Annotated in this window: 45 protein-coding genes, 1 tRNA gene and 1 riboswitch (2 of these 47 cut by a window edge); of the genes, 14 read left to right on the forward strand and 32 right to left on the reverse strand. The window is 64.3% G+C overall.

From position 1 onward, the window contains the following. Positions 1–951 carry the 3' portion of an MFS transporter gene (locus tag J8I26_RS11605; RefSeq protein ID WP_209607263.1) on the forward strand. 291 nt of this gene lie to the left of the window's left edge, so 951 of the gene's 1242 nt are visible here — the last part of the coding sequence; its start codon lies beyond the left edge, outside the window; it ends in the stop codon at positions 949–951. A 96-nt stretch (positions 952–1047) separates the two neighbouring features. On the opposite strand, the gene J8I26_RS11610 is transcribed toward J8I26_RS11605, so the two are convergent. Both J8I26_RS11610 and J8I26_RS11615 read right to left on the reverse strand, forming a co-directional pair. Then, complete coding sequence (locus J8I26_RS11610) at positions 1048–2892, reverse strand: methyl-accepting chemotaxis protein (protein ID WP_209607264.1); 1845 nt, start codon at positions 2890–2892, stop codon at positions 1048–1050. A gap of 490 nt (positions 2893–3382) precedes the next feature. Next, complete coding sequence (locus J8I26_RS11615) at positions 3383–4630, reverse strand: voltage-gated chloride channel family protein (protein ID WP_209607265.1); 1248 nt, start codon at positions 4628–4630, stop codon at positions 3383–3385. A gap of 82 nt (positions 4631–4712) precedes the next feature. Further along, a riboswitch (Fluoride riboswitch) is annotated at positions 4713–4785 on the reverse strand. A 211-nt stretch (positions 4786–4996) separates the two neighbouring features. Between J8I26_RS11615 and J8I26_RS11620 the strand changes: the two genes are divergently transcribed. Next, a complete protein-coding gene (locus J8I26_RS11620; RefSeq protein ID WP_209607266.1) occupies positions 4997–6205 on the forward strand; it encodes an HD-GYP domain-containing protein in 1209 nt (402 codons plus the stop codon). A gap of 87 nt (positions 6206–6292) precedes the next feature. Here the strand turns inward: J8I26_RS11620 and J8I26_RS11625 are convergent, their stop codons facing one another. The 10 genes from J8I26_RS11625 to glpD form a co-directional block, all read right to left on the reverse strand. Next, positions 6293–6883 carry an OmpA family protein gene (locus J8I26_RS11625; RefSeq protein WP_348635309.1) on the reverse strand — a complete coding sequence of 197 codons (591 nt, stop codon included), beginning with the start codon at positions 6881–6883 and terminating at the stop codon, positions 6293–6295. Next, positions 6876–7298 (reverse strand): FecR domain-containing protein, encoded by a 423-nt coding sequence (locus J8I26_RS11630; RefSeq protein WP_348635310.1) that lies wholly within the window; start codon positions 7296–7298, stop codon positions 6876–6878. Before J8I26_RS11630 ends, J8I26_RS11625 begins: the two co-directional genes overlap by 8 nt. Positions 7299–7557: 259 nt before the next feature. After that, a complete protein-coding gene (gene glpK / locus J8I26_RS11635; protein WP_209607268.1) occupies positions 7558–9045 on the reverse strand; it encodes a glycerol kinase GlpK in 1488 nt (495 codons plus the stop codon). A 148-nt stretch (positions 9046–9193) separates the two neighbouring features. Then, complete coding sequence (locus J8I26_RS11640) at positions 9194–10933, reverse strand: ABC transporter substrate-binding protein (protein WP_209607269.1); 1740 nt, start codon at positions 10931–10933, stop codon at positions 9194–9196. A 113-nt stretch (positions 10934–11046) separates the two neighbouring features. After that, positions 11047–11331: a DUF2160 domain-containing protein gene (locus tag J8I26_RS11645; protein WP_209607270.1), complete on the reverse strand. Its 285-nt coding sequence runs from the start codon at positions 11329–11331 to the stop codon at positions 11047–11049. A gap of 2 nt (positions 11332–11333) precedes the next feature. After that, positions 11334–12152 carry a carbohydrate ABC transporter permease gene (locus J8I26_RS11650; RefSeq protein ID WP_209607271.1) on the reverse strand — a complete coding sequence of 273 codons (819 nt, stop codon included), beginning with the start codon at positions 12150–12152 and terminating at the stop codon, positions 11334–11336. After that, on the reverse strand, positions 12145–13035 hold the full coding sequence (locus J8I26_RS11655) for a sugar ABC transporter permease (RefSeq protein ID WP_209607272.1): 891 nt from the start codon (positions 13033–13035) through the stop codon (positions 12145–12147). Before J8I26_RS11655 ends, J8I26_RS11650 begins: the two co-directional genes overlap by 8 nt. Before the next feature lie 3 nt (positions 13036–13038). Continuing rightward, a complete protein-coding gene (locus J8I26_RS11660; RefSeq protein WP_209607273.1) occupies positions 13039–14127 on the reverse strand; it encodes an ABC transporter ATP-binding protein in 1089 nt (362 codons plus the stop codon). 1 nt (position 14128) lies between these two features. Continuing rightward, positions 14129–15217, reverse strand: coding sequence for an ABC transporter ATP-binding protein (locus J8I26_RS11665; RefSeq protein WP_209607274.1), 1089 nt, complete (start codon positions 15215–15217; stop codon positions 14129–14131). A 55-nt stretch (positions 15218–15272) separates the two neighbouring features. Beyond that, positions 15273–16826 (reverse strand): glycerol-3-phosphate dehydrogenase, encoded by a 1554-nt coding sequence (gene glpD / locus J8I26_RS11670; RefSeq protein ID WP_209607275.1) that lies wholly within the window; start codon positions 16824–16826, stop codon positions 15273–15275. Positions 16827–16986: 160 nt separating this feature from the next. On the opposite strand from glpD, the gene J8I26_RS11675 reads away from it, so the two are divergent. Both J8I26_RS11675 and adhP read left to right on the forward strand, forming a co-directional pair. After that, the gene (locus J8I26_RS11675; protein WP_280868802.1) at positions 16987–17745 is read left to right on the forward strand and encodes a DeoR/GlpR family DNA-binding transcription regulator; all 759 of its coding nucleotides are present in this window, start codon (positions 16987–16989) and stop codon (positions 17743–17745) included. A 324-nt stretch (positions 17746–18069) separates the two neighbouring features. After that, on the forward strand, positions 18070–19095 hold the full coding sequence (adhP, locus tag J8I26_RS11680) for an alcohol dehydrogenase AdhP (RefSeq protein WP_209607277.1): 1026 nt from the start codon (positions 18070–18072) through the stop codon (positions 19093–19095). 85 nt (positions 19096–19180) lie between these two features. Here the strand turns inward: adhP and J8I26_RS11685 are convergent, their stop codons facing one another. From J8I26_RS11685 to rpoD, 3 genes are all read right to left on the reverse strand, one after another. After that, a complete protein-coding gene (locus J8I26_RS11685; protein ID WP_209607278.1) occupies positions 19181–20686 on the reverse strand; it encodes a DASS family sodium-coupled anion symporter in 1506 nt (501 codons plus the stop codon). Between the two features lie 346 nt (positions 20687–21032). After that, positions 21033–21111 (reverse strand) — tRNA-Ile (locus tag J8I26_RS11690). A 55-nt stretch (positions 21112–21166) separates the two neighbouring features. After that, entirely contained in the window at positions 21167–23389 is a 2223-nt protein-coding gene (gene rpoD / locus J8I26_RS11695) for an RNA polymerase sigma factor RpoD (RefSeq protein WP_348635311.1), read from the reverse strand. A 112-nt stretch (positions 23390–23501) separates the two neighbouring features. On the opposite strand from rpoD, the gene J8I26_RS22865 reads away from it, so the two are divergent. Beyond that, a complete protein-coding gene (locus tag J8I26_RS22865; RefSeq protein ID WP_348635312.1) occupies positions 23502–23774 on the forward strand; it encodes a hypothetical protein in 273 nt (90 codons plus the stop codon). A 421-nt stretch (positions 23775–24195) separates the two neighbouring features. On the opposite strand, the gene dnaG is transcribed toward J8I26_RS22865, so the two are convergent. The 8 genes from dnaG to J8I26_RS11735 form a co-directional block, all read right to left on the reverse strand. Continuing rightward, positions 24196–25998, reverse strand: coding sequence for a DNA primase (dnaG, locus tag J8I26_RS11700; protein WP_209607280.1), 1803 nt, complete (start codon positions 25996–25998; stop codon positions 24196–24198). Between the two features lie 40 nt (positions 25999–26038). Further along, the gene (locus tag J8I26_RS11705) at positions 26039–26485 is read right to left on the reverse strand and encodes a GatB/YqeY domain-containing protein (protein ID WP_209607281.1); all 447 of its coding nucleotides are present in this window, start codon (positions 26483–26485) and stop codon (positions 26039–26041) included. A gap of 352 nt (positions 26486–26837) precedes the next feature. Further along, entirely contained in the window at positions 26838–27050 is a 213-nt protein-coding gene (gene rpsU, locus J8I26_RS11710; protein ID WP_006462949.1) for a 30S ribosomal protein S21, read from the reverse strand. A 200-nt stretch (positions 27051–27250) separates the two neighbouring features. After that, positions 27251–28456, reverse strand: a complete 1206-nt coding sequence (locus J8I26_RS11715) for an NAD(P)/FAD-dependent oxidoreductase (protein ID WP_209607282.1) — start codon at positions 28454–28456, stop codon at positions 27251–27253. A gap of 211 nt (positions 28457–28667) precedes the next feature. Next, entirely contained in the window at positions 28668–29897 is a 1230-nt protein-coding gene (locus tag J8I26_RS11720; RefSeq protein ID WP_245200270.1) for a YbdK family carboxylate-amine ligase, read from the reverse strand. Further along, a complete protein-coding gene (locus J8I26_RS11725; RefSeq protein WP_209607283.1) occupies positions 29894–31102 on the reverse strand; it encodes a cation:proton antiporter in 1209 nt (402 codons plus the stop codon). Before J8I26_RS11725 ends, J8I26_RS11720 begins: the two co-directional genes overlap by 4 nt. 297 nt (positions 31103–31399) lie before the next feature. Beyond that, on the reverse strand, positions 31400–34885 hold the full coding sequence (locus tag J8I26_RS11730; protein WP_209607284.1) for a UvrD-helicase domain-containing protein: 3486 nt from the start codon (positions 34883–34885) through the stop codon (positions 31400–31402). Beyond that, the gene (locus J8I26_RS11735; RefSeq protein WP_209607285.1) at positions 34876–37656 is read right to left on the reverse strand and encodes a PD-(D/E)XK nuclease family protein; all 2781 of its coding nucleotides are present in this window, start codon (positions 37654–37656) and stop codon (positions 34876–34878) included. The genes J8I26_RS11730 and J8I26_RS11735 overlap by 10 nt, the downstream gene beginning before the upstream one ends. 440 nt (positions 37657–38096) lie before the next feature. On the opposite strand from J8I26_RS11735, the gene trxA reads away from it, so the two are divergent. From trxA to J8I26_RS11760, 5 genes are all read left to right on the forward strand, one after another. Beyond that, positions 38097–38423 carry a thioredoxin TrxA gene (gene trxA, locus J8I26_RS11740; protein WP_008118189.1) on the forward strand — a complete coding sequence of 109 codons (327 nt, stop codon included), beginning with the start codon at positions 38097–38099 and terminating at the stop codon, positions 38421–38423. A 128-nt stretch (positions 38424–38551) separates the two neighbouring features. Then, on the forward strand, positions 38552–39814 hold the full coding sequence (gene rho / locus J8I26_RS11745) for a transcription termination factor Rho (RefSeq protein WP_079216621.1): 1263 nt from the start codon (positions 38552–38554) through the stop codon (positions 39812–39814). Between the two features lie 289 nt (positions 39815–40103). After that, positions 40104–40373: a type B 50S ribosomal protein L31 gene (locus J8I26_RS11750; RefSeq protein ID WP_209607286.1), complete on the forward strand. Its 270-nt coding sequence runs from the start codon at positions 40104–40106 to the stop codon at positions 40371–40373. Between the two features lie 332 nt (positions 40374–40705). Further along, complete coding sequence (locus tag J8I26_RS11755) at positions 40706–42430, forward strand: glycosyltransferase (protein ID WP_209607287.1); 1725 nt, start codon at positions 40706–40708, stop codon at positions 42428–42430. A gap of 26 nt (positions 42431–42456) precedes the next feature. Further along, positions 42457–43857 (forward strand): MATE family efflux transporter, encoded by a 1401-nt coding sequence (locus J8I26_RS11760; protein ID WP_209607288.1) that lies wholly within the window; start codon positions 42457–42459, stop codon positions 43855–43857. A 3-nt stretch (positions 43858–43860) separates the two neighbouring features. Here J8I26_RS11760 and J8I26_RS11765 read toward each other — a convergent pair whose 3' ends face one another. Beyond that, positions 43861–45960 (reverse strand): EAL domain-containing protein, encoded by a 2100-nt coding sequence (locus J8I26_RS11765; protein WP_209607289.1) that lies wholly within the window; start codon positions 45958–45960, stop codon positions 43861–43863. A gap of 960 nt (positions 45961–46920) precedes the next feature. Here J8I26_RS11765 and J8I26_RS11770 point away from each other — a divergent pair. Then, on the forward strand, positions 46921–47373 hold the full coding sequence (locus J8I26_RS11770; RefSeq protein ID WP_209607290.1) for an XRE family transcriptional regulator: 453 nt from the start codon (positions 46921–46923) through the stop codon (positions 47371–47373). A 190-nt stretch (positions 47374–47563) separates the two neighbouring features. Here J8I26_RS11770 and ybiB read toward each other — a convergent pair whose 3' ends face one another. Then, entirely contained in the window at positions 47564–48568 is a 1005-nt protein-coding gene (gene ybiB, locus J8I26_RS11775; RefSeq protein ID WP_209607291.1) for a DNA-binding protein YbiB, read from the reverse strand. A 132-nt stretch (positions 48569–48700) separates the two neighbouring features. On the opposite strand from ybiB, the gene tsaD reads away from it, so the two are divergent. Next, positions 48701–49738: a tRNA (adenosine(37)-N6)-threonylcarbamoyltransferase complex transferase subunit TsaD gene (gene tsaD, locus J8I26_RS11780; RefSeq protein WP_209607292.1), complete on the forward strand. Its 1038-nt coding sequence runs from the start codon at positions 48701–48703 to the stop codon at positions 49736–49738. 90 nt (positions 49739–49828) lie between these two features. On the opposite strand, the gene plsY is transcribed toward tsaD, so the two are convergent. The 4 genes from plsY to J8I26_RS11800 form a co-directional block, all read right to left on the reverse strand. Then, entirely contained in the window at positions 49829–50446 is a 618-nt protein-coding gene (gene plsY / locus J8I26_RS11785) for a glycerol-3-phosphate 1-O-acyltransferase PlsY (RefSeq protein WP_209607293.1), read from the reverse strand. A 48-nt stretch (positions 50447–50494) separates the two neighbouring features. Further along, positions 50495–50995 carry an aminoacyl-tRNA deacylase gene (locus tag J8I26_RS11790; RefSeq protein ID WP_209607294.1) on the reverse strand — a complete coding sequence of 167 codons (501 nt, stop codon included), beginning with the start codon at positions 50993–50995 and terminating at the stop codon, positions 50495–50497. Positions 50996–51106: 111 nt separating this feature from the next. Then, positions 51107–52030: a site-specific tyrosine recombinase XerD gene (gene xerD, locus J8I26_RS11795; protein ID WP_209607295.1), complete on the reverse strand. Its 924-nt coding sequence runs from the start codon at positions 52028–52030 to the stop codon at positions 51107–51109. A gap of 5 nt (positions 52031–52035) precedes the next feature. After that, a complete protein-coding gene (locus tag J8I26_RS11800; protein WP_245200291.1) occupies positions 52036–52473 on the reverse strand; it encodes a methylated-DNA--[protein]-cysteine S-methyltransferase in 438 nt (145 codons plus the stop codon). A 201-nt stretch (positions 52474–52674) separates the two neighbouring features. Here J8I26_RS11800 and J8I26_RS11805 point away from each other — a divergent pair, with 201 nt between their 5' ends. Continuing rightward, the gene (locus tag J8I26_RS11805; RefSeq protein WP_209607297.1) at positions 52675–53325 is read left to right on the forward strand and encodes a VOC family protein; all 651 of its coding nucleotides are present in this window, start codon (positions 52675–52677) and stop codon (positions 53323–53325) included. 491 nt (positions 53326–53816) lie between these two features. Here the strand turns inward: J8I26_RS11805 and J8I26_RS11810 are convergent, their stop codons facing one another. The 3 genes from J8I26_RS11810 to J8I26_RS11820 form a co-directional block, all read right to left on the reverse strand. Next, entirely contained in the window at positions 53817–55097 is a 1281-nt protein-coding gene (locus J8I26_RS11810) for a TRAP transporter large permease subunit (RefSeq protein WP_209607298.1), read from the reverse strand. After that, entirely contained in the window at positions 55094–55654 is a 561-nt protein-coding gene (locus J8I26_RS11815) for a TRAP transporter small permease (RefSeq protein WP_209607299.1), read from the reverse strand. The genes J8I26_RS11810 and J8I26_RS11815 overlap by 4 nt, the downstream gene beginning before the upstream one ends. A 121-nt stretch (positions 55655–55775) precedes the next feature. Beyond that, positions 55776–56780 (reverse strand): TRAP transporter substrate-binding protein, encoded by a 1005-nt coding sequence (locus J8I26_RS11820; protein ID WP_209607300.1) that lies wholly within the window; start codon positions 56778–56780, stop codon positions 55776–55778. A gap of 194 nt (positions 56781–56974) precedes the next feature. Between J8I26_RS11820 and J8I26_RS11825 the strand changes: the two genes are divergently transcribed. Then, positions 56975–57671, forward strand: partial view of a PAS domain S-box protein gene (locus tag J8I26_RS11825; protein ID WP_209607301.1) — the 5' end (the start) only. The gene runs 1322 nt beyond the window's last position; 697 of the gene's 2019 nt are visible here — the first part of the coding sequence; the start codon lies at positions 56975–56977; its stop codon lies off the right edge, out of view.

Consider the following 57671-nt stretch of genomic DNA (forward strand, 5'->3'; position numbering starts at 1 on the left):
CTGCTGCCCTGCGGCGCGGTGGCCACCCTGATCGGCATCGTGCTGCTAGCCATGGCCGGCAGCTTCCACGCATTCCTGCTGGCGGCGGCGCTGGTGGGCATCGGCTCCTCGACCTTCCACCCGGAAGCCTCGCGCATTGCGCGCATGGCCTCGGGCGGCCGCTTCGGCCTGGCGCAGTCGACCTTCCAGGTCGGCGGCAACGCCGGCTCGGCCTTCGGCCCGCTGCTGGCGGCCGCCATCGTGGTGCCTTACGGCCAGGGCAACGTGCTGTGGTTCGTGCTGCTGGCGGTGCTGGCGATCTTCGTGCTTTCGCGCGTGTCGGCCTGGTATCGCAGCCACCTGGCCGCGACCAAGGGCAAAGGGAAGGCGCGTGCCGGCCACCAGCTGCCCGCCTCGACCGTGCGTCGCGCGCTGGTGGTGCTGGCGCTGCTGGTGTTTTCCAAGTACTTCTACATGGCCAGCTTCACCAGCTACTTCACGTTCTACCTGATTGATCGCTTCGGCATGTCGGTGGCGAGCTCGCAGCTTTACCTGTTCCTGTTCCTGGGCGCGGTGGCGGTGGGCACCTTCGTCGGCGGCCCGATCGGCGACAAGATCGGCCGCAAGCTGGTGATCTGGATCTCCATCCTCGGCGCCGCGCCGTTCGCGCTGCTGCTGCCGCACGCCAACCTGTTCTGGACCGGGGTGCTGTCGGTGGTGATCGGCGTGGTGATCGCCTCGGCCTTCTCGGCCATCGTGGTGTATGCGCAGGAGCTGGTGCCGGGCAAGGTGGGCATGATCGCCGGTGTGTTCTTCGGCCTGATGTTCGGCTTCGGCGGCATCGGCGCGGCGCTGCTGGGCCACCTGGCCGACCTGTACGGCATCGCCTGGGTCTACGGCCTGTGCGCCTTCCTGCCGCTGGCCGGCCTGCTGACCGTGTTCCTGCCCAACCTGAAGGAAGGGCCCGCCTGACGCGGCGCTGGGATTGCCTGCGATCACTTCCGATCGCGCATGACAGCATGAAAAAAGGGCAGCCTCGGCTGCCCTTTTTGTTTGCCTCCGCAAGGATCAACGCACCTGCATCTCGAACACCGCACCTCGGGCGCGGGCGTCGCTCAGCTTGAACAGGGTGACGATGTCGGCCAGGCGGCTGGCCTGTTCCTGCAGCGACTGCGCGCCGGCTGCAGCTTGCTCCACCAGCGCCGCGTTCTGCTGGGTGGCCTGGTCCATGTGCGCGATGGCGTCGTTGGTCTGGTTGATGCCCTGGCTCTGCTCGCGGCTGGCGGAGCTGATCTCGGCCACCACGTCGCTGACCTTTTGCACGCTCTCGACCACGCTGCGAATCGTGGCGCCTGCATCGGCCACGCTTTGTTCGCCGGCGCGCACCTGCTCCACCGAGTCGCCGATCAGCACCTTGATCTCCTTGGCGGCGGTAGCCGAACGCTGGGCCAGCGAGCGCACTTCGGAAGCGACGACCGCAAAGCCGCGGCCCTGTTCCCCTGCGCGCGCGGCTTCGACCGCGGCATTCAGCGCCAGGATGTTGGTCTGGAAAGCAATGCCGTCGATCACGCTGATGATGTCGACGATCTTTTGCGACGAGCCGTTGATGGCGCTCATGGTCTGCACCACCTGCTCCACCATCACGCCGCCGCGACCGGCGATCTCGGACGCCGACTGCGAGAGCTGGTTGGCCTGCATTGCGTTGTCGGCGTTATGGCGCACGCTGGAGGTCAGCTCCTCCATGGCGGCGGCGGTCTCTTCCAGCGAGCTGGCCTGGGTCTCGGTGCGCTGCGACAGGTCCATGTTGCCGCTGGCGATATCGCGCGAGGCGGCGTGGATGGTGTGGCTGGCGTCGCGGATGTCGATCATCACGCCTTCGATCTTGTCGACGAAGCGGTTGAAGGCGGCGCCGATGCGCGCCAGCTCATCACCGCCATCGGTGCCCAGGCGGCGGGTCAGGTCGCCGTCGCCGTCGGCGATTTCTTCCAGCGCGCCCTGCACCAACGACAGGCGGCGCAAGGCGCGCGACACCAGCGCGCCCAGCACCAGCGCGGCCAGCACGGTGACCAGCACTGCCGTCACGGCCGAGGTGCTGAGCATGGTGGACAGCGGCGCGGTGGCGTCGGCGCGGTCCAGCGCCACCACCAGCAGCCAGTCGCTGCCGGCGACCTTGGCGGAAAACAGCATCTTGTCGCGACCGTCCAGCTTCACGTCCTGGTGGCCGTGCGCGGCGGCGCTGTCGGCCAGCGACTGCGCGCTGATGGAAGGATCGAGGTCGGCCAGCGGCTTCAGGCGCAGCTTCTCGTTGGCGTGGGCGATCACCTTGCCGCTGGTGTCGACCAGGAAGGCGTAGCTGTTGGGCGTGGGCTTGATGGACAGCACGTCGTTGACCACCGTGTCGAGCAGCACGTCGGCCGCCGCCACGGCGCTGACCTGGCCGGCACTGCCGACCGCCTCGGCGAAGGTCACCAACAGCTTGCCGTTGCTGGCGCCGATATAGGGCGCAGTCACCACCGGCGCGCCGCTCTTGGCGGCCTGCTGGTACCAGGGACGCTTGGTCGGATCGTAGTCCGCCGCGCGGGTGCGCTGCTGCGAGAACACCGCGTGCTTGTCTTCATAACCGATGTAGGCCAGGTCGAACTCGCCGGCCTGCTCGGCTGCCTTCACAAAGGGCAGCGGATCGGGCGCGCCGGCGGCCTGTTTGATGGAGGAGACCACCAGTTTCTTGGACTTCACCCATTCGCCGATGGCAGCGGCGCGGCCCTGGGCCAACTGCTCCAGCTGGCTGTCCAGCGCAGACATGGTGCTGGAGCGTGCAGTAACGAAGTTGGCGAGCACGATGGCCAGCATCGCCAGCACGACGATGCCGGCGCAGATGGCGATAAGGCGGGTACGCAAGGACGAGAAATTCATAAAGTTTCCACAAGGACAAACAGCGGGACGGACAGCACATCACGGCCTCCGGCTACGGAGGGCTACGAACGGATAAACGGATAAACGGATGAATCGGTTGGGTTGAGCCGGGAGGCCGATCGGCGGACACGACGGTCCGGCGAGGAGGTTAAAGGGATTTTATGACTGGGACGTTACTGCTGAGCTCCGGCGGTGGGTGATTCGATGAACGTTGCGATGCAAGCGTAACAGCGGCCGTTCGCAAAGTTTTGAAGCCTCTGAAAATAAATCCGGGCCTGATGCGCTCGCGCTACAGGTGCGCGCGCACAGTGTGTTCGCGCGGAAATAATGACCGCGCAGCAACATGATTGACCGGCCTTAAGTCTGGCTTAATTCTGGCGGCATACAGTGCTTGCAACGGGGTCTCCTCTTTCCCCCTTGTTCGCCGCGACGACATCCGGCGGACTCCTTTCGGCCCGCAGCCAATGCGGGCCGTTTTTTTGCCTGCGGCTTACGCGCCGCCGGACGGCGGGCTTCCGTGCTTGTGCTGGCCCAGCCGCTGCGCTCGATAAATGCCGGTGTGGCCGGAGAACAGATAGGCGACCACGCAGGCCAGCGCCGCGAACGGCCCGATGCCGGCGCCGAACAGCTCGATGGCCATCACCGTGGACGCCAGCGGCGTGTTGGCCGCGCCGGCGAACACCGCCACGAAGCCGAGCGCGGCCAGCAGCGGGAACGGCAGATGCAGCAACGGCGCCAGGGCATTGCCCAGCGTGGCGCCGATATAGAACAGCGGCGTCACCTCGCCACCCTTGAAACCGGCGCCCAGCGAGGCCACCGTAAACAGCCCCTTGGCCAGGAAGTCCCACGGCGCCACCGGTTGCTGGAAGGCCTGCACAATCACGTCGATGCCCAGACCGACATAGCGTTGGGTGCCGCAGGCCCATACTGCGAGCGCCACTACGACGCCGCCGATGACCGGACGCAGCGGCGCGTAGGCCACGTGCTTCTTCATGAAGGCGGACAAGCCGTGGGCGCCGCGCGCGAAGGCCATGCCGGCCAGGCCGAACACGGCGCCGGCGGCGATCACCGCCGCCGCGCTCCAGAGCGCCACCGGCGCCGTGGCCGTCATGGCGTAATGGGTATGGTGCACGCCCCAAGCCAGGCCGACCTGGTCGGCGGCGATGGCGGCCACGAAGCAGGGAAAGATCGCGTCATAGCGCATGCGACCGATGGCCAGCACCTCCAGTCCGAAGATGGCGCCCGCCATCGGCGTGCCGAACACCGAAGAAAAGCCGGCGCTGATGCCGGCCATCAACAGGATGCGGCGATCCTCGCGGCGCAGGCGGAACACGTGGGTCAGCTGGTCGGCCAGCGCGCCGCCCATCTGCACCGCGGTGCCCTCACGCCCCACCGACGCGCCGAACAGGTGCGACGCTACCGTCCCCATCAGCACCAGCGGCGCCATGCGTAGCGGCACCACCTTGGCCGGGTCGTGGATCTCGTCGATCAGCAGGTTGTTGCCGGCCTCGACCGACTTGCCGGCATGCAGGTAAATCCAGCCGACCGCAAAGCCGGCTGCCGGCAACAGCCAAAGCAGCCAGGGATGGGCCTGGCGGGTGCGCGTGGCGAGGTCCAGCGAGATCAGGAAGAAGGCCGAGGCGCTGCCGGCCAGGAAGGCCACCAGCGAGGCGATAAGGCACCATTTGCCGACATAGGGCAGGAGGCGCAGCGGTTCAGGAAGTTTGGAGGCGTTCATGTTGCGGGCGTTGGGTTGGGTCAACCTGGCCGGCAGGAACGGGAGGATGCTTGGTGCGCACGCCTACAGTCCCGGTCATCCAGGGTCTGCAGGCATCATCAGCCCCGGCGGGTGCCGGCGGCGGTTCGGGGAGGAATGCCATCTCCGCCGCGCATGTTAGCAAGTTTCAGCCGGACGGACAATCGCCGCGCCGCCGGCCCCCGGTGTGTCGCGCAAAAGTGCGCGCCCGTTCCCAACCGGGCGGCCATATGAGATGATTGGCCCGCGGCAATCTCAGGGAGGGAGCCGCGTCCGTTTTTCCACCGCCTTGCACGATAAAACTGAAATATCCTTTCCGTCGCCACCGCGGCGAAAAGATGCGCTGACATGCTGAAGAAAATCAAAGTGGAGGAACTTGTCCTCGGAATGTACTTCGCCGGCTTCGACGATGCCGCGTGGATGAACCATCCGTTCTGGAAAAACAAGTTCCTCATCAAGAGCCCCAGCGAACTGCAGCAGGCGCGTGCCAGCGGCATCGCCGAGTGCTGGATCGATACTGCCAAGGGCAAGGACGTCGTCGCGCCGGAAGAAGAGCCGGAGGAAACTCCCGAGCCCGAACCGCAACCCGAACTGGCGCCGCAACCCGCGCTGGACCCGGCGCTGATCGACGCCCAGGCGTTGCGCGAAACCGCCAAGAAGGCGACCCAGGCCATGTTCGCGGAAATCCGCATGGGCAAGGTGCTGGACATGGACCGCTGCGTGTCCGTGGTGGAAGAGATCGCCAGCTCGGTGGTGCACAGCCCCAACGCGCTGATGAGCGTGGTGCGCCTGAAGCTGGCCGACGAATACACCTATCTGCACTCGGTAGCGGTGTGCGCGCTGATGGTGGCGCTGGGCCGCACGCTGGGCATGGACGAGACCGCCTGCCGCGAAGCCGGCCTGGGCGGCTTCCTGCACGACATCGGCAAGGCCTTCATCCCGCATGACATCCTGAACAAGCCCGGCAAGCTGACCGAAGAAGAATTCGCTATCGTGCGCAAGCACCCGGAACTGGGCTTCAAGTATCTGAGCCAGGATCCCAACGTGCCCGACTATGCGCGCAACGTCTGCCTGCACCATCACGAGAAGATCGACGGCAACGGCTATCCGGAAGGCCAGCGCGGCGGCGCCATTTCGCTGTATGCGCGCATGGCGGCGATCTGCGACGTGTATGACGCGTTGACTTCGGATCGCCCCTACAAGCACGGCTGGGATCCGGCCGAGGCGATCTCGGCGATGGCCTCCTGGACCGGCCACTTCGACCGCGCCATGTTCCTGGCCTTCGTCAAGACGCTGGGCATCTACCCTGTGGGCTCCATCGTCAAGCTGGAGTCGGGACGCTCGGGCTTCGTGATCCGCCAGAACGCCAAGGACCTGACCCGTCCGGTGCTCAAGGTGTTCCGCTACAACGACAACATGGAAGTCAGCGACACCGAAATCCTCGACCTGCTGGCCACGCCTGAAGCCGACACCATCATCGCCCGCGGCGGCGAAGAATGGGCGCGCCTGAGCCACCTCGACTCGATGCAGCTGCTGAGCACGCGGGCGTTGTCCTGAGCTTCTTCACGTTTTTTTACGTTTCTTGCGCATGAAAAAAAGCCCGCATCCTGCGGGCTTTTTCTTTGCTGTTCCGGGTACCGCAGGTCAGCGAATGCGGATCTCGACGAAGCGATTGCGCGGCTCGGGCACACCCTTCTTCTGCGGCACGCGCGGCTCGCGCGAGCCCTTCCCCACCACCTCGATGCTGAGCGGCTCGATCTTGGCGCGCAGCAGTTCGCGCTCCACCAGCCGCGCACGGCGCACCGACAACGCCTCGTTGTTGGCATCGCTGCCGATGGCATCGGCATGTCCCACCAAGATGAATTCGCCGGCCGGGAAACTGCGGAATTCCTCGATGGCCTGATTCAGCAATTTGCGCGACGCCGGCGTCAGGCGATCGCTGCCCAACTCGAACAGCAGCTCATAGCTACGCGGCCGCATCGGCAGGTTTTGCAGCAAGGGAGCATAACGCGCCTGCACGTCGGCCTCGCTGACGGTAGCGGTCTTGCCGGCCTTGCCGGCTTCGGTTTCCACGCTGGCGTAGGGGGTGGCCAGTGCGGTCTCGCCTGCAGCGGTCTTGACCACGATGCTGCTGGAAGAACCGTCAGCCTGCGGCAGCAGCACGAAACGCTCCTTGGGCCCGGCGCAACCGGACAAGGCCAGCAAGGCGATGCAGAGGGCGAGCAGCTTATTCACCGGCCACCTCCACGATGAAGTCGGTGCCGCGAATACCGATGGTGGCCGTCGGCGTGGCCACCTGCTGGCGCTCCGGCGCGCGTTTGCCGATCAGGCCGGAGACGTAGCGCAGCGTGCCCTTGGCCACGCGCACGGCGACGTTGCCCTCGCCCGAGCTTTCGTTGAACTTGAAGTCTTCCAGCACGAAGCTGGTCTTGGGACCGAGCGACATCAGCGTGTCGTCGCGCAGCGTGATGCCCACGGCGGCGGCCTCGGCGGTGACGATGCGGTCGCCCGGGTACAGCTTGTCGCCGACCTTGGCGGCCAGCGCCTGCTGCTGGCGCTGCACTTGCACCTCGCCGCTGACTACCTTGACGATGCCGGCTTGCGAGCGCTCGGCCGCCGGCGTTTGCGCCAGCGCGCTGCACGTCGTCACGGATGCCAGCGCCGCTGCAACAGACAACGCCGCAGACAACGCAACAGGCGCCCCCCGCTTGCCTTGAGAAACCGCTCCCCGTTTCATGAAACTCCCTTGTTGATCGCTCCGGATGCATTCGGCATGGCGCCCGGCAGATCGCGGCGCCGCGGCGACATTATAGGCAGATTCCGCATGGAAACCCGTTCCTCGACAACAACGAAACAAGGTATAAATCCGTGAGCAATTGCAGTTCGATCAACAAAGGCACCAACAGGCCTCAGGCGTCCCCTGCCCTGACCTGCTTGATGGCGCTTTCCCAGGCTTGCATTTTTGCCAAGGCCTCGTCGCGGCTGATGGCGGGCTGGAAGGTGCGCTCCATGCGCCACTGCGCCGACAGTTCCGACTGATCTCGGTACACGCCGGTGGCCAGCCCCGCCAGGTAGGCCGCGCCCAGCGCGGTGGTTTCCGTCACCTGCGGGCGGATCACCGGGATGCCGAGCAGGTCGGCCTGGAACTGCAACAGCAGGTTGTTGGCGGAAGCGCCGCCGTCGACGCGCAATTCGGTGATGGGCGAGACGGCGTCGCGCACCATCGCCGTCAGCAGCGCGGTGCTCTGGAAGGCGATCGACTCCAGCGCGGCGCGCGCGATGTGCGCCACCGTGCTGCCGCGGCTCAGGCCGACGATGGCGCCCTTGGCCGACGGGTTCCAGTAAGGCGCGCCCAGCCCGGTGAAGGACGGCACGAACACCACGCCGCCCGAGTCCTCGGCGGACGCCGCCAGCGCCTCGACGTCGGTGGAGGTCTTGATCGCCTTCAAGCCGTCGCGCAGCCACTGCACCACCGCGCCGCCGATGAAGACGCTGCCTTCCAGCGCGTATTGCGGCGTGGCGCCGGTCTGGCAGGCCGCGGTGCTGATCAGGCCGTTGCGCGAAGTGGCGCACTGCTCGCCGGTGTGCAGCAGCATGAAGCAGCCGGTGCCGTAGGTGTTCTTGGCCATGCCGGGGCTGAAGCAGGCCTGGCCGAACAGCGCCGACTGCTGGTCGCCGGCGATGCCGGCGATCTTGACCGCCGCGCCCAGGTGCTGCGCGTCGACCTCGCCGTACAGGTGAGACGAGGCACGCACCTCCGGCAGCATGCTGCGGGGGATGTCGAGCCAGGCCAGCAGCTCCTCGTCCCAGCTGCCGGTGTGGATGTTCCACAGCATGGTGCGCGAGGCGTTGGAGACGTCGGAGACATGCAGCCGGCCGCCGGTCAGGTTCCAGATCAGCCAGGCGTCGACCGTGCCGAACAGCAGCTCGCCGCGCTGCGCGCGCTCGCGCAGGCCGGGCACGTTATCGAGGATCCAGCGCAGCTTGGTGCCGGAGAAATACGGATCGAGCACCAGGCCGGTCTTGGCCCGGATGGCCTCGCCCAGGCCGCGCTCGCGCAATTGCGCGCAGACCGTTTCGGCGCGGCGGTCTTGCCACACCACGGCGTTGTACACCGGGCGGCCGCTGGCGCGCTCCCACACCACGGTGGTCTCGCGCTGGTTGGTGATGCCCAGCGCGGCCAGCTCACTTGCCTTGATGCCGCTTTGCGCCAGCACCTGGCGCGCGGTTTGCAACTGGCTGTTCCACAGGTCCAGCGGGTCGTGCTCGACCCAGCCCGGCTGCGGAAAAATCTGCGGAAATTCCTGCTGTGCGGCGGCCACGATGGCGCCGCTTTCGTCGAAGATGATGCTGCGGGAACTGGAGGTTCCCTGGTCCAGGGCGAGCAGATAAGCCATGAGGTCCCTTACTGAATTACTGCGTTGCTGAATAACTGAATGCATCGCCGCCGCGCGTGATGCTGATGCGGCGGATAAAAAAGACGTCATCCCGACCTGCGCCGGAATGACGTCCTGACTGACCGGATGTCAGGCTGACATCAGCCGATCAGCGTACGCGGCCGTCCTTCCATGCCTGCAGCAGCTTGTCGTAGGCGATGGTCTCGCCCTTCGGCTTTTCGTTGGCCAGCTTGGTCCACGGCGCGCCCTTGTCGGACATCCAGCTGGCCGGATCCTTCTTCGGGTTCAGCTTCGGTGCGCACTGCTTCATGCCGGCGCGCTGCAGGCGCGCCATGATGCCGTCCATCTCATCGGCCAGGTTGTCCATCGCGCCTTGCGGTGTCTTCTCGCCGGAGATCGCGGCCGAGATGTTCTTCCACCACAGCTGGGCCATCTTCGGATAGTCAGGCACGTTGTTACCGGTCGGCGTCCATGCCACGCGCGCCGGGCTGCGGTAGAACTCGATCAGGCCGCCGTACTTGGCCGCGTTCTTGGTGAAGTAATCCGAACGGATGTCGGAGTCGCGGATGAAGGTCACACCGACGATGGACTTCTTCAGCGACACGGTCTTGGACGTGGTGAACTGGGCATACAACCAGGCCGCCGCCATGCGGTCAGGCGGGGTGCTCTTCAGGAAGGTCCACGAGCCGACGTCCTGGTAGCCGTTCTGCATGCCGTCCTTCCAGTAGGGGCCGTGCGGGCCGGGGGCCATGCGCCACTTGGGCGAACCGTCGGTGTTGACCACCGGCAGACCTTGCTTGGTCATGCCCGCGGTGAACGCGCTGTACCAGAAGATCTGCTGCGCGATGTGGCCTTGCGCGGGCACCGGGCCGGCTTCGGAGAAGGTCATGCCCAGCGCTTCGGGCGGCGCGTACTTCTTCATCCAGTCCAGGTACTTGGTCAGCGCATACACGGCCGCCGGCGAGTTGGTCGCGCCGCCGCGCGCCATCGAGGAACCGACCGGGGTGCACTTGTCGTCGGCCACGCGGATGCCCCATTCGTCGACCGGCAGGCCGTTGGGCAGGCCCTTGTCGGCGGCGCCGGCCATCGACAGCCAGGCATCGGTGAAGCGCCAGCCCAGCGACGGGTCCTTCTTGCCGTAGTCCATGTGGCCGTAGATCTTCTTGCCGTCCAGCTCCTTCACGTCGTTGGTGAAGAAGGCGGCGATGTCTTCATAGGCCGACCAGTTCTGCGGCACGCCCAGCTCATAGCCGTACTTGGCCTTGAATTTTTCCTGCAGGTCCTTGCGCGCGAACCAGTCGGCGCGGAACCAGTACAGGTTGGCGAACTGCTGGTCGGGCAGCTGGTACAGCTTGCCGTCCGGCGCGGTGGTGAAGCTGGTGCCGATGAAATCCTTCAGGTCCAGGCCGGGGTTGGTGTATTCCTTGCCGGGGCCGGCCATGTAGTCGGTCAGCACCACGGTCTGGCCGTTGCGGTAGTGGGTGCCGATCAGGTCGGAGTCGTTGACCCAGCCGTCGTAGATCGACTTGCCCGATTGCAGCGAGGTCTGCATCTTCTCGACCACGTCGCCTTCCTGGATCACGTCGTGGATGACCTTGATGCCGGTGATTTCTTCGAAGGCCTTGGCCAGGGTCTTGGATTCATAGGCGTGGGTGTCCAGGGTCTCGGAGACCACGTGGATTTCCTTGATGCCCTTGGCCTTGAGCTTGGCGGCGGTATCGATGAACCACTGCATCTCGTCGACCTGCTGCTTGCGCGACAGGGTGCTGGGCTGGAACTCGGCGTCGACCCACTTCTCGGCGGCCTTGGTATCGGCCCAGACATTGCCGGCGATGCCAGCCATAGCCAGCGCAGCCGACAGCACGGTTAGTTTGAATTTCTGCATCATGTCTCCTCGTCACCTTCCCTAAGATGGCCGCGCCGGGGTGGGAAGGACATTCCCCGGGACGTCATTTCATTCCAGGTTGTCGCCTTGGCGCAAACCGGAAATCGAATTACGGATCAACCCTTGCGCATGATCAGCAGCAAGGCCACGAAACCGATAGCGGCGGCGTACCACTGGTCCAGGTCGGTCAGGCCGACCCACGCCAGATTGATGTAAGCCGCGCTGAGCAAGCCGATGAACAGGCGGTCGCCGCGGGTGGTACGCATCGGCAGGAAACCTTTGCGCTCGGTGGTGGGCGAACGGATCTCCCACACCGTCATGCCCACCAGCATCAGCGCGACGCAGATGAAGAACACCGCCACCGGCAGCGTCCACGACATCCATGAAAATGCATTGGCCATGATCACACTCTCCCCATGGCGAAGCCCTTGGCGATGTGGTTGCGCACGAACCAGATCACCAGTGCCCCGGGAACAATCGTCAGCACCCCGGCCGCGGCCAGGATGCCCCAGTCCATGCCGGCCGCCGAGGCGGTGCGCGTCATGATGGCGCTGATCGGCTTGGCGTTGACCGAGGTCAGCGTACGCGCCAGCAGCAGCTCGACCCAACTGAACATGAAGCAGAAGAAGGCGGTCACGCCCACGCCCGACTTGATCAGCGGCAGGAAGATGCGGACGAAGAAGCGCGGGAAGGAGAAGCCGTCGATGTAGGCGGTCTCATCGATCTCGCGCGGCACGCCGGACATGAAGCCTTCCAGGATCCATACCGCCAGCGGCACGTTGAACAGCATGTGCGCCAGGGCCACGGCGATGTGCGTGTCGGACAGGCCGATGGTCGAGTACAGCTGGAAGAACGGCAGCAGGAACACCGCCGGCGGCGTCATGCGGTTGGTCAGCAGCCAGAAGAACATGTGCTTGTCGCCGAGGAAGCGGTAGCGCGAGAACGCATACGCCGCCGGCAGCGCCACCAGCAGCGACATGACGGTGTTCATCGCCACGTAGATGATGGAGTTGATATAGCCGGAATACCACGACGGGTCGGTGAAGATGACCTTGTAGTTGTCCAGCGTGGGTGCGTTGGGCCAGAGCGTGAAGACCGACAGGGTCTCCTCGTTGGTCTTGAGCGAAGTGTTCAGCAGCCAGTACAGCGGGATCAGGGTGAAGGCGATGTAGAGCGCCATCACCAGGAGCCGCGTCAGGCCGCTCTGCTTGTCTTTATTCATGGTTGCCGCCCGTGTCTTTGCTACCGTTGCCGGCGCTCTGCATCCAGTTGTAGAGCACGAAGGACAGCAGCAGGATGATGAGGAAGTAGATCAGCGAGAACGCCGCCGCCGGACCCAGGTCGAACTGGCCGACCGCCTTCTGCGTCAGGTACTGGCTCAGGAACGTGGTCGAGTTGCCGGGGCCGCCGCCGGTCAGCACGAAGGGTTCGGTGTAGATCATGAAGCTGTCCATGAAGCGCAGCAGCACCGCGATCACCAGCACGCCGCGCATCTTGGGCAGCTGGATGTAGCGGAAGACCGCCCAGCGGCTGGCGCCGTCGATCTGCGCCGCCTGGTAGTAGGCGTCCGGGATCGAGCGCAGGCCGGCGAAGGCCAGCAGCGCCACCAGCGGCGTCCAGTGCCACACGTCCATCACCAGCACGGTGATCCAGGCGTCAGTCGGATCCGAGGCGTAGTTGTAGTCGGTGCCCAGCAAGTTCAGCACGTAGCCGCCCAGGCCGATGTCGGCGCGACCGAAGATCTGCCAGATGGTGCCGACCACGTTCCATGGGATCAACAGTGGCATGGCCAGGATCACCAGCGTGGCCGAAGATTTCCAGCCCTTGTGCGGCATCGCCAGCGCCAGCACGATGCCCAGCGGGATCTGCACCAGCAGCACGCAGAACGAGAACACCAGTTGGCGCAGCAGGGCCGAGTGCAGCTCGCCGTCGCGCATCACTTCCTTGAACCACTCGAGGCCGACGAACACGCTTTGCTCGGGGCTGATGATGTCCTGCACCGAGTAGTTCACCACGGTCATCAGCGGGATGATCGCGGAGAAGGCCACCGTCAGGAACACCGGCAGGATGAAGAACCATGCCTTGTTGTTGATTGGCTTGTCCATGCTTTACCGCCCTATTCTTTCTTCGTTGCTGAAGTAGATCGTCTCCGGCTTGGCCAGGCGCAGCCATTGCGGCCCCTGCGCCACCTTCACCGACGGCGCCACGCGTGCCTTGACGGTGAGGCCGTCGAACTGCGCCGTCACCAGCTGGCTGGTGCCCAGGTGCTGGACCTGGGTGACGTCCGCGCTCACCGCGCCGACGCTGCCGGCCGCCGCCAGCTCAACGAACTCGGGGCGGATGCCCAGCTTCAGTTCGCCGTTGGCGTTCTTCAGCGCCTGCAGCTGCGCTGCCTCCAGCTGCACTCTTTGCTTGCCGAGCAGCACGGCGTCACCGTCGACGCGAACCGGACAGAAATTCATGCCGGGGCTGCCGATGAAGTAGCCGACGAAGGTATGGTCGGGGCGCACGAACAAGGCCTCAGGCTTGCCCTGCTGGACCACCTTGCCTTCAGTCATGACCACCACTTCGTCGGCGAAGGTCAGCGCCTCGACCTGGTCGTGGGTGACGTAGATCAGCGTCAGCTTCAGCTGGTGGTGAATCTCCTTGAGCTTCTGGCGCAGCTCCCACTTCATGTGCGGGTCGATCACCGTCAGCGGCTCGTCGAACAGGATGGCCGCGACGTCCTTGCGCACCAGCCCGCGACCCAGCGAGATCTTCTGCTTGGCATCGGCGGACAGGCCGGCGGCGCGCTGCTTCAGGTCGCGCGAGAGATCCAGCATCTCGGCGATCTCGTGCACCCGCGCCTGCACTTCGCGCTCGGGCATCTTGCGGTTGCGCAGCGGGAAGGCCAGGTTGTCGAACACGCTCATGGTGTCGTACAGCACCGGGAACTGGAACACCTGCGCGATATTGCGCTCGCGGGTGGCCTTGTGGGTCATGTCCACGCCGTCGAACAGCACCTGTCCTTCGGACGGCTGCAGGAGACCGGAAATGATGTTGAGCAGCGTCGACTTTCCGCAGCCGGAGGGGCCCAGCAGCGCATAGGCGCCGCCGTCTTCCCACACCATGTTCATCGGCTGCAGCGCATAGTCCTTCAGGCTGGAGGGGTTGGGGCCGTAGGCGTGGCCGAGGTTGTTGAATTCGATGCGGGCCATGTCAGTGCGCCTCCGTCGGGGCGCTCAGCAGGCGACCCTCTGTGTCAAACAGGAATACCTGCGCCGCGCTGATGCTGACCTTGACCGTGCTGCCGATCTCGAACTCGTGCACGCCCGGCAGCTGCGCCACCAAAGGCACGTCGCCATGGCGCAGGTGCATATAGGTTTCGGAGCCGCTCAGCTCGGCCAGCGTCACGCGGCAAGCCAGGCTCACGCCGGGTCCGGTCAGCGCCTGCAGGCGCACGTCGTTGCAGCGGATGCCGACGCGGCAGCGCTGCCCGTCCGACAGGCGCAGGCCGCGCCCGGCAATCTCCAGCACGCTGCCGTCTTCCATGCGCACGGCATCGCCGCCGGTGGCGCTGGCCTCCAGCAGGTTCATCGGCGGATCGTTGAAGATCGCCGCCACCTCGGTCGAGGCCGGCGCGTTGAACAGCTGCAGCGTCGGCGCGAACTGCAGCAGGCGGCCCTCGTGCATCACGGCGGTGTGACCGCCGAGCAGCAAGGCTTCCTGCGGCTCGGTGGTGGCGTACACGACGGTGGTGTCGCCGGCGTCGAACAGCGAAATCAGTTCGCTGCGCAACTCCTCGCGCAGCTTGTAGTCGAGGTTCACCAGCGGCTCGTCCAGCAGCACCAGCGGCGCGCGTTTGATCAGCGCGCGCGCCAGCGCGGTGCGCTGCTGCTGGCCGCCGGAGAGTTCGCCCGGCAGGCGCTGCAGCAGGTGCGCGATGTGCAGCTTGTCGGCGATCTCGTTGACGCGCTGGTCGATCTCCTGCTGCGGCTTCTTTTGCAGGCGCAGCGGCGAGGCGATGTTCTCAAACACCGAAAGACCGGGATAGTTGATGAACTGCTGGTACACCATCGCCAGGTTGCGCTCGCGCACGCCGACGCCGGTGACATCCTCACCGTCCACCAGGATGCGCCCGCCCGTGGGCTTGTCGAGCCCGGCGATGATGCGCATCAGCGAGGTCTTGCCGGCCTGGGTCGGGCCCAGCAGCACGTTGATGCCGCCTTTCGCCAGCGTCAGGTCAAGGGGGTACAGGTGCGTGTGGGCACCGACCGTCTTGACCACTTGTTTCAGTTCCAGGGTCACACTGTCTCCTTGCTGCGTTTTATTACTTATTGTTGGTTGCTTGTGATTACAGCGATTACACCGCTTGCGGCGACTGCAACGGCGCGGCACCGGCATGCTCCTGCGCCAGCCATGCCTCAAGCCGCGCAACGTGCTGCGGCTGGCAATACAGGCCCAGCTTGCTGCGCCGCCAGAGGATGTCGTCGGCGCTGCGCGCCCATTCCGTGCTGACCAGGTAACGCGCCTCGGCTTCGTACAAACCCGGCGCCAGTTCCTCGCCCAGTTCCGCCAGGCTGGTCGCCGTGCCGATCAGGCGTTCGAGGCGCGCGCCGTAGCTGCGCGCGTAACGCTTGGCCAGCTGCGCCGGCAGCCATGGATAGCGGCGCTGGACGTCCTGCAGGAAAGCGTCGAAGTCATAGCGCCGCACCAGCTTGCCCGGATGCTGCAGATCGCCGCCGGGCAACGGCGCGCCGTCGGTCCAGGGGCGATCCTGCAGGCCGAGGTTGGACGACAGCATGGCCAGCGCTTCTTCGGCCAGCTTGCGGTAGGTGGTGATCTTGCCGCCCCAGACGTTCAACATCGGCGCGCCGGCGGCGTCGCATTCGAGCAGGTAGTCGCGGGTGACGGCGGAGGCGTTCTCGGAACTGTCGTCCAGTAGCGGACGCACGCCGGAGTAGGTCCACACCACGTCGGCGGCGGTGATCTGGCGCGTGAAGTAACGGTTGGCCATCTCGCACAGGTAAGCCACTTCCTCGCCGCTGATCTCGACGCGGCCGGCGTCGCCGTGATACTCGAGGTCGGTGGTGCCGATCAGCGTGAAGTCGTCCTGATAGGGAATGGCGAAGATGATGCGCTTGTCGGGATTCTGGAAAATATAAGCGCAGGGATGGTCGAACAGGCGCTTGACCACGATGTGGCTGCCTTTGATCAGGCGCAGGCCGTAATTCTTTTTTGCCCCCGGCACGCCCTGCGCGAAACGCGCGGCCCAAGGGCCGGCGGCGTTGACAATGGCGCGCGCCTGCACTTCCAGCACCTGGGTGCGGCCGTTGGCCTCGCTCTCCAGCACCGCATGCCAGCGCTCGCCGTCGCGACGGGCGCTGACGCATTTGGTGCGGGTCAGGATGCGGGCGCCGCGCTCGTGCGCGTCCAGTGCGTTGAGCGTCACCAGGCGCGCGTCGTCTACCCAGCCGTCGGAATAGACGAAGCCGCGGCGGTAGTCGCCCTTCAGCGGCTGGCCGGCGGCATGTTCGCGCAGGTTGAGCCCGTGCGAGGCGGGCAGGATTTCACGTTTGGCGAGCGTGTCGTAGAGGAACAGGCCGGCGCGGATCATCCACGCCGGACGCTGGCTGGCGTCGTGCGGCATGACGAAGCGCAGCGGCCAGATGATGTGGGGCGCGGCGCGCAGCAGCACTTCACGCTCCTGCAAGGCCTTGCGCACCAGTTTGAATTCGTAATACTCGAGATAGCGCAGGCCGCCGTGAATCAGCTTGGTGCTGGCCGAGGAAGTGTGCTGCGCCAGGTCGTGCTGCTCGCACAGGAGCACGCGCAGGCCGCGGCCGGCGGCATCGCGTGCGATGCCGGCGCCATTGATACCACCACCGACCACCAACAGATCGTATTCGAGGGCCATTCGCATTGTCTCCGGAGTTTTTGGATACTCGCCAATTCTTATGTGCTGCGATTTTTTTCAGTACGATACGCGACAACGCGAAAAATAATCAACAATTATTTGTTGTTTTGGATTCGTTTATGTTCTTAAATGTTCATACTTGATAATTATATTGGCCATGATGCTTAACCCACGGCAACAAACCCTGCTGGAATGCGTGCGCAAGCACATCACCATCTCGGTCGAAGAACTGGCGCAAAAGCTCAACGTGACCACGCAGACGGTACGCCGCGACGTCAAGGCCATGGTCGACGCCAAGCTGCTGGCGCGCTATCACGGCGGCGTCGGCCTGCTCTCCTCGACCGAGAACATCGCTTACCCGCAACGCCAGGTGATGAACGCCGAAGCCAAGCGCCGCATCGGCAAGGCCGTCGCCGCGCGCGTGCCGGACGGCTGTTCGCTGATCCTCAATCTCGGCACCACCACCGAGGAAGTCGCGCAGGCGCTGCACCAGCACAAGAACCTGCACGTGGTCACCAACAACCTGAACGTGGCCAACATGTTGGCCAGCAATACCGAGTCCGAGGTAATCGTCGCCGGCGGCGTGGTGCGCGCGCGCGATCGCGGCATCGTCGGCGAGGCGACCATCGATTTCATCCGCCAGTTCAAGGTGGACATCGGCATCATCGGTATCTCCAGCATCGAACTCGACGGCGTGCTGCGCGACTTCGACGCGCGCGAGGTGAAGGTTGCGCAGACCATCATCGAGCAATCGCGCCAGGTGTGGCTGGTGGCGGACTCCAGCAAGTTCGGGCGCCAGGCCCTGGTGAAGATGGCGCACCTGTCCCAAGTCGACGTGCTGTTCACCGACGCGCCGCCGCCGCCGGAGCTGGCCAAGCTGCTGGCCGAGACCGACGTCGAAGTGGTGCTGGCGACCTGATTCCCCTCTCTCCCTCTTCCCGTCCGCGGCATGCGCCGCGCTGCGCACCGGCGCGCGCGTGACCGCACTCCATGGCTGAGCTCCCGCAGTTGATCCTGTGTGGTCGCCACTTCCGTCTCTCTGTCGCAGTCTGATGTTCAGCCCCTATTTCTGGCGGCTTGACGACGTGGATCAAACCCGCCGCAATCGCCGATTTACCTCCTTGCAGCCCGGGACGATAGTGGAGCTGCGCACGGGCGGGCACGCCGTCGCGGGCATGGACATGCTTCCCCGCGCCCTTCCCGCTTCGCCGCGCATCTTTTTGAATTCTCCCAAGGAGTGCATATGACGCAAACAATGAAAGCGGCCGTCGTCCGCGAATTCGGCAAGCCCTTGAGCATCGAGGAAGTGCCCATTCCCGTGCCCGGCCCTAGCCAGGTGCTGGTCAAATTCGAGGCCAGCGGCGTGTGCCATACCGACCTGCACGCGGCGCACGGCGACTGGCCGGTCAAGCCCAACCCGCCGTTCATCCCCGGTCACGAAGGCGTGGGCTACGTGGCGGCAGTGGGCGCCGGCGTCAAGCGCATCAAGGAAGGTGATCGCGTCGGCGTGCCCTGGCTGCATACCGCCTGCGGCTGCTGCGGTCCCTGCCGCACCGGCTGGGAGACGCTGTGCGCCGACCAGCAGAACACCGGCTACTCGGTCAACGGCAGCTTCGCGCAATACGGCCTGGCCGATCCCGACTATGTGGGCGTATTGCCGGCCGCGCTGGAGTTCGGTGCAGCGGCGCCGGTGCTGTGCGCGGGCGTGACCGTCTACAAGGGCCTGAAGGAAACCGAGGTCAAACCCGGTGAATGGGTGGTCATCTCCGGCATCGGCGGGTTGGGTCACATGGCCGTGCAATACGCCAAGGCCATGGGCATGCACGTGGTGGCGGCCGACATTCACGAAGACAAGCTGGCGCTGGCCAAACAGCTCGGCGCCGACATGGTGGTCGACAGCCGCAGCGCCAATGCGGTGGCGGACGTGCAGCGCATCATCGGCGGCGTACATGGCGCGCTGGTGACGGCGGTCTCGCCCAAGGCCATGGAACAGGCGTTCGGCTTCCTGCGCGCGCGCGGCACCATGGCGCTGGTCGGCCTGCCGCCGGGCGACATTACGCTGCCGGTGTTCAATACGGTGTTGAAGCGCATCACCGTGCGCGGTTCCATTGTCGGCACGCGCCAGGATCTGGAAGAGTCGCTGGCGTTCGCGGCCGAAGGCAAGGTGGCGGCGCACTTCAGCTGGGACAAGCTGGACAACATCAACGCCATCTTCGCGCGCATGGAACAAGGCAAGATCGATGGCCGCATCGTGCTTGACCTGAGCTGATCCTGGTCTGCCCCGCAGCCGCCGGGCAACAATAAAAAGGGAGGCTTGCGCCTCCCTTTTTCGTCATCAGTTCATCCGCATCGGATCACCAGAATCCCAGCAGCTTCCACCACACGCTGCCGACCGTGGCGAAGATCAGGATCTCAATCACCGCCATCACCAACCCCACGCCCCACCACTTGCCCATGGACACATAACCGCTGCCGAAAATGATGGGCGAGGTGCCGGTGGCGTAATGGGTCAGCGTCATCATGATGGCCGAGCCGGCCGTCATCATCAGCATGAAGGGCATCACGTACTGCTGCGGCAGCAGCTGCGCGCCCACCGTCAGGAAGGCCAGCAGCATGGCGCTGATGTGCGCGGTGGTGCTGGCAAAGAAGTAGTGCGACAACACGAACACCAACAGCAGCACCGCCGCCACCGAGAACCAGCCCATGCCGCTGGCGACGATGGCGCCCTTCATGCCCTCCGAGAACCAGGCCACCACGCCGGTCTTGTTCAACTGCTCGGCCAGCATCACCAGCGCGCCGAACCAGACCAGCGTATCCCATGCGCTCTTTTCCGAGAGCACGTCGTCCCAATCGATGGTGCCGGTGATGATCAGCACGAACAGACCGACGAAGGCCACCACCGTCGGGTCCAGCGTGAAGGCCGCGCCCAGCAGCATGGCCGGCACGTTGGCCCACAGCAGCAGCAGCAAGGCGAAGGTCCCCAGCATCACCTTCTCGCTGGCGGCCAGCGGCCCCATCTTGGCCAGTTCGCCGCGCGCGTAGTCGACCGCATTGGGCGTGGCCTTCAACTCCGGCGGCGACAGCAGGTAGATCACCAGCGGCATGATCAGCAAACACACCAGGCCCGGCAGCAACATGCACAACGCCCAGGTGGTCCACGACAGCTGCAGCGCATGGCCGGTCGCCTTGGCGACGTAGTTCACCACCAGCGGATTGGGCGCGGTAGCGGTCAGGAACATGGCCGAGGTGATCGGGTTGGCGTGGTAGTTGACCAGCGCCAGGTAGCTGCCCACCTTGCCCTGCGTGCCCTTGGCCGGATCGGAGTCGAACGCGTTGGCAATCGACTTCATGATGGGATGCACGATGCCGCCGCCGCGCGCGGTATTACTGGGCGTGAACGGCGCCAGCACCAGTTCGCAGATGGCCAGGCCGTAGCCGATGCCGATGGTGCGCTTGCCCAAGAGCGCGATGAACATCAGGCCCACGCGCTTGCCCAGGCCGGTCTTCTTCAGTCCGCGCGAAATCAGGATCGCCACCACGATCAACCAGATCAAGGGATTGGAAAAGCTGGCCAGCGCATCGGCGATGGCACCCTTGGAAGAGTTGGACGTGACCTGCGACAGCGAAACGATGACGATGGCCATCATCGCCATTACGCCAATGGGCATCACCTTCAGGATGATCGCCACGATGGTGGTAAGAAAGATCGCCATCAGGCTCCAGGCCTTGGGATCGAGCCCTTGTGGACAAGGCGCCAGCAGCAGCAGGATCAGCACGGCGGTGGTGATCAGCGCCGGCCCCAGGCGAAATGGAACGGCGTCGTTGAAGTAGAGGAAAGTTGCTTTGATTTTTGCGAGCATGGCGTCATCCCGAAGACGAGTGAATGGCGAAGAGGCTGCGGCATTGCCGTGCAGCATCTCTGCGACCAGTATAGTCAGCTTCGCCACGCGGCCGTACCGCGGACTGGGGATGATTTGATCTGCGCTAGCTTATGGCGAATTTTTCGGCGCGGCGCGGGTGCACTATCCGGCCATTTGTTACATGCGACGCAGATGCAAAAAGGGCTTGCGTTCTTGGCGCAGGCCCTTGCCGATTTTCTCCATGGAGAAGCAATCGCGTAGCTTGCTCCACCCGGCCTCTCCGACATGCGGCCGAGAGCCCCTAATGAAAAAGGGATTCCGATTTCTCGGAATCCCTTTTCAGTACTGGTGGCCCCCCCGTGAGTCGAACACGGCACCAACGGATTATGAGTCCGCTGCTCTAACCAAGCATGAGCTAGGGGGCCAAAAAATCAGCCGGCGATTTTACCTCATCGCCGGCTGATCTTGACACCCTCTGGATCAATTACCTTCCAGGAAACTCTTCAGCTTGTCCGAGCGCGACGGGTGACGCAGCTTGCGCAGCGCCTTCGCCTCGATCTGGCGGATACGTTCGCGGGTCACGTCGAACTGCTTGCCGACTTCTTCCAGCGTGTGGTCGGTCGACATTTCGATACCGAAGCGCATGCGCAGAACCTTCGCCTCACGCGGGGTCAGCGAGTCGAGGATGTCCTTGACCACGCCGCGCATCGACGCATGCAACGCCGCGTCGGCCGGGGCCAGCGTGTTGTTGTCCTCGATGAAGTCGCCCAGATGCGAATCGTCGTCGTCGCCGATCGGCGTTTCCATGGAGATCGGCTCCTTGGCGATCTTCATGATCTTGCGGATCTTGTCTTCCGGCATTTCCATCTTGATCGCCAGCGTTGCCGGATCCGGCTCGGCGCCGGTTTCCTGCAGGATCTGACGCGAGATGCGGTTCATCTTGTTGATGGTCTCGATCATGTGCACCGGAATACGGATGGTGCGCGCCTGGTCGGCGATGGAGCGGGTGATCGCCTGACGGATCCACCAGGTCGCGTAGGTCGAGAACTTGTAGCCGCGACGGTATTCGAACTTGTCCACCGCCTTCATCAGGCCGATATTGCCTTCCTGGATCAGGTCCAGGAACTGCAGGCCGCGGTTGGTGTACTTCTTGGCGATCGAGATCACCAGACGCAGGTTGGCCTCGGTCATTTCACGCTTGGCCATGCGCGCCTTCTTCTCGCCGGCGCCCATCTTCTTGTTGATGGCGCGCAGGTCCTGCAGCGGCAGCACGACGCGCGCCTGCAGGTCGATCAGTTTTTGCTGCAGTTCCTTGATGGCCGGCACGTTGCGGCTCAGCACGGCGCTGTAGTCGTGGTTGGCGGCGACTTCGCCGTCGACCCAGTCCAGGTTCACTTCATTGCCCGGGAACACCTTGATGAAGTGGGTGCGCGGCATGTTGCACTTGTTGACCGCGACGTCCAGGATCTGGCGTTCGACGGTGCGCACTTCGTCCACCTGCGCGCGCAGGGTGTCGCACAGCTTCTCGACGACCTTGGCGGTGAAGCGGATGCCCAGCAGTTCGTTGGAGATGATTTCCTGTGCCTTGACGTAAGGCTTGGAGTTGTAGCCTTCCTTCTCGAACGCCTTGCGCATGTTCTCGAACTGGGTGGCGATGACGCCGAACTTGCCCAGCGCGTCGCGCTTCAACTGTTCCAGCTGCTCGGCCGAGAAGCCGGCGGCGCCGGAGCCGCTGCTCTCGCCTTCGTCTTCTTCTTCCTCTTCCTCGTCATCCTCTTCGTCCTCGTCGGAGTCATCTGAATCGGACGACGCTTCAACCTGCTGCTCGGATTCGTTGGGGTCGACCAGGCCGTCGACAATTTCGTCGACCTTGATCTCGTCCTTGGAGATGCGGTCAGCCGCGGCCAGGATCTCGGCGATCGTGGTCGGGCAGGCTGAGATGGCCTGGATCATGTCCTTCAGGCCGTCTTCGATGCGCTTGGCGATTTCGATTTCGCCTTCGCGAGTCAGCAGTTCGACCGAACCCATTTCACGCATGTACATGCGCACCGGGTCGGTGGTGCGGCCGAAGTCGGAATCGACGGTCGACAGCGCGGCTTCGGCCGCGGCTTCGGCATCGTCGTCGCTGGCCACGTTGGCCACGTTGTCCGACAGCAGCAGGGTTTCGGCGTCAGGAGCGTGCTCGTAGATCGAGATGCCCATGTCGCTGAAGGTGCCGATGATGCCTTCGATCGCTTCAGGATCGACGATGTTTTCCGGCAGGTGGTCGTTGATTTCGGCGAAGGTCAGGAAGCCGCGCTCCTTGCCCAGCTTGATCAGGGTCTTGAGCTTCTGGCGACGACGCTCCAGCTCTTCTTCGCTGGCTTCGGTGTCGGACGAGAAAGCGTCCTTCAGCAGCGCCTTTTCCTTGGCCTTGCGGTCCTTGGCCTTGGCCTTGTCGACCGCCTTCAGTTCGGCGCGCTCCATGGTGTTCAGCGCGGCGACTTCGTCGCTCTCGGGCTGGAACTCCTTGGGCTTGCGGCCACGACGGCCCGGCACCTTGACCGTCGGCAGCACATAGCCGGACGTGTCGATGGCTGCCAGTGCAGCGGCATCAGTGGTTTGGCTTACGCTCGACGACGCGGTCGAGCTGACGTCTTTGCCTTCGACCTTTGCTGCTTTGGTGGTCTTGGCGGTCTTGGTTTCGGGTTTCTTGGTGGTCACGGAAGTCTTCGATTTCACAGAAACCGCTTTTTCGGCGGCTTGAGGTAACTTGTTGGCTGGCGTTGCAGTCGCCTTCGGCGCTGCGGCGCGGGCCGGCTTGGCGGGAGCCGCCTTGGCTACCGCTTTGGGGGGCGTCGCTGCTGATGCAGTCTTTACTGCTGCAGTCTTGGCCGCCGCGGTCCTGTCTACCGCTTTCACGGCTTTGGCCGTGGTCGCAGTCGCCTTGACTGCGTCAGGTTTGGCGGCTGACGCCTTGGGTGGTTTGGCTGTGGCGGTCGATTTTACCGCCGTTGCCGTCTTCGTGCTGCTGGTGCTCTTTGCGGACGCTGCTGGAGTTTTCGCGGGTTTCTTCATTGCATTTGCCATAGAATCAACTGCCAACTGAGAAAATTAAGAATTCACTCATTGCGCCAATCAAGTCATGCTAATGATGCAACGTCGGTACCGATTACCCGGTAGACTCCGGCTGCACGCGCAACGTTCCTTTTTGCCTCTACGCCCTTCGATCGCGGACAGCGGGCAGTTTCGCCATTCCGCCTCCGGCCTGCGGTTGCGCCGCATACCGGCATCGCCGGCCCGGGACATTGGCGCAGGTCCGGGCCGCAATACAAGGGGCCGCCAGGGCGTGGAATGCAAGAGCTTCCCGGCGGAACTAAAGCCTTACAGTATAGCACAGATGGGGCTCTTTTCTTCCCGATCAAGCCGTGAACAACGCCGATCGCACGTGTAAATCACGGCAATTTGCACTGCTTTACCCCTTCGGCCGACGGATCCGGCGTTTTGCCAAGGGAGGCGCCCCCTATCGATCAGTTCTTGAGCACCGCGTTCATCTGGCTCTTCAGTACTTCCTTGAACTGGGTGATCTCGCGATAGCGGCTGCGCTCCTCTTCAGCCCTCAGCCCGGAAGCAATCAACACTTTCGTCTCTTCCTCGATCGCGCGGATCTTGCTCTGCAAGATTGCGCCGGCCATCTCGGCGCGCACGGCGTCGAACTCGGACTCGGTCTCGGAGGCGATCTCGGCGATCATCGAGTCGAACTCGGGACCAGCCTCGCGCAGATGCTCGACCAGCGCCGCAAAATTGGCCTGCTCGCCCATGCCCTGCGCCACGCCGACCAGATGCCCCAGCATCTCGGCGCGGTCCGGCGCAATGCTTGCCACCGCCTGCAGCGCCTCGTCATCAAGGTCGGCCGCCAACTGCGGATGCGCCACCAGCAGGCGCATGATCTGGCGCTCCAGCCCGGCCGGCGCGGTGCGCTTGGCGCGCGGCGGCGGCGCCTTCACGCGCGCCACAGGTTTTTCCAGCTCGAATAACGCTTCAATCTCGGCCGGGGTCGACTGCGTCGCCTGGGCCACGCTGCGCACGATCTGCAGCCGCAGCGCGGAGGCCGGCAAGGCCTGCAACATCGGCTTGGCAGCGAACTGCGCATGCGCACGCCCCTCGGGGGTGCGCATATCGTTCTCGCCGATGATCTCGCGCAGCAGGAACTGCGACAGCGGCAGCGCTTCGCGAATCTGCTCTTCAAAGGCCGGCGCGCCCATCTCGCGCACGTAACTGTCGGGGTCATGCTCCTTGGGCAGGAACAGGAACTTGATGATCTTGTTGTCGGACGCATGCGGCAGGCAGGCTTCCAGCGCGCGCCGCGCAGCGCGGCGGCCGGCGTTGTCGCCGTCGAAGCTGAAGATCACCTGGTCGGTCTGGCGCAACAGCTTCTGCACGTGTATCGGCGTGCAGGCTGTGCCCAGTGTCGCTACCGCCTGCGGAAAGCCCAGCTGCGCCAGCGCCACCACGTCCATATAGCCTTCGGTCACCAGCGCGTAGCCGGCTTCGCGGATCGCCTGCCGCGCCTCGAACAGGCCGTACAGCTCGCTACCCTTCTGAAATAACGGCGTTTCCGGCGAGTTCAAGTACTTGGGCTCGCCGCCGTCCATCACGCGCCCGCCGAAACCGATGACCTGGCCCTTGGTATTGCGGATGGGGAACATCACCCGGCCGCGGAAGCGGTCGTAGCGCTTGCGACGGCCGCCGGCGCCGTTGTCGTCTTCGCTCTTGTCGATCACCAAGCCGGATTCGACCAGCGCTTCGTTTTCGTACTCGGGGAACACCTGGCGCAGGCTATCCCACTCGTCGGGCGAATAACCCAGCCCGAAACGCGCGGCGATCTCGCCGGTCAGGCCGCGCCCCTTGAGATAGCCGATGGCCGGCTGGGCGCTGCGCAGCTGCGCGCGGTAGAAGTCATTGGCGCGCGACATCACGTCGGACAGCGCCATGCTTTTGGCCTGCTGTTGCTGGCGCTGCGCCAGCGGAATATTGTCTTCACGCTCGGGCACCACCATACCCACGCCCTGCGCAAGGTCCTTCACCGCTTCCACGAAGCCCATGCCGGAATACTCGATCAGGAAACTGATCGCAGTGCCGTGCGCGCCGCAGCCGAAGCAGTGATAGAACTGCTTGGTCGGGCTGACGGTGAAGCTGGGCGACTTCTCGTTGTGGAAGGGGCACAGCCCCATGAAGTTGGCGCCGCCCTTTTTCAGTTGCACGAACCGGCCCACCACGTCGACGATGTCGACGCGGTTGAGCAGATCCTGGATGAACGACTGTGGGATCACCTTGGCTAGGCGCTCAGGCGCGCAAAAGGAACGGCGACGATCAGGACGCCAGCGCGCCCTTGACCAGCGCCGACACCGCCGTCATGTCGGCACGACCGGCCAGCTTGGGCTTCAGGATAGCCATCACCTTGCCCATGTCCTGCGGGCCGGCGGCGCCGGTGGCAGCCACTGCGGCCTGCACCTCGGCCTTGATCTCGTCGTCGGAGAGCGCGGCGGGCATGTAGGCTTCCAGCACGACCAGCTCGGCCTTCTCGATGTCGGCCAGATCCTGGCGACCACCGGATTCGAACTGCGAGATCGAGTCCTTGCGCTGCTTGACCATCTTGTCGATGATGGCCAGCACGTGGGCGTCGGTCAGTTCCACGCGCTCATCGACCTCTTTTTGCTTCATCGCGGCCGTCAGCAGACGGATGGTGCCCAGCTTGCCCATTTCCTTGGCGCGCATGGCGGCTTTCATGTCTTCCGTGATTTGCTCTTTCAAACCCATTAGGTGCTCCGAAGATGAGGTGGATATTGTTGTGCTTGTCCTTGCCGCAGCCGCATGGCTGGCGAGGCAGGGACGGAAGGATGGCGACCTCGTGCGGCCTGGACTACTGCCCGATGCGTCCCTCTGCTCCGATCCCTAGGATCGTAGAACATAGACGGGCTTATCGCCAGTATCCGTCGTCGGCACGGACGTCGCCTCCCATCACCGATATGCGGCCGCAATCCGGAAAAACCAGACCGCGGGCTACGGGCGCCAGGAAGAAACGCTTTCGGCGAAAAATGCGAAAACCCGCTGCGGACCAACACCGGAGCGGGTTTACACATCAGCCGCACGAGCGCGCGGCGAGAAATTCTTAGTACAGCTTCTTCGGCAGCTGTTGGCTGCGGATGCGCTTGTAATGACGCTTCACGGCAGCAGCCAGCTTGCGCTTGCGCTCAGCGGTCGGCTTTTCGTAAAACTCGCGTGCGCGCAGTTCGGTCAGCAGACCAGTCTTTTCAATGGTGCGCTTGAAGCGGCGCATTGCGACTTCGAACGGCTCGTTTTCTTTAACACGAATAGTGGTCATTTAATTCAAACCAAAAAGGTTAGGCTGGATTAGCAAAGAAAGCGATTCTATCAGACAGAAGCCCCGATTGGAAGGCCAAACGTGGCATTTTTTCCACCGGAAGGCAAAAAACCGGATAAAAATCAAAAGCTTAGCGAGGCCCAGCTCAGGGACTCCATGAACTTGAGCGAAAACAGGCCTGTCTGCGTGCGCCTTCGTTGTCAAACGGACAACCCTGCCGCCACGCCCGACGCCCACGCCCACTGGAAATTGTAGCCGCCCAGCCAGCCGGAGACATCCACCGCCTCGCCCACGAAATGCAGGCCCGGCACCTTGTTGACCATCATGCTCTGCTGCGACAGCTCGCGCGTATCGACCCCGCCCAGCGTCACTTCGGCCTTGCGATAGCCCTCCGATCCGCTCGGCAGGATGACCCAGCGATTGAGCGAATCGCCCAGCTTGCGCAAGGACTTGTCGGGCATGTCGGCGATGCGGGCGTCGGCCGCGAAACCGTTGACCTTCAGCCAACCCTCGGCCAGGCGGCCGGGCAGCCACTGCGCCAGCAGGTTGCCGAGGTTCTTCTTCAGCGTGCCCTTGCCGGCGATCAGCGCCTCGGCCACATCCAGCTCGGGCAACAAGTTTAAGGTGAGCGGCGTGCTCAGCTTCCAATAGCTGGAAATCTGCAGGATGGCCGGGCCGGACAGGCCGCGGTGGGTAAACAACAGATCCTCCAGGAAATAACCCCGTTCCTTCTTCTGCCCGGTCTCGACCTCCACCTGCAGGGCCAGGCCGGACATTTCGGCAAACGGCTCCCAGTGGCGGCCGTCGAACGTCAACGGCACCAAGCCGGGACGCGTCTCGACCAGCTTGATATCGAATTGCCGCGCGATCCGGTAGGCGAAATCGGTGGCGCCGATCTTGGGAATCGACAAGCCGCCCGTGGCGATCACCACGCTCGAAGCCAGGATCTCGCCGGCGGCGGTGTCGATGCGAAACAGCTCGCCGTCCTTGCCGATGCCCTCGACCGCGCACGGCATGCGCCAGGCCACGTTGCCGGCATCGCACTCGGCCTTGAGCATGGCGATGATGTCTTCGGCCGAGTCGTCGCAGAACAGCTGGCCCTTGTGCTTTTCATGAAAGCCGATGCGATAGCGCTTGACCAGCGCCAGGAAGTCCTGCGGCGTGTAGCGCGACAAGGCGCTGCGGCAGAAATGCGGATTCTGCGAGAGGTAGTTCTGGGGGCCGGCGCCGATGTTGGTGAAGTTGCAGCGGCCGCCGCCGGAGATGCGGATCTTCTCGGCCAGCTTGCCGGCGTGGTCGATCAGCACCACGCGCTTGCCGCGCTGCCCGGCCACCGCCGCGCACATCATGCCGGCGGCTCCGGCGCCGATCGCGGCCACGTCAAATTGTTGTTGCGCACTACCCATGGTTCCTCCGACATGCATCTCGGATGCAGCCCGAGGTCGCTTGAAAACCGTGATTGTCCGCGATCCGGCCTCCCGAAGACAAGAGCGGGCCACGCCGCAGACGCAGAAAAGACAAGGGGCCGGCATCTCCCGATACCGGCCCCCTGCCCTCTTTCGCCTTGCCATCCCCGCGCTCTGCCATCGCCGGGATGTCGCGGCTACCGAAAACGCTTCACTGAAAATACGGCGGCGGCGCCTCTCCCATCCACAGCTCGGAAGACAGTCGCATCATGTCGTTGAGCGAACCGCGCTGGGCGAACATCTGGCGCAGCCAGCCGGCGTCGGACAGGCGGTCGTGCGCGATGCGGCGCAGGCGCTGCACGGTCTGCTGCTCGGCCTCGTTCTGCACATAGGGCTCCAGCACCTGCAATTGCTGCAGCAGGTGTTCGAAGATCGGCAGCTTGCGCGACGCCGACGGCGTCGCGCCATGCAGCGCCAACATGCCGTTCAGGCCGAACCGGCTGGCCTCGAAACGGTTGTACTGGTATAGCAGGTAAAAATCGTCCCCGACCACGAAGGGCCGCTCGGTCAGCACCCAGCGCGCCAGCAGTTGCGCATAAGCGCCCAGGTGCGCCGCGTGCTCGATGGTCAGCGGTGTGTCGCACACGCGGATCTCGACTGTGCCGTATTCGGGCTTGGGACGGATGTCCCAGTAGAAGTCCTTCATGCTGGCGACGATGCCCATCTGGATCAGTTCGTCGTAATAGGTCTCGAACTCGGCCCACTTGGTGTGCACCGGCGCCGTCCCCGACAACGGGAAGGCGCGCACCACGTTGCTGCGCGACGAGTCGAACTTGGTGTCGGCCCCCTGATAGAACGGCGAGGCCGCCGACAGCGCGATGAAGTGCGGCACGTAGCGGGAGAAGGCGTGGGTCAGGTACAGCGCATCGTCGCCGTTGGGCACGCCGATGTGGATGTGCTGGCCGAACACGGTGAAGGTCTTGGCCAGGTAACCGTACTTCTCGTGCAGATAGTGGAAGCGCTCGCTGGGCGTGATGCGCTGCTCGTTCCAATGCTGGAACGGATGTGCGCCGCCGCCGGAGACGTCGATGTTGAGGTAGCGCGCGCCGTTGTTGAGCGCGGCGCGCAGGCCCTTTAGCTCCTCGATCAGGTCGTCTACGCGGGTGTGCACGCTGGAGTTGAGCTCGATCATGCCCTGCGTCATTTCCAGCTTGATTTGCTTTTGCAGATCGCGCGGCTCGATCCAGTTCAGCAGGTCGACCGCGTCGCTGGCCAGATTGTAGTTGCGACGGTTGACCAGTTGCAGCTCCAGCTCGATGCCCATGGTGAAGGGCGTGGACGAACTGAACGGCAGGATGCCCGCGCTGGTCTGCGGACCGGCCACGTGTTCTCGATGTACGGCCTCGGCGTGAGGCGCTTGGATCAGTGTCTCGGTATTCATTCGCGTCCACTCTCTCCGGATTTAATGAGGGCAAACTGCGTCGCCACCGGCCCCATGAATTCCAGCACCACCATGGCGCCCGCCAGCAGCGGCAGCACGTTGGCCGTGGTGTGCGGGTACAGCGACGACACCGTTTGCATCAGCCCCACCCCGACCTCGGTCATGGGCAGGGTTCCCAATGTCAGCAGGCCAGCCTGGCGCCAGTTCATGCGTGCGAAACGCGCGAACAGGAACACGCCGCAGGCCATCGCCAGGAAGCGCGCCGCCACCAGCACCAGCACCGAGAAGCCGAGCACGGTCAGGTCGGACAGGCGCATCGATGCACCCACGGTGACGAACAGCATCACGATGAACAACTCGTTGGCCACGCCGAACTCCAGCTCCATCAGGTCGAACTGACGATCCAGGTTCTTCGACAGGATGGCGAAGATCAGCATGGTCAGCATCACCGGAAGATGCAGCGCATGCGCCACGCCGATGGCCAGCGCAATCACCGAAATCACCAGCACGAACTGCCAGCTTCCCTCGCGTCCCAACAGGCGCGCCAGCGGCATCATCAGCCAGTAGGTGAGGTAGGCCAGGATGGCCGAACCGAACAGCGAGTACAGCGTGTGCTGGATCAGCGTGGACACCGGCGTGCCGGCCTCGTGCGCAATCACCGGCAAGAGCGCATAGGCGGCCAGCACGGCGACAAAATTATTGAGCGCGGTCATCGCCGCCAGGCGGCGCGTGACCTGGCCCTCGGCCTTGAGGTCGCGCAGCACCACCAGCACCACCGCCGGCGCGGTGGCGATCGCCATCACGCCGCCCAGCAGCGCCATGACGTTATCGGAACCGAACCAGGACAGCGCCACGCTGACGAACACGAAGCACAACACCGCCGACGTGCCCACCGTGATCAGCAGCCACTTCTCGCGGCGCAGCCAGCCGATGTCGACGTAGCGACCGAGCTGGTAGACCACCAGCGCGACGGCGATATCGGCGAAGACGTTGGTGACCTTTAAGACTTCACCCGACAGCAGGTTGAGCCCGCCGGCGCCCAGCAGGAAGCCGACCAGCAGATAGCCCGTGATGCGCGGCACCCACGGCGATTTGGAAACGATATAGCCCGCGATCAGCCCGAACAGCAGCAGACCGCCGAATACCAGCAAGGCATTCCATTGCAGCGTCTGTGCGAGGGTGAAAGACGGAAGAGCCCACTCCATAACTCCTCCTGAACAAAGGTTCGGATTATTGAGACCGCGCGGCATACAACACGCTCAATACACGCAACATTGCGCAAACAATGTCGTGCAAGAGCGGCGCGCGGATCGCGAGAGCGCCGGTAAGCCGTTCGACGTGTCGATGGATGCTTGCCCGATGATGACGGTGCGACCCGATGATGGCCGACCGATGATGCTGCTCGTCGCGATGATCTTTTTTATATTACAACGGAATAACTGCTTTCCTTGGTTTGGTGTTTTTCGATTGGGGAATTTATCCGCAGCGCATTGAGTCAGGGTTCAAGAGTTTTCGGTGCCCCATTGTTCCCTCAGGCTGCCGTCGGCGGTAATCAGAGCAGACCTGATTCGCTTGTCAGAAAACACCGACATCAGCGCGCCGCGATAACGCGCCAATTGCGCAGCGTAGGCGACGCGCTCGCTGTCGAGCAGGCGGCGTTTGTAATCAAGGATCCAGACCTCGTCGTCGAACATCACCACGCGGTCGCAGCGCAGCACGCCGGCCGGCGTGACGATCTCCATCTCGTTGCGCGCCCAGCGGTGCAGCGCAGGATTGAAGAAGCGCTCCAGCTGCGCCTGCGCAAACACCTGGCGCGCCTGCGCGTGCACGGTCTGCGCCATGTCGGCGGACACGCCCAGCCAGCGCACCAGCGCCGACGCCGGCGGCAGCCGCGGCGGCCAGGCCGATCCATGCGTCAGGCGTTCCAGCAAGGCGTGCAGCGCCACCCCTTCGTCGATGGCGGCGGTCGACGCCAGCGTGCCATCTTCGGTGATCGCCGCCGGCGCATCATCGTCCTCGTCGACGGCTGTGCCGAACAGCGAAGGCGGCGCCGGGCGCGGGTCGAACAGCGATAGCGAAAAACTCTGCGCAGTGGCGGCCACTTCCGCACCGCCCACCGCCTCGTCGTCGATCTCGCGCACCGGCCCGCCGCCGGCGAACAGGCGCTGATACCAGCTGCGGTCCTGCACGCCGCCCTCGCCTGCGCCGCGCGTGCCGGCCACGCCCGATACCAGCAGCAACTGCTTGGCGCGCGTGACGGCGACGTACAGCAAATTCCAGTCCTCCTGCTGGCGGAAGCTTTCCTCGGCATCAAACAGCGGCGCACGCGCGCGGCCGCGTTCGCTGCGACGGCCGAAGGCGGAGAAGTGCGTGGGCGCGTCCTCATCCTGCGGCCACTCGCAAAGAATGCCGACGTTGTCGTCGACCGAGTCACTGTGGTTGGCATCCAGGATCGCCACCACCGGCGCCTCCAGGCCCTTGGCGCTGTGCACGGTGAGAATGCGCACGGCATCGGCCGCGGCGTCGACGCTGGCCTCATCGGGCGCGTCGCCGCCGGCGCTGCGCTGCAGGACGCGCAGGGCATCGATGAACTTGGGCAGGCTGGGATAGCGGCCGGCATCCATGTTCAGCGACAGTTCGACGAAGGCAGCGATGTTGCCCAGCGTCTGGCTGCGCGTGAGCGGCGAGGCGTTCTGCGCGTAGCGCGCCACCAGCTCGCCCTGGTGCAGGATCATGTCCAGCAGGTCGTGCACCGGCAGGTGCGGCGCGACGTGCAGCCAGCGTTCCAGCATATTGACCGCACGCACGATCTCGGCCGAGGCCGAACCGGCGCGCTGCATCGCCTGCATGCGCCACCACCAGTGGCCGGCGCCGCCCTGCTCGTCTGCATGAGAAGCGATCTGGATCAGGTCGTCATCGGCGGCGCCGATGATCGGGCTTTTCAACACATGCGCCAGCGCGCGCGTGTCGTTGGGCGTGATCAGGAAGGTCAGCAACGCGATCAGGTCGGCGATCTCCAACGATTCCAGCAAGCCGCCGCGCTTGTCGGAAATGAACGGGATCCCGGCCGAACGCAGCGCGCTCTCGTAAGCCGCCAGATGGGTGCGCTTCCTGACCAGCAGCATGACGTCGCTCCAACGCATGGCGCGCGTGGATTTGCCGTCGACTACCGCCACTTCGCGGCTGGCCTTGATCAGCGCCTGGGCCAGCGCCTCGCCTTCCAGACGACGACGCGCGTCTTCTTCTTCCGCGCGCGGCGTGAGCAGCGGATTGCGCCAGGCGATCACCGGCTCGGATGGATCCGCATCGCTGCCCTCTTCTGCCGGCGACGCTGCGTCTTCCGGGTCGTCTTCAGCCGCCTTGGCCAGCGGCAGACGCCACACCTCGCCGCCATCCAGGCCCAAGGTGGTCTGCGGTGCGAACAAGGCATTGCCGCCCTTGACGAAGGACAGGTTCAACACCTCCACCACCGCGCTGGCGTTGCGCCGCGTCTGGTTGGCGCGCAGGATGGCCGCGCCCTGCGCGCGCAGCATATCGCGCGCGGCGATGAACACGCGCGGCTCGGCGCGCCGGAAGCGATAGATCGATTGCTTGGGATCGCCCACCACGAACACCGTCGGCTGCGCGGCATCGTCGCCATAGGCGCGCAGCCACGAGCGCACGATGCTCCACTGCAGCGGGTTGGTGTCCTGGAATTCGTCCAGAAGGATGTGCTTGTAGCGCGAATCCAGGCGCGTCTGCAGATAGGCCGCGCTGGCCTCGTCGTTGAGCAGGCGATAGGCCTGCCATTCGAGGTCGGCGAAGTCGAGCGCGCGCTGCTCGGATTTCACTTCCTGATAGAAGTCCAGATACGCGCGCCCCGCCGCAAACACCGCGCGGTTGAGCTGCATCACCAGCTTTTCCTTGCTGCGCAGCTGGAAGGCCTTGAGCACCTCGCCCACTGAAGTGAACTCGTCCTCGAAGGCTTGCAACGCGCCTTCTTCGCTACCGTCGAAATGTTTCAGCAGCGCCGCCAGCAGCGACTTCACCTTGCCGTTCTTGCGCGGCTTGTCCTTGTCGTCGAAGAACTGGAGATACAGCGCATCGAAATTCTCCAGCGACGGCCCTGCGCTGAGCGCGCTTTCGATGGCCACCGCACGCGTCTTATTGGCGGCTCCGCCCTGGCCCAGCCACACCGCCAGTTGCTCGATGCGCGCGCACAGCGGGGCCTCGTCCCACAACGACAGGCGTGCGTCCAGGCGCGCATCGTCGCCGCATAATTGCGCCAGCCACAGCAGCGGCGTGGGCATCTCCACCTCATCAGCGTCGTCGCCGTCATGCTGGGTCGAGGCCCACCATTCGGCGCGCTTGTCGATGAAGGCGTCAAGCAAATTGCGGGCATTGAAGTCGCCGGCCAGCTCGTACAATTCCAGCAACGCGGCCTTGGCGCTTGCGCCCTTGGCGGTGCGCAGATGCTGCATGAAACGGCGATAGGCCTCATCCAGCAGTTCGCCGTTCTTCTCGGTCAGCGTATATCCGTGCGGCACACCGGCGGCCAGCGGCGCGATCTGCAACAGGCGCGCAAACCAGCTGTGAAAGGTATCGATCGACAGGCTCTGTTCGGAAGACAGGATGCGTTCATACAAACCGCGCGCGGCCGGCATCAAGCGCGCCAGATCCGCCTCGGCCACGCCGCGCTGGCGCAACAGCGCGGCTGCGCCGGCGTCGTCGGCCAGCGCCAGCTCATGCAGCAGCTCCATCAGGCGCTCGCGCATCTCCTGCGCCGCCTTGCGGGTGAAGGTGATCGCCAGCAGTTCGCTGGCCTGGGCGCCGGCCAGCAGAAGGCGCAGCATGCGCGCCACCAGCAGCCAGGTCTTGCCGCTGCCGGCGCAGGCCTCGACAACAACGGAATGACGCGGATCGCAGGCAGCGCGCGTGAACACTGCGGCGTCGACGGCAGCGCCGTCGACCTCGTAGGCGGCGGGGATGATCTTGTCGCTCACAGCCACGCCCCCTTGCGGCACAGGCCGCGCATGTCGCAGTACTGGCAAACGCTCTCGATGCCATTGGCCGGCAGGGCCGCGCCCTGCGCCACGGCGTGCATGGTGGTGGAGATCTGCTGTTTCAACATCTGCTGCTTGCGTGCGAATTCGGGGGCGGCGGCGTCGCCGGTTTTCTTGTCAGCGCCCAGTTCCAGCGCCACGTAGTGCGCGCTGTCGATGCGGCCATCGGCCAGCAAGCCGTAGAAGGCCAGCTGGTGATCATCCTCGTCCTTGACCTTTTGTTTCAGGCTCGCCAGCGCGCGCGTCTTGTAGTCCAGCAGCGCGCGCTCGCCGGCCTCGTTTTCATCGACCCGGTCGAGGCGGCCATACAGCTCGATGGCGCCGCCGTCCCAGGCCAGCATGTGAGAGCGCGCCTCCTCGCCGATCAGGAAGTGCCAGCCCTGCGATTCACGCTCGTTGGCCCACAACAGATAAGCCGGCATCACCTTCTGCCAACGCGCGTAAAACGCCAGCGCAGCCGGGTGCTGGTTCATTTCGCGATTAAAGACCTCGGCCGACAAGGCCTCCAGCAAGGGCCCGCGCTCGGCTGACGGTGTCCTACGGTCGCGCACGGCTTCGTGATAGCGGGTCAGGATCTCGTGCAGCCAGCTGCCGTAGTCGCGCTTCTCGGGCATGTCGGAGAGCTCGTCCATCACCGCCACGCGCAGCATGCGCTGGGCAAAGAACTGATACGGACACGCCAGGAAGCTGCCGAAGGAGCTCGACGACAATTTGGTCGGCAACAGCTGCGGTGCGCACGGCGCGGGCATCACGGAAGGCTGCGCCTGCAGCGTCTTCTCGGGCGGCGGCAACTGGATCTGGCGCAACGGCGCTTGCGCTTCCTGCGCCAGTTTCAGCTCCAGCCGCTGCAGCCATGGACTGACCGGATTTGGCTCGCCGTCCTGCTGGGTCTGCCAGCACAGCACCACCTCGTCGTTGACGCACAGCAGCTCTGCCAGGTCGCGCAATTGCTGGCGCTGGCGCGTGGCACGTGTGGCCAGTCCCAACTCGCGCCGCACGGCGTTGGAAAAGAACAGCGTCTCCTGCGGCGGCGACGGCAGATGCGCGGCATCGGCGCCGATCACCAGCACTGCGTCGAAGCGGCGCAGGCGCGCGCCGTTCAGCGGCAGCATCACCACCCGGCGGTCGCTGATGGGCGGCATGTAGGAGGTGGCGTCGAGCCGCAGGTTGAGCAAGGCGCGCCACTCGGGGAAGGAGAATTCGTCCTGCAACGGCGAGCTGCTTTGCTCGGCGGCGATCTCGTCAAGCAGCAGCAGGCATTGCTCGCCGGCGATGTCGGCCCGCAGCGCGGCCTCCATGTCCAGCGCGGTGAACATCGCGCGCTCGGTGCGGCACCAGCCGGCCAGCGTCTTGCGTCCGCCGAACTGGGCGGCCTGCCGTGCCAGCGCAGCGATGCGTTCGAGGTCACCGGGGTTCGTCGCATCGGCGAACGCGCGTTGCAAGGCGCTCCAGTCGCCGGCGATGTTGGCGCGCCGCAGGCGCGCTTCGATGCGCATCACGCGGTCGGCGCGCTCTTCGTCGGCGGCAAACACGAACGGCGACTTCAACAGATCGAGCAAGGCGCCGGTCTCGCCGCGCGACGACACCAGTTCGTTCCACGCCGCCAGCGCGGCGGCGGCGCGCGTGGTGGAAAGTTTCCAGCCGGTCTCGTCGGCCACCGCCACCTGGGCGCGTTCCAGCAGCGCGCGCAGGCGACGCGCGGTGACGCGATCCTGCGCCACGACGGCGATGTCGCTCTTGCCCTGCTCCAGCCAGCGCAGCACGATCTGCGCGCTCTGCACGGCGGCGTTCTCCAGATCGCCGGCAGGGCACAATGCAGGCAGCGCGGTGCGCGCCCGGTCTTCTGCGATCTGCGCGGGCGCATCCATCGGCCAGGAGGGCGGCGACAGGCCGTCTTCTTCCTCAGCCAACTCGGACCAGGCGCCCAGATAAACAGGATGCAGGGGCGCGATCGCGGCGCGACTCCAATCCAGCGTGACCACACGCACCGGCTGGCGCTGGGCCCAGGCGGCAAGGAAGGCGGCGTCCAGCGGTTCGGGCGGGGTGGGGCTGATCCAGATCAGCGGCATGGCGGCGCCGGCGGCGAGGTCCAACATGGCGTCGAAGCGCTGGGCAATGCGGTCGCTGGCGTCCAGCTGCCCCTTCCATACCTGCCATACCAGCTGTGCTTCGTCGGACAGCATGCCGTGCGCCGACGGCGCCAGCGGTTCCAGCAGTTGCGCCAGCGCCTGCCGCCAGCGTCCTTCGGTGAGATCGTCGGCGTCGGCGCTGGCGCGGATCTCGGGCAACAGCGCCATGGTGAGTTCGTCGGACAGGGCCAGCAGCGTGTGCGCCAGCGGCAGCAGGTCGGCGTTGCGACGCGCGGAAAACATTTTCTTCAGCCAGCCGTGCTCGCGCAATTGCGCATACAGCTGCATCAGGCGTTCGCTCTCAGGCGGCGCTGCGTGCTCGCCGGGAGGCTGCATCGCAAGCAGGCCCGAGGGCGTATTGATGCGCGGCGCGATGTAAGGCCGGCGCAATTCGCGCGTCAGGGCCGCCTTGAAATTCTGCGCATGGGAAAACGCCGGCACCAGCAGCTGGCAAGCCGAAAAGTCGAGCGCGTCGCCGCCCTGCGCCGCCAGCGCATCACCCAGCGGCTGTCCTTCCTCTAACAGCAGGCGCACGGCCTGCTGCCAGAAATCGGGGGACGGCGGAATCGGTACGGTCGCTAACGGCATGCGTTCTCTAATATAGGCAGGGCGCTCGCAAGGAGCGTCGTCGATTGTATTTTTCTCTCGGCCCGACAGATATTTTCAATCGCGCCGGGCGCGCGAGCTGCAGCGCATTGTAATGCCAGCGACGCGGCGCGTTGCGCCCGCATCCAAGCCAGCCCTCCGCAAAGCCGCCCGCAGTCTGCGCGCGCCTCATGGACACGGCATGAGGACGGCTGGCAACAGCGCCGTCGGGCACGACCACACTTTTGGCGAAAATGGGTTATGATTGCCTCCGTACCCCGCCGCTTTACCCCTGCCGCGCTTCAAAAACAACTTGAATTGGCGCGCAACGACTCCACGTAGACTCTGCAACTCCGGAAGCGTTGATGGCTCACGCCAGGCAAACGGTATCTGTCCACCGGCGCTATTTAACTACTTACACTCCCTCATACCGAGGATTTGCCATGAGCGAAAACATCAAACATATCTCTGACGCCTCCTTCGAAGCCGACGTGCTGAAGTCCGACAAACCCGTTCTGGTCGATTTCTGGGCCGAATGGTGCGGTCCTTGCAAAGCGATCGCCCCGATCCTGGAAGAAGTCGCCAAGGAATACGAAGGCAAGCTGCAGATCGCCAAGCTGGACGTTGACTCCAACCAAGCCATTCCTGCCAAGTTCGGCATCCGCGGCATTCCGACCCTGATCCTGTTCAAGAACGGCGCCGCCGCCGCACAGAAAGTGGGCGCACTGGCCAAGGGCCAACTGACCTCGTTCATCGACAGCAACATCTGATCGTATTAGTATTCGACGGCGGCGCGCCCGCGCCGTCGTTCGCCTGAAGCACATCCGTCTCAGGCTCTTTGACCCACACCACGCAACTCCCTCCCCCACCCTAAATTTTCCCGTCCCGGGACACTCATATGCACTTATCAGAACTAAAAGCGTTGCACGTCTCTGCATTGCTGGAAATGGCAATCAGCCTGGACATCGAGAACGCCGCGCGCCTGCGCAAACAAGAACTGATGTTCGCGATCCTGAAAAAGCGCGCGAAATCGGGAGAACAGATTTTCGGCGATGGCGCCCTCGAAGTGTTGCCTGACGGCTTCGGCTTCCTGCGCTCGCCCGACGCCAGCTACATGGCGTCCACTGACGACATTTACATTTCGCCTTCGCAGATCCGCCGCTTCAACCTGCACACCGGCGACTCCATCGAAGGTGAAGTGCGCACGCCCAAGGACGGCGAGCGCTATTTCGCCCTGGTAAAGGTCGACAAGGTCAACGGCGAACCGCCGGAAGCCTCCAAGCACCGCATCCTGTTTGAAAACCTCACCCCGCTGCACCCCAACAAGCTGCTGCAGCTGGAACGCGACATGCGCGGCGAGGAAAACATCACCGGTCGCATCATCGACCTGATCGCCCCGGTCGGCCGCGGCCAGCGCGGCCTGCTGGTGGCCTCGCCCAAGTCCGGCAAGTCGGTGATGCTGCAGCACATCGCGCACGCCATCACCACCAACCACCCCGACACCGTGATGATCGTCCTGCTGATCGACGAACGTCCGGAAGAAGTGACTGAAATGCAGCGCTCGGTGCGCGGCGAGGTCGTGGCATCGACCTTCGACGAACCGGCAACGCGTCACGTGCAAGTCGCTGAAATGGTGCTGGAAAAGGCCAAGCGCCTGGTCGAAATGAAGAAGGACGTGGTGATCCTGCTGGACTCCATTACCCGTCTGGCGCGCGCCTACAACACCGTGATCCCGGCCTCGGGCAAGGTGCTGACCGGCGGTGTGGACGCCAACGCCCTGCAACGCCCGAAGCGCTTCTTCGGCGCTGCGCGCAATGTGGAAGAAGGCGGCTCGCTGACCATCATCGCCACCGCGCTGATCGAGACCGGCTCGCGCATGGACGACGTGATCTACGAAGAATTCAAGGGCACCGGCAACATGGAAGTGCACCTGGAGCGTCGCCTGGCCGAGAAGCGCGTCTATCCGGCGATCAACCTCTCCAAGTCTGGCACTCGCCGCGAAGAACTGCTGATCAAGCCCGACCAGCTGCAAAAGATCTGGGTGCTGCGCAAGCTGATGTACGACATGGACGAAATCGAGGCGATGGAATTCATCCTCGACAAGATGAAGTCCACCAAGAACAACGCCGAGTTCTTCGACATGATGCGCCGGGGCAACTAATCCGCGTTTCATGTCGCCTGCAAGGCGACACAAGAACGGCATGCCATAGCGCATGCCGTTTTTTTTGCCCACACGCGCAAAAAAGATTTCCAACAGGACAACAAAGCCCGGCCGGGATGGCAGCAAAGCCACAGCGCCTTTTCTCGGTCAGGGGCTGGATTGCCCAAGCTACTGATTTGATTGTATAATTTTGGACTTTTCCAAACCGGCAAGTGATCGGCAATCGGGTCAAGAAGCAGCGCGACCGACGAAGTGGCGATTGGCTACCAATCTACTCTAGAGGCAGAAAATGAAAGAAGGCATCCACCCGGATTACCGCGAAGTCCTGTTCCACGACGTGTCGAACGACTTCAAGTTCATCACCCGTTCGACCATCGGCACCCGTGAAAACGGCGAGTTCGAAGGCAAGGAATACCCGCTGGTGAAGATCGAAGTTTCGTCGGAATCGCACCCGTTCTACACCGGCAAGCACAAGATCGTCGACACCGCCGGCCGCGTTGAGAAGTTCCGTCAGAAGTTCGGTTCCGTCGGTTCGAAGACTGCAGTCTCGAAGGCGTAATCAGGCACTTCCCCAAAAAAGGCAGCTCCGGCTGCCTTTTTTGTTTGCACGTCGCCTTGCCGCGCCGACGGCGTCGGCGCGTTGCAACAAGAGCGGCACTATGCGCGCCCGAAGAGCCTGCATGTAGCAGACAGACACAACTATTTACGGGGAATTGCTGCACAATAACGGCTGCGAAAAATCCTCCCGAACGCGCGCATCGCCGCGACGGGACGCCAGCACGACAGCAAGCGCGCCAGCATGGTCCCCATGCACGCCGCAACGATGCCCGCGACGCCGATGCGCCGGGCCCGAACCAATCAGCACGACAGAACAAGAGCAATAAGATCTTGATGAAGCCAGTCCGTCTTCCCGCCGCAGCGACCACCGCACTCCCACGCATGGCGCTGCTTGCGCTCGCCCTTTTGTACATCCTGCCCGGCCTGATCGGTCGCGACCCGTGGAAGAACGAGGACGCCACCAGTTTCGGCATCATGTGGACCATGGCGCATGGCACGCTGGCCGACTGGCTCACGCCCAACGTGGCCGGCCTGGCGCTGCCTGCAGAAAGCCCGCTGGCCTACTGGTTCGGCGCTATCTGCATCAAGCTCTTCGCCTGGCTGCTGGGCGATCCGCTGGCCGCGCGCGTGTCCACCGTGGGCTGCTTCCTGGTCGGCTCGCTGTCGATCTGGTACACCACCTATCTGCTGGGCCGCCGGCCTGAAGCCCAGCCGCTGAAACTGGCCTTCGGCGGCCAACCCGAACCCAAGGACTTCGGCCGCACGCTGGCCGACGGCGCCTTCCTGATCTACCTCGGTTTCCTCGGCTTGCTGCTGCACAGCCACGAGACTAGCCCCAAAACCCTGCAAATCGCCCTGGTCGCCTATGCCATGTACGGCGCGGCGCGCGTGTTCGATGCGCACAAGCTGCGCCACGCGGGCTGGCTGGGCCTGGCGCTGGGCATGCTGATCCTGACCTATGGCTGGCTGCTGCCGGCCGGCGCCCTGATCGGCCTGACGGCGCTGGCCATCGTGCGCAAGGACGGCGCGGCGGCCAAACTGCTGCTGGGCGTGTCGCTGCCGATCTCGCTGGTGATCTGCGCCCTGTGGGTGATCGCGCTGCGCACCCTGCTGCCCGAAGAGGCCGCCGGCCAGTTCGACATCTGGATGAGCTGGAACGTCTACCAGTTGAACCGTCCCACGCTGGGCACGCTGAGCTTCCTGCTGAAGTACGGCGTCTGGTTCGCCTGGCCGGCCTGGCCGTTCGCCGGCTGGGCCGTCTATGCCTGGCGCCGCCAGCTGGCCTCGCTGCACATCGCGCTGCCGCTGGCCTTCTTCATCCCGCTCACGCTGTTGGTGCTGATCAACGTGCATACCGAAGAAGGCATGCTGCTGCCGCTCCTGCCGGCGCTGGCGATCCTGGCCGCGTTCGGCCTGCCGACCATGAAGCGCGGCGCCATCAATGCGGTGGACTGGTTCTCGGTGATGACGCTGACCACCTCGGCCGCCTTCATCTGGATCGGCTGGATCGCCAAGGAAACCGGCTGGCCGGCGCAGATCGCGCGCAATGCCTACAAGCTGGCGCCGGGCTTCAAACCCGGCTTCGAATGGATTTCGCTGGCCATCGCCGTGGCCGCCACGGTGGCCTGGATCGTCGTGGTGCACTGGCGCATCTCGCGCCGCCCGTCGGTGTTGTGGCGCGCGGTGGTGCTGTCGTCCGGCGGCGTGATCCTGTGCTGGGTGCTGCTGATGACGCTATGGCTGCCCTGGGTCAACTACGGCAAGAGCTACGCCGGCGTGGCGCAACAGATCGAATCCAAGCTGACCTCGGTCAAGCAGTGCGTGCAGGCCAACGTCGGCACCGCGCAGCGCGCTTCGTTCGCCTACTTCGGCAACGTGCGCTTCGCCGACGAACGCGGCCAGAGCTGCGACTACCTGCTGCTGCAGGATGACATCAGCAACCAGGACGCCTCGCTGATGCTGCGCCAGTATCCCGGCTCCTGGCGCATGGTGTGGGAAGGCCGTCGCCCGTCCGACCGCGACGAGCGCTTCCGCCTGTACCGCCGCGTCGGTGAATAAATTCCGCTGATCCCGGCCCGCCGCGCTTGAACTCCGACGCCTCCAATCCCTCTTCCCGCATCCACGTCTGGCGCATCGCGCGCCTGGCGTGGCCGCTCCTGGTCGGACAGCTGGCGCTGATCGCCAACGGCGTGATCGATACCGTGATGGTGTCGCGCTTCTCGGCGCTGGACCTGGCAGCGCTGGCGCTGGGCGTGTCGATCTACGTCAGCGTGTTCGTCGGCCTGTCGGGTGTGCTGCAGGCGCTGCAGCCAACCATCGGCCAGTTGTTCGGCGCGCAGCGCCACGGCGAGATCGGCAACGAGGTCAAGCAAGGCCTGTGGCTGGCGGCGTTGCTGTCGGTGCTGGGCTGCCTGGTGCTGGCGTTCTCGCCGTACTTTCTGTCCTTCGCCCAGGCCTCGCCCGAGCTGGTGGAAAAGGCCACGCTCTACCTGCGCATCGAGGCGCTGGCGCTGCCGGCCACGCTGGCCTTCCGCGTCTATGCCTCGCTCAACACGGCCATGGCGCGTCCCAAAATGGTGATGGCGATCCAGCTTTGCGGCCTGCTGTTGAAGTTGCCCCTGAACGCGCTGCTGATCTTCGGCGGCCTGGGCCTGCCGGCCTTCGGCGGCCCCGGCTGCGCGATCGCCACCACGCTGATCGCCTGGCTGATGATGATCGTGGCCTGGCTGCTGGTGGCCAAGATGCCGGCCTATCGTCCGCTGAAACTCTTCGGCACCGGCTTCGTGATGCCCTCATGGAGCATCCTGCGCACGCTGCTGCGGCTGGGCATTCCCATCGGCCTGTCCTATTTCATCGAGGTCACCGCCTTCACGCTGATGGCGGTGTTCATCGCGCGCCTGGGCGCGGTGCCGGTGGCCGGCCACCAGATCACGGCCAACGTCGGCACCGTGCTCTACATGCTGCCGCTGTCGATCGCCAGCGCCACCAGCACCCTGGTGGCGCAAGCCATCGGCGCCAACCAGTGGCGCGCGGCCAAGAAGATCGGTTACGCCGGCATCCGCCTGTCGGTCACGCTGTCGGTACTGATCGGCATCGTGGTGTGGTTCACGCGCGCGCACATCATCCGCGCCTATACGCCTGATCCGCTGATCGTCGGCGCCGCGCTGCCGCTGTTCCTCTACATCGCCTTCTATCAGTTGTTCGACTCGCTGCAGGCGACCACCGCCTTCGTGCTGCGCGCCTACAAGGTCGCGGTGATTCCCACCGTGATCTACGCAGTGACCTTGTGGGGCGTGGGATTGGGCGGCGGCTATCTGCTCGGTTTCAACACCTTCGGCATCACCCCCGCTTCGCTGCAGGGCGCCTCCGGTTTCTGGCTGGCCAACAGCGCCAGCCTGGGTCTGGTGGGCGTAGGCCTGGTGCTCTACCTGCGCGTGATCCAGCGCCGCGCCGGCGACGGCGGCGCGGCAGCCTTCAAGATCTGACTGTTACAAGCTGAGCGAGTCGGCGGCAAACAGATCGTCATTGCTGGCCGCCAGCAACTCCTGCACCGCCGGCGCCGCAGCCGGCCGCCCCAGCAAGAAGCCTTGCACCTGGTCGCAATGCAGCTTCTGCAACTCGCGCAACTGTTCTTCGGTCTCCACGCCCTCGGCCACCACCTCCATCTGCAAGGCATGCGCCAGCGCAATGATGGCCGCCACGATCGCGCGGCCGGAGTGGTCGTCGCTGTCCAGGCGCGAGGTGAAGAAGCGGTCGATCTTGATCTGCCGGCAGTGGAACTGCGCCAGGTAGGCCAGGCTGGAGTACCCGGTACCGAAGTCGTCGATGGCAATGTCGAAGCCCAGCTGTTGCAACTCGCCGATGATGTGGGTGCTGCGCTCGACGTTCTTCATCGCGGCGGTCTCGGTGATCTCGAACATCAGGCGCTGCGGCGCAATCCCGACCTCGCCGACGATGCGCGTAATGCTCTTGACCAGGTCGGTGCGCATCTGCACGGGCGACAGGTTCAGCGCCACCTTCACCGGATCGACGCCGGCCTCGTCCCATTGCCGGATCTGCTCGCACACGCTGCGCAGCACCCACTCGCCGATCTGGATGATCTGGCCCGAACGTTCGGCGATGGGGATGAATTCGGTCGGCGACATGTCGCCCAGCTCCGCATGGGTCCAGCGCAACAGCGCCTCGACCCCGGTCAGTTGCTTGCTGCCGCCACGATACTTGGGCTGGAAGTGCAGCGAAAACTGCTGCTGCTCGATGGCCTGCTGCAAGGCCTGGCGCACCTGCAGGTGGCGCATCGCGCTGGCGTGCATGGCCGGCTCGAAAAAGCGATAGGTATTGCGTCCGCTCTGCTTGGCCTCGTACATTGCGGCGTCTGCGTTCTTCATCAGGGCATCAACCGAGTCGCCGCTGTTGGGATATACCGCAATGCCGATGCTGGAAGTCACGCGCAAGGTCGCATCGTCGACCTGCACATCCTGGCGCAGCGCGGCCAGGATATTTTCCGACAGGTGCTCCACCACTTCCGGCGACTGCAGGTTGCTCATCACCACCACGAACTCGTCGCCGCCGATGCGCGCCACCATATCCTCGGCGCGGATACAGCCGCGAATGCGATGCGCCACCGCCACCAGCAAACCGTCGCCCACCGCGTGACCCAGCGTGTCATTGATGCCCTTGAAACCGTCGAGGTCCATGAACAGCACCGCGAACGGTTTGCCGTTGCGCCGCGCGACCTGGATCGCGTGCTGAATGCGGTCCGACAGCAGGGCGCGGTTCGGCAGACCGGTCAGCACGTCGTGGGTGGCGAAATGCAGCAGCTTGTCATTGGTGCGACCGACCAGCTTCTTGAGCACGCGGTTGCGCTGGGCGCCGCTGACCACCAGCGCCAGCGCCATGGCGAAGAAGGCGCCGAACACGATGCCATTGACCAGGTGCTCGCGCGTGACGCTGTGCAGCGCATGGCTTTGCGCATCGGGCGAAACCGCTACCGCGCGCAGGCCGGTGCAGGCGCTGCCCACCAGCGCGGCGCCCATCAGCAGCGCGGCCAGCACGCGTCGCGCCTGCTGTGAATTGAGCGAGCCGCTGGCGTTCTTGCGATTGTTGGTGGAGGAGAACAAGGCCACCGCGAAGACGGCCGTCAGTTCGGTCACGCTCACGGCCAGCACCAGCAGGAATTTCTGGTACATCAACTCGGGCGTGAGCAGCATGGCCTTGAGCGCGATGTGGAAGGCGGCGTTGATTGCAGCACCGATGGTCAGTCCGCCCATCACCAGCCGCAACGCATGCGGCCGGCGCAGGCCGGACAGGTGCATCAGATAGAAAGCGCTGCCCACCGTGAGCAGCATGGCCAGCGTAGCCAGGCGCGCGTCGAAGCCTATCGAAGTGGGCAGTCGCAACGCCGCCACGCATAGGAAGATCGCCGCCCACAGGCCCAGGCCGAACACGCCGGCACCCAGCACCAGCCACAGCCGGCGGTACTGCGCCTCCTGGGTGGTGACGCGTTCGGAGACTTCAAGGGCGGCGTAGGCGGACAAGCTGGCGACCAGCAGCGCGAAGGCCAGCAACAGGAAATTGTAGGAAGCGGACATGGTCTGCGGCGTATTAGGCAATCTCTGGGCCGTTGCGCGGGTGATCGCTGGCATCCCGCGCAAACAGCTCCTGGTTCTTGCTCGATATCGCGGCCATTCCGCGCTTCGCCGGGCCGACCTGCACGATGTGCCTGCCGGGACGAAGGGCGTCAGTCGATCCTCCGCCCTGTACCAGCCTGCGGGTCGCCGCGTTCCATCCAAGGTCTGTGCGACGGCCCGACAGGCGCGACATATGCGCATCCGCCGGAGCCGGCACGACCCGGAAAACCTGTAAAAGTTACGTAACTAAGACTGTACTTCGGAGGTATTGCCAACTACTTTGCTTATTCGACTTGCGTCATTCAGGCTGGACATATTGGGAAAGAAAATCCGGCGGCCCCTGTGCCGAACCGGTTTCGCGTCCAAATCCTCATGGGATGGGAATGTGCTCCGTCAGTACTTTCCGCGTGCGCCGTCATCCCCTGACAGCAGCCACCGTGGCCGTTTTGCGGCCGGCGCCATGGTACACAACGATGCGTCCGGCGCGCTCGCGGTGTCTCGCAGCGGACACAATACTTAAAAATTTGCCAATGACAATATGGCAATTTTTCGAAAGTGGACTATAAAGATAAAAAAGGCTGGCGCATCCGAAAAATCGTCGTCAGGCACTCCTGCATCCGTACCCGCCTCACCATCGGATTACGTACTTCAGGTGACCTGATGACCTGACATCTTCGCATGCGTTCGACGCTTCGAAAAGCGCTTTCAGCTTCAACCGCCACCGCACCGGAGACCACGCATGGCGCATTTCCATTCCGCCGAAAACCGGCTTCGCCACGGCCCGGAGTGCTTGTACAGACGCCGCCGAAGGCGTCAGATTGGGGCAATTTCAGGCCAGTGATTATAAATCACGTTTGCGGCGTAACTCATCCCAGAGGCAAACGTACCCCTGTAAGCTCGACCTCAAAGTAACTTCGGATCATGGAAACCGCCAATCAAAAATTCGCCAAGCGCTTGCGCGCTTCGATGGAAAAAGCCGGATACGAACCCAAGCCCGCCGTTCTGGAAAGGGAATTCAATCTGCGTTACTGGGGCAAGCCGATGACCCTGCACGGGGTGAGACGCTGGCTGCTCGGTGAATCAATGCCTAAGCAGGACAAGTTGGAGACCCTGGCCGAATGGCTCATCGTCACCCCCCAGCACCTGCGCTTCGGCGAAGAGATCGGCAAGCGCATCGACAAGCGCAAAGCCCGCTGGGAAGAGGCTATCGGCTATCGCGAGCGTGAAGCCTTCGAGGCCTTCATCAACCTGCCGGCCCCGCAGCGCAAGATCGTCAAGGAGGTGATCTTCGCGTTCTCGCAGATAGCGATCAGCGCCCCGGACAAAGGGGCGGCGTCGGTGAAATCGGGTACCCGGCGTCGCACCAGAAGTTGACCGCAAGGTCTCCCGAAGACGCCTCACCGTCCCTCCGAATCAGATCCCGCCCCCCTCAGGGATCGCTTCAATTCTCCCCTTCCGCCTCGCCGCACCGCCGGCATTTCTTTTCTCTTTTTTCGCAAACGCACTGCCGTGCCATTCTGTCACGTCCGTCAGATTCCCATTGAACGGGAAGGCTTGTGGTAAATCACCCACGCCGCCTGATCGCCGCCGCAACGTTGACGCAATGATCGACTTGCTCGGCAATAGCCTCCGGCACCGGGCGTCGACCATCCAGCACCTCGGCGATCCAGGCGGCGGTGGTGGCGGCGTCGCGCCCTTCGGGCAAATCGGGCAAGTCCTCGGCCACGCTCTGCTTTTCCACCAGCTCGGTCCTGACGCCGGCACTGAACCATTCAATGCGCTGCGCGCGGCGCGCATTAGCCACGGTCTCGCCCTCGGTGCCGCGCATCAGGAAGGCGTCGCCGCGCTCATGCGGCGCCGCCTGGCCGAAATAGGCGCCCAGCATGTCCAGATATTCGGGATGCGTGTAGGAAGTCAGCCGCAGCGCCGGCGAGGCGAAGGGCTGCATGATCTTCACCAGCGTGTGCGTCGAATTGCGCACGCCAAGAATGGCGCGCATTCCCAGAAGGCGGGAAATCTGCGGCGCCAGCACCTGGATGGGAATGAAGGCTGGCTGGCCGGCTGCCATCAGCGCCTGCGCCTCTTCACCGCTGGCCGCATGGGCCAAGCCCAGCGCACTGAAGATCTCGGCGCTGGTCACGCGCTGCGGATCGCGGGTGACGCCATGCATCAGCACCGGCACGCCGCGGCGCACCAGCAGCATGCACAAGAGCGGCGTCAGGTTGGCCATCTTGCGCGAACCGTTGTAGCTGGGCAGCACCACCGGCGCGTAGGCGCCTACGGGAGCGACGATGGGCGTGAACGAGGCCTCGGCGGCATCGAGGAAGCCGGCGATCTCCTCCACCGCTTCACCCTTGATGCGCATGGCCAGCAGGATGGCGCCGAGTTCAAGATCGGACACCCGGCCGTCGAGCATGGCCGCATACATCAGGCGCGCATCCTCGCGCGACAGGCTGCGCGCGCCATCCTTGCCGCGGCCGATTTCCTTGATGAAACGGGCGGCGGCGAAGGCGTCGGACATCGGCGCGACGGCCGGGCTCGGGGAATGGGAAACGGGTTGGTTTTGCATGGCCGAAGGGTACACCAAAACCGCGCCCGGCCGCAGCCGCCGGGCTTTCCATTACAATAGCGCCTTGCCCCATTCTTCCGGCGGCCCGGCCCACGCACTTGTGGGCGCCTCCTGCATCCCCATATTGCATCCATGATTGTTCTCGGCGTCGAATCCTCCTGTGACGAAACCGGCCTCGCTCTGTACGACACCGAGCGCGGCCTCTTGGCGCATGCGCTGCATTCGCAGATCGCCATGCACCAGGAATACGGCGGCGTGGTGCCCGAGCTGGCCTCGCGCGACCACATCCGTCGCGCCATTCCGCTCCTGAAACAGACGCTGGCCGACGCCCACATTGCCGCGCGCGACATCGACGCCATCGCCTACACCCAAGGACCGGGCCTGGCCGGCGCACTGCTGGTTGGCGCGTCGGTGGCCTGCGGCCTGGGCCTGGCGCTGGACAAGCCGATGCTGGGCATCCACCACCTGGAAGGCCATCTGCTGTCGCCGCTGCTGGCCAGCAAGCCGCCGCAGTTCCCCTTCGTCGCTCTGCTTGTATCGGGCGGGCACACCCAGTTGATGCGGGTGGACGGCGTGGGCCAATACGCCTTGCTGGGCGAGACCCTGGACGACGCCGCCGGCGAAGCCTTCGACAAGTCGGCCAAGCTGCTCGGCCTGGGCTACCCCGGCGGCCCGGCGATTTCGCGCATGGCCGAATTCGGCGACCCCGCCGCGTACCAGCTGCCGCGCCCGATGCTGCACTCCAAGAATCTCGACTTCAGCTTCTCCGGCCTGAAGACCGCGGTGCTGACCGTGGTCAAGCAGCACAGCGCCAACATCTGCGAACAAGACAAGGCCAACATCGCGCGCGGCTTTGTGGACGCCATCGTCGACGTGCTGGTGGCCAAGTGCATGACGGCGTTGAAGGAAACCAAACTCAAGCGCCTGGTCATCGCCGGCGGCGTCGGCGCCAATGCGCAGCTGCGCGCGGCGCTCAACGCAGCCGCCGCCAAGCGCCGCTATGAAGTGTTCTATCCCGAGCTGCAGTTCTGCACCGACAACGGCGCCATGATCGCCTTCGCCGGCGCCATGCGCCTGCGCGAACAGCCCGATGCGGCCAGGAAGGAATACGGCTTCAGCGTGCGTCCACGCTGGCCGCTGGACGAGCTGCGCGCACCGCAGGCGGCTTGACGTCGAAGCACTGGAAAATAAAAAAGGCCGCACGTTGCGGCCTTTTTTTTCTGGATGCTGCGCGGCTTATTTACCGGCTTACTTTCCTGCTTACTTTCCGGCTTTCTTCTTGTTGCCGATCTTGCTCTCCTTGCCCGCCAGCAGATTGCCGATGTTCTTGCGATGGCGATAGATCAGCAGCGCCGCCATCACCACCACCGCCAGCAGGATGCCGTCGGTCGTGCCGAACAGCAGGCCGTAGTAGAACGGCGCGAACACCGATGCCACCAGCGCCGCCAGCGAGGAGTAACGGAAGGCGAAGGCAATCACCAGCCAGGTGGCCAGCGTGGCCAGGCCCAGCCATACGTCCAACGCCAGCAGGATGCCCAATGCAGTGGCCACGCCCTTGCCGCCGACGAAGCGGAAGAACACCGGCCACAAGTGGCCCAGGAACACGCCCAGCACCACCAGCGCAATGCCGGTGTCGTCCACGCCGAACTGCGGGCCGAACTTCTGCGCCAGCCACACCGCCAGCCAGCCCTTGAAGCCGTCGCCCAGCAGGGTCAGCGCGGCCGCCTTCTTGTTGCCGCTGCGCAGCACGTTGGTGGCGCCCGGATTCTTGGAGCCGTAGGTGCGCGGATCGGCCAGGCCGAACAGCTTGGAGACGACCACCGCGAAGGACAGCGAACCGATCAGGTAAGCGGCGACGGCGAAGAGGATGTTGTACATGGATGAGGGTCTTTCTTCTGTGGCTTTTATCGTTATCGGGTTGTGGCGTCAGCTCTGCTCTTGCAACGCGCATTGCACCGCCTTGGCCGGCAGCACCGTGAGGATAACCTGCGGATCGATGCCCACCAGGAAACCGCGGCGGCCGCCGTTGATGTAGATCCTGGCGAGCTCGAGGATGGTCGACTCCACATACACCGGCATCGCCTTGCGGGTGCCGAACGGCGAGGTGCCGCCGATCAGGAAACCGGAGTGGCGGTTGGCCACCTCCGGCTTGCACGGCTCGACCGATTTGCAGCCGATCTGGCGCGCCAGGTTCTTGGTGGAGACCTTGCAGTCGCCGTGCATCAGCACCAGCATGGGCTTGGCCGCCTCGTCCTGCATCACCAGCGTCTTCACCACCGCGTGCTCGTCCACGCCCAGCTCGCGCGAGGACACCGAGGTGCCGCCGTGCTCCTCATAGTCGTAGGGATGCTCGGTGAAGGCCACGCCCTGCTTGCGCAGGAACTGGGTGGCGGGAGTTTCGGAAATGTGTTCTTTCTTGGAGCTCATGGAATTCGCTGTTCTCCGGCGCCAGGGACGCCGCCATGGGCGCACATTATGCCGCAAGTCCGGGGCCTTGCGAGCGCGCGCTGCAGCAATGCCGCGACATCGGCAACGTGCTTATCCGCGCGGATGATGCTGCGCATGCAACTGTTTCAGGCGCTCGCGCGCCACGTGAGTGTAGATCTGGGTGGTAGAGATGTCGGCGTGGCCCAGCAGCAGCTGCACCACGCGCAGGTCGGCGCCATGGTTGAGCAGGTGGGTGGCGAACGCGTGGCGCAGCGTGTGCGGCGACAGGCGCGCGGTTACCCCGGCAGCGAACGCGTACTTCTTGACCAGGGTCCAGAACATCTGGCGCGTCATCGGTCCGCCGCGCGCGGTGACGAACAGCGCGTCATCCATCTGCCCCTGCAGGATCTGCCCCCGGCCCTCTGCCAGGTAGCGCGCAATCCACGAACCGGCCTCCTCGCCGAAGGGCACCAGGCGCGTCTTGTTGCCTTTGCCCGTCACGCGCAGCACGCCCTCGTTCATGCCGACCTCGATGCTCTTGATCAGCACCAGCTCCGACACCCGCAGGCCGCTGGCATACATCAGCTCGATCATGGCGCGGTCGCGCAGGCCCAGCGGGGTGGACACATCGGGCGCGGCCAGCAGCGCCTCGACCTGCCCCTCCGACAAGGTCTTGGGAAACCGCTGCGGCTGCTTGGCCGAACGCAGCTTCAGGCAAGGATCGGCAGCCACCCGGTTCTGGCGCAGCGCCAGCTGGAAGAAGCGCTTCAACACCGCCAGCCGACGGTTGGACGAGCTGGGCTTGGTGTCGGCGTGGCGGGCAGCGAAATAGGCGTTGAGGTCATCGGCCTGGGTGGCGTAGAGCGACTTGGCGCGCTCCTGATGCAGCCAGTGCGCGTACAGCGTCATGTCGCGCCGATAGGCGTCCAGCGTGTTCTTGGAAAGGCCGTCTTCCAGCCACAGGCTGTCGCAGAATTCGTCGATGGCGTCGCGGCTCTGCGGCGGCGCCTCGATCTTTGGTGTGGTGCGTCCCATCGGCGTCAGTAACCTTCCACGCCTTCGTGTCGGAGCAGCCAGCGCTTGACGTCGAGATAGAAACCGTCAATGTCGTCATGGTGCGAAAAGCCTCCCAGTCCACCGGCGGCAGTGACGCGGTGACAGGGGCTGGCCAGCGCGAACCAGTTGGCGCCGCAGGCCTGGCCGACCGCGCGCGGCGCCGACTTGATGCGGCGCGCGATGTCGCCGTAGGTCAGCACCTGGCCGCTGGGGATCTCGGCAATCGCGGCCCACACGCGCTTCTGGAAGTCGCTGCCGACATCGGCCAGCGGCAGCTTGAAGCGGAACTGCGGATCCTTCATGTAGCGCCCGATCTGCTTGACGGCCTTGGCCGCGGCGGCATCGGCGGCGTCCTTCTCGGCGTAGTGCTTGGGCAGGTAGACCATCTCCACGATCACGCCGGCCTGGGTGCGAATGCCCATGCCGCCGAAGGGCGTGTGCACCACGGCGGAAAAGATCGCGGCCAACTGGGAAGCCGGAGGCGCAGCAGGGAGCGTGGCAGGAGTCGGGACGGAAACGGATTTCTTCATGAAGGCATGCTCAAGGCGATTGCGCTATTTTAAGCAATTCCGGGTGGCGCTTGATACCATCGCCGCTGGCCAAGAAAAATCAGGAGACCCGCCATGCCCGGCGCCACGCTGCACACCGAACCCGACCACCTGGTCGTCACCGCCGCCACGCTCGAAGCCGGCATGAACTGGGTTGCCGAGATGATCGGCGTATCGATGGCGCCGCGCATCGGCGGCGAACACCTTCGCCTGGGCACGCACAACGCCCTGATGTCGCTGGGCCCGGGGTTTTACCTGGAGGTCATCGCCGTCAATCCAGCGGCGCCCAGGCCATCCCGCGCGCGCTGGTTCGGCATGGATGCGCTGGCGCCGGACGCGCCGCCGCGGGTGGCACACTGGGTCGCTCGCACCGGCGACATCCACGCCGCCGCGCAAGCCGCGACGATCAATCCCGGCATCGTCGAAGAGATGAGTCGCGGCAGCCTGCAATGGCTGATCACCATCGCCGCCGACGGTGCCCTGCCTTGCGACGGCGCGATGCCTTCGCTGATCCAGTGGCAAAGCGAACCGCATCCGGCCGCCGCCCTGCCCGACCTCGGCTGCCGCTTGGTGCAACTGAACGTGGTGCATCCGCAAGCGCCAGCCATCCGGGCATCGCTGCACGCCATCGGCCTGCAGGAGGAGCGCCTGATCTTGCGCGACGCCGCTGCGCCGAAAATAACGGCGAGCATCATGACCCCGCAGGGGCTGAAGACATTGGGCTGAAGGTCGCGACGGAGATGACGCGTCGAAATACGCGCCAACAGAAATACGCACAGCAAAAGAAAAAGGCGCATCAACGATGCGCCTTCAAAAAACTCCTTATGCATTCCCGGCTGTTAGAACAGCTCAATCGAATGCACGTCTCCTCAGTTTCCTCGGTATCGATACCGTTTGTTATGCACCACCCGCTTTGTATTCGGTGAACCTTGCGCCGTCATTCCGATGTGTCGGAACAGCTTGCCGCAAGGCGTGTACATCAACAACTCAAAACATCAACAAAGACTGCCAAATTCGATCTGCTGGGGCGGCGAATTGCTGCTTGCCGTTTCAGCGAAGCCCGCACTTTAACAGTACTCGCTGTGCTTTCAAAGCACTTTTTTGAGGCAAAACGAACATACTTTTTAGCAACTCAACTGACATCTGACCAAGCCGGAAACGCCGCGTGCGGCGCCTCCGATTTGTCATACAAATTTCAGCCGCGCCACGGTTGGATCTCAGTTAAATACGAGGTTCGGCAGCCACAGCGACAGCGCCGGCCAGTAGGTCACCAGCGCCAGGAAACCAAGCATGGTGAGCAGCCACGGCATGACCGCAATCGTCAGTTCGGTGATCCCCATTTTGGTGATGCCGGAGGCCACGTACAGGTTCAGGCCGACCGGCGGGTGGCACATGCCGACTTCCATGTTGACCACGATCAGAATGCCGAAGTGCACCGGGTCGATGCCCAGCTTCATCGCCACCGGGAACAGGATGGGCGCCATGATCAGTACGATCGAGGATGGCTCCATCACGTTGCCGGCCAGCAGCAGCAGCACGTTCACCACCAGCAGGAAGGTGATCGGCCCCAGGCCGGAATCGGTGATCCATGCGGCCATCGCCTGCGGGATGTTTTCGCTGGTCACCAGGAACGAGAACAGCACCGCGTTGGTGATGATGTAGAGCAGCATGGCCGACATCGAGGCGGAGTCCAGCAGCACCTTGGGCACCTGCTTCAGGCTCAGATCCTTGTAGACGAACACGGCGATGAAGAAGGCATACACCGCCGCCATCGCGGCCGCTTCGGTCGGGGTGAACACGCCGGTGTAGATGCCGCCCATCACAATCACGATCAGGAACAGACCCCAGCCGCTCTTGCGGAAGGCCGCGAAGCGCTCCGCCCAGGTGGCCTTCTTCAGGCGCGGGTAGTTGTTCTTGCGGGCCAGGTACCAGGTGGTCAGGCCCAACAGGAACGCCAGCAGCAGGCCCGGTACCACGCCGGCCATGAACAGCTTGCCCACCGAGGTGTTGGTCGAGACCGAGTACATCACCATCACGATGGACGGCGGGATCAGGATGCCCAGCGCGCCCGAGGTGGTGATCACGCCGGCGCCGAAACGGTTCGGATAACCCTGCTTGACCATCGCCGGCAGGATGATGGAGCCGATCGCCACCACGGTCGCCGGCGACGAACCGGAGACCGCCGCAAACAGCGCGCAAGCCATCACGCCGGCCAACGCCAGGCCGCCGTGCCAGTGCCCCACCATCGAGGTGGCGAAGTTGATCATGCGCCGCGCCACGCCGCCGTGCGTCAGGAAGTTGCCGGCCAGGATGAAGAACGGGATCGCCATGATCTCGAACTTCTCGATGCCCGTGAACAGCTTCAGCGCCACCGACTGGATCGGCACGTCGGTCATGGTGAAGAGGAAGGTCAGGACTGTCAGGCCGAGCGAGATCGAGATCGGCATCCCGGTCAGCATCAGCGCAAACAGCAATACGAAAATGATGGCTGCGTTCATGCTTTACCTCCGCTGATTTCTTCGTCCAGACCTTCCACGTGGGCATGGTCATGCTTGGGCAGTTCGCCGGTCTTGTGGAAATTCCACGCGACCTGGAGGAAGCGGAAGCACATCAGGTAGGAACCCAGCGGCACGGCCAGGTAGACGATCCACATCGGCACTTCCATCACCTCGGAGGTGCTGTCGTGCTGGGCGATGTCGTAGACGAACTCGGCGCCGAAAGTGCCGACCAGACCGGTGAAGAACGCACCGGCCAGCAGGCCGAAGATCACGAACTTGTTGCGCCACGGGGTGTTGAGGCGATTGATCAGCACGTCGACGCCGACGTGGATGCCGGTACGCACGCCATAGGCCGCGCCGAACTTGGCCATCCACACGAACATGTAGATGCACAGCTCCTGCGCCCAGCTCATGTTGATCTGGATCAGCTCGTCCTGCAGCCAGGGAATGTCGAGGCCGGATGCGTAGCGGTGCACCACGGCGAGAAAGATGATGAAGGTGGCGGCCGCCATGAGGAACGCGATCAGCCACTCTTCCAGATGGTCGAGGAACTTCATTGGGTCTCCTTGCGCCATCAGGCTGACGCGCATTGCGCGCCAGCCTGCGGGCCGGTTTTCGATTTTTGTTGGTAGTCTGCGCCCGATGCAACCGCGGGCGCCCGGTCAAACGCGCGCCGGATTACTTCTGGCCCAGCGCCGCCGCTTCCTTGTTGACGGCGGTGATCAGGTCCTTGCCGATGCGGCTTTCCATCTGCTTTTGCACCGGCAGGAGGGCCTTGCGCCATTCGGCCTTCTCGGCGTCGGTCAGGCGGTAGATGGTGGTCTTGCCGGTCTTCTCGACGGCGGCCAGCGCAGCCTCGTTCTCCTGCTGCGCGATGGCGTTGGCGTACTTGGTGGCATCCTTCATCGCGCCTTCCAGTTGCGTGCGGATGTCGGCCGGCAGACCGTCCCAGAACTTCTTGTTGACGATCACCGCATAGCCCAGATAGCCGTGGTCGGAGATGGTGAGGTGCTTCTGCACTTCATGCATCTTCTGGGTGTAGAGGTTGGAAGGCGGGTTCTCGGTGCCGTCCACCACGCCGGTCTGCAGCGCCTGGTAGACCTCGGAGAAGGCCAGCACTTGCGGGTTGGCGCCCAGCGCGCGCATCTGCGCGTCCAGTACCTTGGAAGACTGAATGCGCATCTTCAGGCCGCGGAAATCGGCCGGATGATGCAGCGGCTTGTTGGCCGACATGTCCTTGAAACCGTTGTCCCAGTACGCCAGGCCGGTGATGCCCTTGGGCTCCAGCTTCTTGAACAGGTCCTTGCCGATCGGGCCTTCGGTCACGCGGTACAGCACTTCCTTGGTCGGGAAGATGTATGGCAGGTCGAACACCTCGAACTCCTTCACGCCCAGCGGGCCGAACTTGGCCAGCGACGGCGCCAGCATCTGCACTGCACCCAGCTGCAGCGCTTCCAGTTCTTCCTTATCCTTGTAGAGCGTGCTGTTCGGATAGACCTCGATCTTCACGCGGCCCTTGGTGGCTTTCTCGGCCAGCTCCTTGAAGCGCTCGGCGCCCTTGCCCTTGGGCGTGTCGTTGGCCACGACGTGGCTGAACTTGATGATGATGGGCTGCTGCGCGAAGGCGCTGGTGCTGACGACGGCCGCGGCCGACAACGCGAACAGCAATGACTTGAGTTTCATGGTGTCTCCCCTTGATTAGGATTTTGGGATTGGGATTCTTATAGTTTTTTCTGACAGTCACCTGACAGGCCAGAGGATTCTGCATAGCCATCCGCCATGCAACAACTGTGGTTAACCACAACCCGAACGCCATCTTGCCCATGTTGCAACGCACTATGCCTGCGCCATCCGGAAGCGGCTACACTGGCGGCGACATGAAACCGCCCGCGCCCCCTTCCGCCCAACCCACGCCCGCCTCGCTGCTGCTTGCGCCCAGCCGCAAGACCACCATGCGCTGGCTGATCCCCTTCCTGCTGGTGTTCCTGTTCATGGCCACCCTGATCTGGCTGCCGCGCCAGGCGCAGCAGATGGAAGCCAGCGAGCGGCTGGAGCAGCTGATCGCCGATTCGCTGTGGGTGGAGCAGGCGATCCGCTTTCAGTTGAGCCGCGACGACGAGAGCATGCGCATCATCGGCCGCGAGATCATCAACGGCCACCTGCGCCAGGACCATTTCCGCAGCCGCCTCAACGCCCTGCTGCGCAACAACCGCGAGTTTTACCGCGTGACCTGGTTCAGCGCGGACGGCAAACCGGTGGCCTCCACCGACGACTTCCCGATCAACCGCGCCGACCTCTCCGAGCCTTCCCGCATGACCGGCGACCGCGCGCACCAGCTTCGCCGTCCCCTGTACAGCCCGCCGGCGGTGCCGCCCGGCATCGCCGAGCCGATGCTGATGGACTACCACGTGCCCCTGTTTCGCGACAACCACTACATCGGCAGCCTGGTGGCCAGCTATGCGGTGGCGCGTGTGCTCAATGAAATGGTGCCGTGGTGGTTCGCCCAAGACAACGAGATATCGCTCACCGATACCGACGACAACGTAGTGGCGCGCCGCACCTCGGGCGGCCCCG

The organism is Herbaspirillum sp. LeCh32-8, from assembly GCF_017814915.1.
GTDB lineage: Bacteria > Pseudomonadota > Gammaproteobacteria > Burkholderiales > Burkholderiaceae_D > Herbaspirillum.

Coding starts and splice junctions, on each gene's coding strand:
- J8I26_RS11610 (WP_209607264.1), bottom strand. CDS start 2,892: ATGAATTTCTCGTCCTTGCGTACCCGCCTTATCGCCATCTGCGCCGGC.
- J8I26_RS11615 (WP_209607265.1), bottom strand. CDS start 4,630: ATGAACGCCTCCAAACTTCCTGAACCGCTGCGCCTCCTGCCCTATGTC.
- J8I26_RS11620 (WP_209607266.1), top strand. CDS start 4,997: ATGCTGAAGAAAATCAAAGTGGAGGAACTTGTCCTCGGAATGTACTTC.
- glpK (WP_209607268.1), bottom strand. CDS start 9,045: ATGGCTTATCTGCTCGCCCTGGACCAGGGAACCTCCAGTTCCCGCAGC.
- J8I26_RS11640 (WP_209607269.1), bottom strand. CDS start 10,933: ATGATGCAGAAATTCAAACTAACCGTGCTGTCGGCTGCGCTGGCTATG.
- J8I26_RS11645 (WP_209607270.1), bottom strand. CDS start 11,331: ATGGCCAATGCATTTTCATGGATGTCGTGGACGCTGCCGGTGGCGGTG.
- J8I26_RS11650 (WP_209607271.1), bottom strand. CDS start 12,152: ATGAATAAAGACAAGCAGAGCGGCCTGACGCGGCTCCTGGTGATGGCG.
- J8I26_RS11655 (WP_209607272.1), bottom strand. CDS start 13,035: ATGGACAAGCCAATCAACAACAAGGCATGGTTCTTCATCCTGCCGGTG.
- J8I26_RS11660 (WP_209607273.1), bottom strand. CDS start 14,127: ATGGCCCGCATCGAATTCAACAACCTCGGCCACGCCTACGGCCCCAAC.
- glpD (WP_209607275.1), bottom strand. CDS start 16,826: ATGGCCCTCGAATACGATCTGTTGGTGGTCGGTGGTGGTATCAATGGC.
- J8I26_RS11675 (WP_280868802.1), top strand. CDS start 16,987: ATGCTTAACCCACGGCAACAAACCCTGCTGGAATGCGTGCGCAAGCAC.
- adhP (WP_209607277.1), top strand. CDS start 18,070: ATGACGCAAACAATGAAAGCGGCCGTCGTCCGCGAATTCGGCAAGCCC.
- J8I26_RS11685 (WP_209607278.1), bottom strand. CDS start 20,686: ATGCTCGCAAAAATCAAAGCAACTTTCCTCTACTTCAACGACGCCGTT.
- J8I26_RS11705 (WP_209607281.1), bottom strand. CDS start 26,485: ATGGGTTTGAAAGAGCAAATCACGGAAGACATGAAAGCCGCCATGCGC.
- rpsU (WP_006462949.1), bottom strand. CDS start 27,050: ATGACCACTATTCGTGTTAAAGAAAACGAGCCGTTCGAAGTCGCAATG.
- J8I26_RS11715 (WP_209607282.1), bottom strand. CDS start 28,456: ATGGGTAGTGCGCAACAACAATTTGACGTGGCCGCGATCGGCGCCGGA.
- J8I26_RS11720 (WP_245200270.1), bottom strand. CDS start 29,897: ATGAATACCGAGACACTGATCCAAGCGCCTCACGCCGAGGCCGTACAT.
- J8I26_RS11725 (WP_209607283.1), bottom strand. CDS start 31,102: ATGGAGTGGGCTCTTCCGTCTTTCACCCTCGCACAGACGCTGCAATGG.
- J8I26_RS11735 (WP_209607285.1), bottom strand. CDS start 37,656: ATGCCGTTAGCGACCGTACCGATTCCGCCGTCCCCCGATTTCTGGCAG.
- trxA (WP_008118189.1), top strand. CDS start 38,097: ATGAGCGAAAACATCAAACATATCTCTGACGCCTCCTTCGAAGCCGAC.
- rho (WP_079216621.1), top strand. CDS start 38,552: ATGCACTTATCAGAACTAAAAGCGTTGCACGTCTCTGCATTGCTGGAA.
- J8I26_RS11750 (WP_209607286.1), top strand. CDS start 40,104: ATGAAAGAAGGCATCCACCCGGATTACCGCGAAGTCCTGTTCCACGAC.
- J8I26_RS11755 (WP_209607287.1), top strand. CDS start 40,706: ATGAAGCCAGTCCGTCTTCCCGCCGCAGCGACCACCGCACTCCCACGC.
- J8I26_RS11765 (WP_209607289.1), bottom strand. CDS start 45,960: ATGTCCGCTTCCTACAATTTCCTGTTGCTGGCCTTCGCGCTGCTGGTC.
- J8I26_RS11770 (WP_209607290.1), top strand. CDS start 46,921: ATGGAAACCGCCAATCAAAAATTCGCCAAGCGCTTGCGCGCTTCGATG.
- ybiB (WP_209607291.1), bottom strand. CDS start 48,568: ATGCAAAACCAACCCGTTTCCCATTCCCCGAGCCCGGCCGTCGCGCCG.
- tsaD (WP_209607292.1), top strand. CDS start 48,701: ATGATTGTTCTCGGCGTCGAATCCTCCTGTGACGAAACCGGCCTCGCT.
- plsY (WP_209607293.1), bottom strand. CDS start 50,446: ATGTACAACATCCTCTTCGCCGTCGCCGCTTACCTGATCGGTTCGCTG.
- J8I26_RS11790 (WP_209607294.1), bottom strand. CDS start 50,995: ATGAGCTCCAAGAAAGAACACATTTCCGAAACTCCCGCCACCCAGTTC.
- xerD (WP_209607295.1), bottom strand. CDS start 52,030: ATGGGACGCACCACACCAAAGATCGAGGCGCCGCCGCAGAGCCGCGAC.
- J8I26_RS11800 (WP_245200291.1), bottom strand. CDS start 52,473: ATGGGCATTCGCACCCAGGCCGGCGTGATCGTGGAGATGGTCTACCTG.
- J8I26_RS11805 (WP_209607297.1), top strand. CDS start 52,675: ATGCCCGGCGCCACGCTGCACACCGAACCCGACCACCTGGTCGTCACC.
- J8I26_RS11810 (WP_209607298.1), bottom strand. CDS start 55,097: ATGAACGCAGCCATCATTTTCGTATTGCTGTTTGCGCTGATGCTGACC.
- J8I26_RS11815 (WP_209607299.1), bottom strand. CDS start 55,654: ATGAAGTTCCTCGACCATCTGGAAGAGTGGCTGATCGCGTTCCTCATG.
- J8I26_RS11820 (WP_209607300.1), bottom strand. CDS start 56,780: ATGAAACTCAAGTCATTGCTGTTCGCGTTGTCGGCCGCGGCCGTCGTC.